Source organism: Ralstonia sp. UNC404CL21Col (genome assembly GCF_000620465.1).
In the GTDB taxonomy this organism is placed as follows: domain Bacteria; phylum Pseudomonadota; class Gammaproteobacteria; order Burkholderiales; family Burkholderiaceae; genus Ralstonia; species Ralstonia flatus.
Map to the genome: position 1 here is coordinate 1 of NZ_JIBE01000010.1, position 54573 is coordinate 54573.

57 protein-coding genes and 1 tRNA gene (1 of these 58 only partly in view) are annotated in these 54573 nt (G+C 64.5%); 23 read left to right on the top strand and 35 right to left on the bottom strand.

The features are described from left to right. Nucleotides 1-130 precede the first annotated feature (130 nt). Entirely contained in the window at nucleotides 131-814 is a 684-nt protein-coding gene (locus tag N511_RS0117435; protein ID WP_027680454.1) for a pyridoxamine 5'-phosphate oxidase family protein, read from the bottom strand. Between the two features lie 100 nt (nucleotides 815-914). Between N511_RS0117435 and pdxR the strand changes: the two genes are divergently transcribed. Then, nucleotides 915-2384: a MocR-like pyridoxine biosynthesis transcription factor PdxR gene (gene pdxR, locus N511_RS0117440; RefSeq protein ID WP_027680455.1), complete on the top strand. Its 1470-nt coding sequence runs from the start codon at nucleotides 915-917 to the stop codon at nucleotides 2382-2384. A gap of 3 nt (nucleotides 2385-2387) precedes the next feature. Here pdxR and N511_RS0117445 read toward each other — a convergent pair whose 3' ends face one another. The 3 genes from N511_RS0117445 to N511_RS0117455 form a co-directional block, all read right to left on the bottom strand. Continuing rightward, nucleotides 2388-3050, bottom strand: coding sequence for an N-acetyltransferase (locus tag N511_RS0117445; RefSeq protein WP_231479639.1), 663 nt, complete (start codon nucleotides 3048-3050; stop codon nucleotides 2388-2390). Then, nucleotides 3047-3910 carry a hypothetical protein gene (locus N511_RS0117450; protein ID WP_027680457.1) on the bottom strand — a complete coding sequence of 288 codons (864 nt, stop codon included), beginning with the start codon at nucleotides 3908-3910 and terminating at the stop codon, nucleotides 3047-3049. The genes N511_RS0117445 and N511_RS0117450 overlap by 4 nt, the downstream gene beginning before the upstream one ends. A gap of 154 nt (nucleotides 3911-4064) precedes the next feature. Next, nucleotides 4065-4418, bottom strand: coding sequence for a hypothetical protein (locus N511_RS0117455; protein WP_155954068.1), 354 nt, complete (start codon nucleotides 4416-4418; stop codon nucleotides 4065-4067). A gap of 148 nt (nucleotides 4419-4566) precedes the next feature. Between N511_RS0117455 and N511_RS0117460 the strand changes: the two genes are divergently transcribed. After that, nucleotides 4567-8127 (top strand): indolepyruvate ferredoxin oxidoreductase family protein, encoded by a 3561-nt coding sequence (locus N511_RS0117460; RefSeq protein ID WP_027680459.1) that lies wholly within the window; start codon nucleotides 4567-4569, stop codon nucleotides 8125-8127. A 75-nt stretch (nucleotides 8128-8202) separates the two neighbouring features. On the opposite strand, the gene sbcB is transcribed toward N511_RS0117460, so the two are convergent. After that, nucleotides 8203-9642, bottom strand: a complete 1440-nt coding sequence (gene sbcB, locus N511_RS0117465; RefSeq protein ID WP_027680460.1) for an exodeoxyribonuclease I — start codon at nucleotides 9640-9642, stop codon at nucleotides 8203-8205. Nucleotides 9643-9789: 147 nt separating this feature from the next. Here sbcB and adhP point away from each other — a divergent pair, with 147 nt between their 5' ends. Together adhP and N511_RS0117475 are read left to right on the top strand one after the other, a co-directional pair. After that, a complete protein-coding gene (adhP, locus tag N511_RS0117470) occupies nucleotides 9790-10812 on the top strand; it encodes an alcohol dehydrogenase AdhP (RefSeq protein ID WP_027680461.1) in 1023 nt (340 codons plus the stop codon). A 59-nt stretch (nucleotides 10813-10871) separates the two neighbouring features. Beyond that, on the top strand, nucleotides 10872-11867 hold the full coding sequence (locus tag N511_RS0117475) for a 2-hydroxyacid dehydrogenase (protein ID WP_027680462.1): 996 nt from the start codon (nucleotides 10872-10874) through the stop codon (nucleotides 11865-11867). Between the two features lie 9 nt (nucleotides 11868-11876). Here N511_RS0117475 and N511_RS0117480 read toward each other — a convergent pair whose 3' ends face one another. Continuing rightward, nucleotides 11877-12506 (bottom strand): HD domain-containing protein, encoded by a 630-nt coding sequence (locus tag N511_RS0117480; protein ID WP_027680463.1) that lies wholly within the window; start codon nucleotides 12504-12506, stop codon nucleotides 11877-11879. Between the two features lie 127 nt (nucleotides 12507-12633). Between N511_RS0117480 and N511_RS0117485 the strand changes: the two genes are divergently transcribed. Both N511_RS0117485 and N511_RS0117490 read left to right on the top strand, forming a co-directional pair. Then, nucleotides 12634-13365 carry a Crp/Fnr family transcriptional regulator gene (locus N511_RS0117485; RefSeq protein ID WP_027680464.1) on the top strand — a complete coding sequence of 244 codons (732 nt, stop codon included), beginning with the start codon at nucleotides 12634-12636 and terminating at the stop codon, nucleotides 13363-13365. A 230-nt stretch (nucleotides 13366-13595) separates the two neighbouring features. Then, a complete protein-coding gene (locus tag N511_RS0117490) occupies nucleotides 13596-14408 on the top strand; it encodes a ferritin-like domain-containing protein (RefSeq protein ID WP_027680465.1) in 813 nt (270 codons plus the stop codon). An 81-nt stretch (nucleotides 14409-14489) separates the two neighbouring features. Here the strand turns inward: N511_RS0117490 and N511_RS0117495 are convergent, their stop codons facing one another. From N511_RS0117495 to N511_RS0117510, 4 genes are all read right to left on the bottom strand, one after another. Beyond that, nucleotides 14490-16478, bottom strand: a complete 1989-nt coding sequence (locus N511_RS0117495) for a methyl-accepting chemotaxis protein (protein WP_027680466.1) — start codon at nucleotides 16476-16478, stop codon at nucleotides 14490-14492. Between the two features lie 121 nt (nucleotides 16479-16599). Continuing rightward, the gene (locus tag N511_RS0117500; protein ID WP_027680467.1) at nucleotides 16600-19377 is read right to left on the bottom strand and encodes a bifunctional glycoside hydrolase 114/ polysaccharide deacetylase family protein; all 2778 of its coding nucleotides are present in this window, start codon (nucleotides 19375-19377) and stop codon (nucleotides 16600-16602) included. A 129-nt stretch (nucleotides 19378-19506) separates the two neighbouring features. Further along, nucleotides 19507-19734: a hypothetical protein gene (locus N511_RS0117505; protein WP_027680468.1), complete on the bottom strand. Its 228-nt coding sequence runs from the start codon at nucleotides 19732-19734 to the stop codon at nucleotides 19507-19509. A gap of 197 nt (nucleotides 19735-19931) precedes the next feature. After that, nucleotides 19932-20720 (bottom strand): SDR family NAD(P)-dependent oxidoreductase, encoded by a 789-nt coding sequence (locus N511_RS0117510; protein WP_027680469.1) that lies wholly within the window; start codon nucleotides 20718-20720, stop codon nucleotides 19932-19934. Nucleotides 20721-21001: 281 nt separating this feature from the next. Here N511_RS0117510 and N511_RS0117515 point away from each other — a divergent pair, with 281 nt between their 5' ends. Beyond that, nucleotides 21002-21490, top strand: a complete 489-nt coding sequence (locus N511_RS0117515; protein ID WP_027680470.1) for a MarR family winged helix-turn-helix transcriptional regulator — start codon at nucleotides 21002-21004, stop codon at nucleotides 21488-21490. Nucleotides 21491-21579: 89 nt separating this feature from the next. Here N511_RS0117515 and N511_RS0117520 read toward each other — a convergent pair whose 3' ends face one another. The 4 genes from N511_RS0117520 to N511_RS0117535 form a co-directional block, all read right to left on the bottom strand. Further along, entirely contained in the window at nucleotides 21580-22278 is a 699-nt protein-coding gene (locus N511_RS0117520; protein WP_027680471.1) for a response regulator transcription factor, read from the bottom strand. Nucleotides 22279-22381: 103 nt separating this feature from the next. Continuing rightward, nucleotides 22382-23308, bottom strand: a complete 927-nt coding sequence (locus tag N511_RS0117525; RefSeq protein ID WP_027680472.1) for a S1C family serine protease — start codon at nucleotides 23306-23308, stop codon at nucleotides 22382-22384. A 17-nt stretch (nucleotides 23309-23325) separates the two neighbouring features. Further along, nucleotides 23326-23913 carry a hypothetical protein gene (locus N511_RS0117530; protein WP_027680473.1) on the bottom strand — a complete coding sequence of 196 codons (588 nt, stop codon included), beginning with the start codon at nucleotides 23911-23913 and terminating at the stop codon, nucleotides 23326-23328. Between the two features lie 131 nt (nucleotides 23914-24044). Next, a complete protein-coding gene (locus N511_RS0117535; protein ID WP_027680474.1) occupies nucleotides 24045-24653 on the bottom strand; it encodes a TetR/AcrR family transcriptional regulator in 609 nt (202 codons plus the stop codon). Nucleotides 24654-24756: 103 nt separating this feature from the next. Here N511_RS0117535 and N511_RS0117540 point away from each other — a divergent pair, with 103 nt between their 5' ends. Next, nucleotides 24757-26223: an MFS transporter gene (locus N511_RS0117540; protein ID WP_027680475.1), complete on the top strand. Its 1467-nt coding sequence runs from the start codon at nucleotides 24757-24759 to the stop codon at nucleotides 26221-26223. 6 nt (nucleotides 26224-26229) lie between these two features. Here N511_RS0117540 and N511_RS0117545 read toward each other — a convergent pair whose 3' ends face one another. Continuing rightward, nucleotides 26230-26829, bottom strand: a complete 600-nt coding sequence (locus tag N511_RS0117545; protein ID WP_027680476.1) for an undecaprenyl-diphosphatase — start codon at nucleotides 26827-26829, stop codon at nucleotides 26230-26232. A gap of 243 nt (nucleotides 26830-27072) precedes the next feature. On the opposite strand from N511_RS0117545, the gene N511_RS0117550 reads away from it, so the two are divergent. Beyond that, nucleotides 27073-28440 carry a GGDEF domain-containing protein gene (locus N511_RS0117550; RefSeq protein WP_027680477.1) on the top strand — a complete coding sequence of 456 codons (1368 nt, stop codon included), beginning with the start codon at nucleotides 27073-27075 and terminating at the stop codon, nucleotides 28438-28440. A 360-nt stretch (nucleotides 28441-28800) separates the two neighbouring features. On the opposite strand, the gene N511_RS0117555 is transcribed toward N511_RS0117550, so the two are convergent. After that, nucleotides 28801-29718, bottom strand: coding sequence for a LysR family transcriptional regulator (locus N511_RS0117555; RefSeq protein ID WP_027680478.1), 918 nt, complete (start codon nucleotides 29716-29718; stop codon nucleotides 28801-28803). A gap of 189 nt (nucleotides 29719-29907) precedes the next feature. Here N511_RS0117555 and N511_RS0117560 point away from each other — a divergent pair, with 189 nt between their 5' ends. After that, the gene (locus tag N511_RS0117560) at nucleotides 29908-30657 is read left to right on the top strand and encodes an SDR family oxidoreductase (protein WP_027680479.1); all 750 of its coding nucleotides are present in this window, start codon (nucleotides 29908-29910) and stop codon (nucleotides 30655-30657) included. A 160-nt stretch (nucleotides 30658-30817) separates the two neighbouring features. On the opposite strand, the gene N511_RS0117565 is transcribed toward N511_RS0117560, so the two are convergent. From N511_RS0117565 to N511_RS0117580, 4 genes are all read right to left on the bottom strand, one after another. Continuing rightward, nucleotides 30818-31069 (bottom strand): hypothetical protein, encoded by a 252-nt coding sequence (locus N511_RS0117565; protein ID WP_027680480.1) that lies wholly within the window; start codon nucleotides 31067-31069, stop codon nucleotides 30818-30820. A gap of 107 nt (nucleotides 31070-31176) precedes the next feature. Further along, nucleotides 31177-32799, bottom strand: a complete 1623-nt coding sequence (gene groL / locus N511_RS0117570) for a chaperonin GroEL (RefSeq protein WP_027680481.1) — start codon at nucleotides 32797-32799, stop codon at nucleotides 31177-31179. Nucleotides 32800-32910: 111 nt separating this feature from the next. Next, on the bottom strand, nucleotides 32911-33228 hold the full coding sequence (locus tag N511_RS0117575) for a co-chaperone GroES (protein ID WP_004628765.1): 318 nt from the start codon (nucleotides 33226-33228) through the stop codon (nucleotides 32911-32913). Between the two features lie 173 nt (nucleotides 33229-33401). Beyond that, complete coding sequence (locus tag N511_RS0117580) at nucleotides 33402-34043, bottom strand: hypothetical protein (RefSeq protein WP_027680482.1); 642 nt, start codon at nucleotides 34041-34043, stop codon at nucleotides 33402-33404. Between the two features lie 189 nt (nucleotides 34044-34232). On the opposite strand from N511_RS0117580, the gene N511_RS0117585 reads away from it, so the two are divergent. From N511_RS0117585 to N511_RS0117605, 5 genes are all read left to right on the top strand, one after another. Continuing rightward, nucleotides 34233-34676 (top strand): Hsp20/alpha crystallin family protein, encoded by a 444-nt coding sequence (locus tag N511_RS0117585; protein ID WP_009239646.1) that lies wholly within the window; start codon nucleotides 34233-34235, stop codon nucleotides 34674-34676. Between the two features lie 33 nt (nucleotides 34677-34709). Beyond that, a complete protein-coding gene (locus tag N511_RS0117590) occupies nucleotides 34710-35129 on the top strand; it encodes an Hsp20/alpha crystallin family protein (protein WP_027680483.1) in 420 nt (139 codons plus the stop codon). 105 nt (nucleotides 35130-35234) lie between these two features. Beyond that, the gene (locus N511_RS0117595) at nucleotides 35235-35480 is read left to right on the top strand and encodes a hypothetical protein (RefSeq protein ID WP_027680484.1); all 246 of its coding nucleotides are present in this window, start codon (nucleotides 35235-35237) and stop codon (nucleotides 35478-35480) included. A gap of 109 nt (nucleotides 35481-35589) precedes the next feature. Further along, the gene (locus N511_RS0117600) at nucleotides 35590-36102 is read left to right on the top strand and encodes a ferritin-like domain-containing protein (protein WP_027680485.1); all 513 of its coding nucleotides are present in this window, start codon (nucleotides 35590-35592) and stop codon (nucleotides 36100-36102) included. Nucleotides 36103-36137: 35 nt separating this feature from the next. After that, nucleotides 36138-36635: a YciE/YciF ferroxidase family protein gene (locus N511_RS0117605; RefSeq protein WP_027680486.1), complete on the top strand. Its 498-nt coding sequence runs from the start codon at nucleotides 36138-36140 to the stop codon at nucleotides 36633-36635. Nucleotides 36636-36715: 80 nt separating this feature from the next. Here the strand turns inward: N511_RS0117605 and N511_RS0117610 are convergent, their stop codons facing one another. Then, entirely contained in the window at nucleotides 36716-37552 is an 837-nt protein-coding gene (locus tag N511_RS0117610; RefSeq protein ID WP_027680487.1) for an oxidoreductase, read from the bottom strand. Between the two features lie 93 nt (nucleotides 37553-37645). Here N511_RS0117610 and N511_RS0117615 point away from each other — a divergent pair, with 93 nt between their 5' ends. Next, nucleotides 37646-38617: an AraC family transcriptional regulator gene (locus tag N511_RS0117615; protein ID WP_051530963.1), complete on the top strand. Its 972-nt coding sequence runs from the start codon at nucleotides 37646-37648 to the stop codon at nucleotides 38615-38617. Between the two features lie 127 nt (nucleotides 38618-38744). On the opposite strand, the gene N511_RS0117620 is transcribed toward N511_RS0117615, so the two are convergent. The 3 genes from N511_RS0117620 to N511_RS0117630 form a co-directional block, all read right to left on the bottom strand. Next, the gene (locus tag N511_RS0117620; protein WP_027680489.1) at nucleotides 38745-39068 is read right to left on the bottom strand and encodes a hypothetical protein; all 324 of its coding nucleotides are present in this window, start codon (nucleotides 39066-39068) and stop codon (nucleotides 38745-38747) included. Nucleotides 39069-39092: 24 nt separating this feature from the next. Next, nucleotides 39093-39419: an EthD family reductase gene (locus tag N511_RS0117625; protein WP_027680490.1), complete on the bottom strand. Its 327-nt coding sequence runs from the start codon at nucleotides 39417-39419 to the stop codon at nucleotides 39093-39095. Between the two features lie 68 nt (nucleotides 39420-39487). Next, nucleotides 39488-40402: a PhzF family phenazine biosynthesis protein gene (locus tag N511_RS0117630; protein WP_027680491.1), complete on the bottom strand. Its 915-nt coding sequence runs from the start codon at nucleotides 40400-40402 to the stop codon at nucleotides 39488-39490. A 279-nt stretch (nucleotides 40403-40681) separates the two neighbouring features. Here N511_RS0117630 and N511_RS0117635 point away from each other — a divergent pair, with 279 nt between their 5' ends. The 3 genes from N511_RS0117635 to N511_RS0117645 all read left to right on the top strand — a co-directional run bounded on the left by N511_RS0117635 (nucleotide 40682) and on the right by N511_RS0117645 (nucleotide 42806). Continuing rightward, complete coding sequence (locus tag N511_RS0117635; RefSeq protein ID WP_027680492.1) at nucleotides 40682-41143, top strand: MarR family winged helix-turn-helix transcriptional regulator; 462 nt, start codon at nucleotides 40682-40684, stop codon at nucleotides 41141-41143. A 141-nt stretch (nucleotides 41144-41284) separates the two neighbouring features. Continuing rightward, nucleotides 41285-41710: an organic hydroperoxide resistance protein gene (locus N511_RS0117640; protein ID WP_027680493.1), complete on the top strand. Its 426-nt coding sequence runs from the start codon at nucleotides 41285-41287 to the stop codon at nucleotides 41708-41710. A 76-nt stretch (nucleotides 41711-41786) separates the two neighbouring features. Next, nucleotides 41787-42806, top strand: a complete 1020-nt coding sequence (locus tag N511_RS0117645; protein ID WP_027680494.1) for an alpha/beta hydrolase — start codon at nucleotides 41787-41789, stop codon at nucleotides 42804-42806. A gap of 136 nt (nucleotides 42807-42942) precedes the next feature. On the opposite strand, the gene N511_RS0117650 is transcribed toward N511_RS0117645, so the two are convergent. Continuing rightward, entirely contained in the window at nucleotides 42943-43197 is a 255-nt protein-coding gene (locus N511_RS0117650) for a DUF1330 domain-containing protein (protein ID WP_155954069.1), read from the bottom strand. A 198-nt stretch (nucleotides 43198-43395) separates the two neighbouring features. On the opposite strand from N511_RS0117650, the gene N511_RS0117655 reads away from it, so the two are divergent. Further along, nucleotides 43396-44355, top strand: coding sequence for a PASTA domain-containing protein (locus N511_RS0117655; RefSeq protein WP_155954070.1), 960 nt, complete (start codon nucleotides 43396-43398; stop codon nucleotides 44353-44355). Between the two features lie 182 nt (nucleotides 44356-44537). Here N511_RS0117655 and N511_RS24350 read toward each other — a convergent pair whose 3' ends face one another. The 4 genes from N511_RS24350 to N511_RS25015 form a co-directional block, all read right to left on the bottom strand. Next, on the bottom strand, nucleotides 44538-45053 hold the full coding sequence (locus tag N511_RS24350; protein WP_037027119.1) for a DUF305 domain-containing protein: 516 nt from the start codon (nucleotides 45051-45053) through the stop codon (nucleotides 44538-44540). A 159-nt stretch (nucleotides 45054-45212) separates the two neighbouring features. Then, nucleotides 45213-45545, bottom strand: a complete 333-nt coding sequence (locus N511_RS0117665) for a carboxymuconolactone decarboxylase family protein (RefSeq protein ID WP_231479640.1) — start codon at nucleotides 45543-45545, stop codon at nucleotides 45213-45215. 19 nt (nucleotides 45546-45564) lie between these two features. Next, a complete protein-coding gene (locus tag N511_RS0117670; protein WP_027680498.1) occupies nucleotides 45565-46122 on the bottom strand; it encodes an RNA polymerase sigma factor in 558 nt (185 codons plus the stop codon). Between the two features lies 1 nt (nucleotide 46123). Next, nucleotides 46124-46333: a YgaP family membrane protein gene (locus N511_RS25015; protein WP_081785392.1), complete on the bottom strand. Its 210-nt coding sequence runs from the start codon at nucleotides 46331-46333 to the stop codon at nucleotides 46124-46126. A gap of 313 nt (nucleotides 46334-46646) precedes the next feature. Here N511_RS25015 and N511_RS0117675 point away from each other — a divergent pair, with 313 nt between their 5' ends. Together N511_RS0117675 and N511_RS24355 are read left to right on the top strand one after the other, a co-directional pair. Continuing rightward, complete coding sequence (locus N511_RS0117675) at nucleotides 46647-47900, top strand: Hsp70 family protein (protein WP_027680499.1); 1254 nt, start codon at nucleotides 46647-46649, stop codon at nucleotides 47898-47900. 91 nt (nucleotides 47901-47991) lie between these two features. Then, nucleotides 47992-48558, top strand: a complete 567-nt coding sequence (locus N511_RS24355) for an NADPH-dependent FMN reductase (protein ID WP_037027120.1) — start codon at nucleotides 47992-47994, stop codon at nucleotides 48556-48558. Nucleotides 48559-48604: 46 nt separating this feature from the next. Here the strand turns inward: N511_RS24355 and N511_RS25535 are convergent, their stop codons facing one another. Next, the gene (locus N511_RS25535; protein WP_027680500.1) at nucleotides 48605-48973 is read right to left on the bottom strand and encodes a hypothetical protein; all 369 of its coding nucleotides are present in this window, start codon (nucleotides 48971-48973) and stop codon (nucleotides 48605-48607) included. Nucleotides 48974-49673: 700 nt separating this feature from the next. Between N511_RS25535 and N511_RS0117695 the strand changes: the two genes are divergently transcribed. Beyond that, nucleotides 49674-50147, top strand: coding sequence for a hypothetical protein (locus N511_RS0117695; protein WP_027680502.1), 474 nt, complete (start codon nucleotides 49674-49676; stop codon nucleotides 50145-50147). 976 nt (nucleotides 50148-51123) lie between these two features. On the opposite strand, the gene N511_RS25020 is transcribed toward N511_RS0117695, so the two are convergent. The 5 genes from N511_RS25020 to soxB all read right to left on the bottom strand — a co-directional run. Next, nucleotides 51124-51606 carry a toll/interleukin-1 receptor domain-containing protein gene (locus N511_RS25020; protein WP_231479642.1) on the bottom strand — a complete coding sequence of 161 codons (483 nt, stop codon included), beginning with the start codon at nucleotides 51604-51606 and terminating at the stop codon, nucleotides 51124-51126. Nucleotides 51607-51985: 379 nt separating this feature from the next. Next, on the bottom strand, nucleotides 51986-52702 hold the full coding sequence (locus tag N511_RS0117710; protein WP_027680503.1) for a hypothetical protein: 717 nt from the start codon (nucleotides 52700-52702) through the stop codon (nucleotides 51986-51988). 391 nt (nucleotides 52703-53093) lie between these two features. Next, entirely contained in the window at nucleotides 53094-54149 is a 1056-nt protein-coding gene (locus N511_RS24360) for a serine hydrolase domain-containing protein (RefSeq protein ID WP_081785394.1), read from the bottom strand. Between the two features lie 144 nt (nucleotides 54150-54293). After that, nucleotides 54294-54369, bottom strand: a tRNA-Ala gene (locus N511_RS0117720). Between the two features lie 48 nt (nucleotides 54370-54417). Beyond that, a protein-coding gene (soxB, locus tag N511_RS0117725) for a thiosulfohydrolase SoxB (RefSeq protein WP_027680504.1) crosses the window boundary here: on the bottom strand, nucleotides 54418-54573 show its end. Its footprint extends 1566 nt past the window's final position; the window shows 156 of its 1722 coding nt (coding positions 1567-1722); the start codon falls outside the window, past its right edge — the gene reads right to left on this strand; it ends in the stop codon at nucleotides 54418-54420.

Genomic DNA, 54573 nt, shown 5'->3' on the forward strand with positions numbered 1-54573 from the left:
CTCGGGCGCGCCTTTCTTTTGCTTACTTTTCTTTGGCAAGACAAAGAAAAGTGAGTCGGTCCCGGCAGGGAACGAAAGGGAGATGGACCACCAAGGCCAAAACAAAACCAATCAACGCCCCCAGCAACCATCACGACACCACCACATCCCCCACCAGCGCACGCGCACTGTCCCTCCACTCCTGCACATAATCCGGCGTACCCGCCGGCGCAGCCTCCACCACCGGCGGCAACGGCAACAGCGCCATCGGCAGCACCCCAGCCCACACAGGCAGGTCAAGGTCTTCAGCATCATCCTTCGGCCCGCCCGTGCGCACTTTGCACGCCGCCTCATCCAGCGGAATGCGCAACACGGTTGTGGCAGCAAGTTCCTTGGCATTCCCGGGCCGCGCCTGTCGTGAACGACCAGGCGCGAGCACTTCCATAAAGGTATCGAGCACCGCAGGCTTTTGCGCATCCGGCACGACTTCGAACACCCCGTAGACGACAGCCGACCGGTAGTTCATCGAATGGTTGAACGCCGAGCGCGCCAGCACCAGCCCATCGATGTGCGTGACGGTCACGCAGACCTGCGCCCCGCTGCCGGCCAGCTTGAGCATGCGGCTGCCGTTGGAACCGTGGATGTACAGATGATCGCCCTCGCGCCAGCACGCGGTCGGGATGCAATGCACGCCGTGCTCGTCGGCGAAGGCGATGTGGCAGACGTAAGCCTCGTCGAGGATGGCATGCAGCGTGGTGCGGTCATAGTGGCCGCGGTGCGCGACGCGGCGCACGCGGGTGCGGGCGCTGGGCGATGTGGGTTCTGTGGTGGACATGCGGCGGCTCCGAATCGTGAATCGTCAATCGATATGCCGACGATAAAAAAACCGTGGCACCATGCATAGACCCACAAAAATCCAAAATCCTGGAGCCACGATGGACTACGGCGTCCTGCTGTCGAACTACGAACGCACGGCGATGCACGGCGAAGGCGGAGCCCGCACCTCGCAGCAGCATCGTCTGTATGCCTGCCTGCGTGCGGCCATCCTGAGCGGACAGATCGAGGAAGGCACGCGCCTGGCGCCATCGCGCACGCTGGCCGAAGAGCTGGGCATCGCGCGCAACTCGGTGCTCTACGCGTACGAGCAACTCGCCACGGAGGGCTTTGTGCTCAGCCGACGGCAAGGCACGGTGGTGGCGCGCGTCGGCCTGCAGCAGACGCCCGCGCAGGCGCCCGAAGCCGCGCCCGAGCTGTCGCACCGCGTGAAAGACCTGGAACGCCCGCGCGGCGGCATGGACGACCTGCTGCCCTTCCTGCCCGGCACGCCAGCGCTGGATGAATTCCCGCTGGCGCAATGGCGCCGCTGCATGGAGCGCGGGTGGCGCCGCATCGGTCCGGGGCAGATGGGCTACGGCCCGGTCGAAGGCAACGTGGCGCTGCGGCAAGCCGTGGCGGAATACCTGCGCGTTTCGCGCGGGGTGCGCTGCGATGCGACGCAGGTGTTCATCACCGATGGCACGCAGAACAGCCTCGACATGTGCGCCCGCACGCTGGCCGATGCGGGCGACACCGCATGGATCGAGAACCCCGGCTACTACGGAGCGCGCGCCGCCTTGCAGGCCGCCGACATGCGCCTGGTACCGATCGGCGTCGATGCCGATGGCCTCGCCCCGCGCGAGGCGGACTGGCGCGACACGCCGCCCAGGCTCATCTACATCACGCCGTCGCACCAATACCCGCTGGGCGCGGTGATGAGCCTGGAGCGCCGCCTTGCGCTGATCCAGCATGCCCGCGCAGCCGGCGCGTGGATCATCGAGGACGACTACGACAGCGAATTCCGCCACACGGGCGCGCCGCTGTCGGCCGTGCAGGGCCTGACCGAAGATGCACCCGTCATCTATCTCGGCACGTTCAGCAAGATGCTGTTCCCGGCGCTGCGCCTCGGCTACATGGTGGTGCCGCCCGCCCTGGCACCCGTGCTGAAAAAAGCGGCAGGTGCGCTGATGCTGCGCGGGCGCGTGGCTGAGCAACTCGCGCTGGCCGAGTTCATCGAAGCCGGACATTTCACGCGTCACCTGCGCCGCATGCGTCGCCTCTATGGCGAGCGCCGCGATGCGCTGCAGGCTGCAATCGAGCGACATCTGGATGGCATCGTCACCGTATCGGGCGGTGCAGGCGGCATGCATCTTTCCACGCGGCTCGACGCGCCAGTGGCCGACACCGAGGTCAGCCGCGTCGCCCGGGAACGCGGGATGGTGCTGCGGCCACTGTCACGCTTCTGCCTGCCCGGCACGCTGACCGCGCAATACAACGGCCTCGTGCTCGGCTACGGCAACGTGCCGGCCGACGCGATGGACGGATTGGCCCAGCGCATGCGCGACGTGATCGAGAGCGTCGCCGGCTGATTTTCACGCGGTCATCTTCGTGGCGGCGGCCAACGCCGCGATGGTCCAGCCGGCGCCCAACAACACGCGGCGCGTGTGCAAGGCGTCGAGCACGTCGCCGCCCACCGCATCGCCGAGATAGCGCAAGCGCTTGTCGCGCACCTCCACGTAACCCGACGCATACCGCGCCGCCAGCGATTGCCACAGCGCGTGCGCGCCCGTCGACTGCCGCGCCCCGCTCATCAGGCACATGCCGCCATCCAGCGCGCGCCGATACACCGCCGATGCCAGCCCGCGCCGCTGATACCGCGCCGCGTATTTCGAATGCGGTGCACGCAGGATGCGATCGGCACGCTTGTCGAGTTCAATCAGCCGGTTGAACACCGTGACGCCAGCAAAGCGCCGCGCGGCCACATCCTCGACGTAGACGTAAATCTCGCCGTCGGCCTCGCGTGTGTGCAAGCGAAAGCCGGGCAAGGTGGCATCGTCGCAGGCCATGCCGTGCAGCGGCGTGCCGGGCGTCTGCATGCGCTCGTACAGCGTGTCGAGTTCGCGCTCGATGTCTTCACTGCCGTGCTCGACGTCGATGCGCAGACCGAGCGGTGCAAGCCAGCGCTGCAGCGGCCGCAAGACGGAAAACAGCGTCGGCCAATCGAGGGGCGGCGGGATGGGCAGCGCGCCGCTCATCGCGCGCCCCAGTGTCCACTGACCAGACCGTCAGGACGCGCAAGCGCATGCACGCGCGCGCTGACGGGCCAGTCGGCCAAGCGCACCGCCAGCCCGGCATACACGCCGTAGCCGGGCCCGGCCACGATCGTGCCGCCGGCCTCCACGCCTTCGCCCGCCCGGATGGCGCCGCCCGCTTCAATGTCGCCGCCGGCCCGGATGCCCCAGCCTGCTTCGAGATGCGTGTCGGCGCACAGGTCGCCCCCGGCGAAGATGCCGTTCGCGCTGACGATGCCGGCCTCGCTGATCACCTCGTCGCCAGCGCGCAGGCCCTTGCCGCAGCGCACGTTGCCGCGCGCTGCGAGTGCCTCGCCAACCAGCAAATCCGCGGCTGCGTCGATGCCGGCATCGCAATGCAAGTCGCGATGCACGCGCACCAGGCCGCCGCAATGCAATGCGCCGGTGGCGGTCAGGCCCCAGCCAACGCGCAGGTCGCCGCCGACATGCACGGCGCCGTCGCAGTAAAGACCGGCCTTGGCTTCCAGATCGCCGCCGGTGGTGATCGACTCGCCTGCGCGCACGCCACCGCCGGCGCGAATGGCCTGGCCGGCGCGCAACACGCCATCGACATGAATGCCGCCGCGTACAACGATGGTGCCGGCAAAGACGAGCGCATCGGCTTCGATGTCGTCGGCGTCGAGCACGGCATCGGTCGGGCCGAAGTTGTCGAGCAGCCAGATCGCATCGCCGATGCGGCCTTCGCGTACGAGGCTGTCGAGCAGGTGTTGGTAGTCGGTGCCGCTGTGGCGGTTGCGGATGTACCAGCGGTAGCCATCCGCGCAAGGCCGCTTGGCCTTGACGAAGTTCTGCGTGAGTTCCATGGCGGTTCCTGCGCCGCCGCGCCGGGTTGCATCCGGCGATGGCAGGCGTACCGGCGCCGGCGCGTGTCAGCGCCAAGCCGGAATGAAAGGGAGACGGGAGCGGAGCGTGCCGTACGGGGCACGTGCGCCAGCTTGTGGCGACACCCCGCACGGCTTACGAAAGCCGGGCGAGCAGGAAGTGCCGGAGGGCGACGTGCGTGCTGAACCGATCGTGCAAGTTGCCGCCACGCAGGCGCGCGCCATCTGCCGGCAGCGTGTGCCGGGGTTGGGCGGTGGCGAAAGCGGTGGCGATCACGATCGTGGTTTGAGGAATGCGGGCGGAACTGCGCAGGATGGCGGCGCGGCTTGCGAAAGTCCAGGGATTGCGTGACTTGGTCGCAGCTTCTTTACCGAAGTTTGCCGATTTCGCCGCAAACGTTGCATGCACCGCACAACCGGTGCAACCACCGCTTCCGTCCCTCTGCATGCGTGCATCGGACACCACAACCAAGGGAAAACCCACCCCCATTCTTGCTGCGTTGCACGGTGTTCCGAATGTCACGCGATGCTACGATGCCTCGACCCACGGCCCTCTGCCAGTTTCCACAAGAAGCGGCGCAGGCGGCACCAAAAGAGACCTGCTGTCGGTGATCCCGGCACACCCACACGGAGCACGCATGAATGCCCCTCTGAACGACGCGCTACGCCGCGCGCTCGAAACCGTTTCCCTGGACGACAAGTACACGCTCGAGCGTGGCCGCATCTACATCAGCGGCACGCAGGCACTGGTGCGTCTGCCGATGCTGCAGCAGGAGCGCGACCGCGCCGCTGGGCTGAACACGGCGGGCTTCATCTCGGGCTACCGCGGCTCGCCGCTGGGTGCGCTGGACCAGGCCTTGTGGAAGGCCAAGAAGCATCTGGCCGGCCACAACATCGTCTTCCAGGCGGGGCTCAACGAAGACTTGGCCGCCACGGCGGTCTGGGGCTCGCAGCAGGTCAATCTGTATCCGAATGCCAAGTTCAGCGGCGTGTTCGGCATGTGGTACGGCAAGGGGCCGGGCGTCGACCGCACGATCGACGTGTTCAAGCACGCCAACTCGGCCGGCTCGTCCGCGCATGGCGGCGTGCTGGTGTTGGCAGGCGACGACCACGCCGCCAAGTCGTCCACGCTGGCGCACCAGTCGGAGCACGTCTTCAAGGCGGCCGGCATTCCGGTGCTGTATCCCTCGAACGTGCAGGAATATCTCGACTACGGCCTGCACGGCTGGGCAATGAGCCGCTACTCGGGCCTGTGGGTGTCGATGAAGTGCGTGACGGACGTGGTGGAATCGTCCGCCTCGGTGGACGTCGATCCGCACCGCGCGCAGATCATCCTGCCCGAAGATTTCGTCATGCCGCAAGGCGGGCTGAACATCCGCTGGCCCGATCCGCCGCTGGTGCAGGAAGCGCGGCTGCTCGACTACAAGTGGTACGCCGGCCTGTCGTACGTGCGTGCCAACAAGCTCGACCGCGTGGTGCTCGATTCGCCGCAGGCGCGCTTCGGCATCATGACCGCCGGCAAGGCGTACCTGGACGTGCGCCAGGCGCTGGTCGATCTCGGCCTCGATGAGGACACCTGCCGCCGCATCGGCATCCGGCTGTACAAGGTCGGCTGCGTGTGGCCGCTGGAAGCGCACGGCGCGCGTGCGTTTGCGGAGGGGCTGCAAGAGATCCTGGTGGTGGAAGAGAAGCGCCAGATCCTGGAATACCAACTGAAGGAAGAGCTGTACAACTACCGCGACGACGTGCGTCCGCGCGTGTACGGCAAGTTTGATGAAAAGGACAACGCCGGCGGCGAATGGTCGGTGCCGATGGCGAACTGGCTGCTGCCGGCGCATTACGAGCTGTCGCCCGCGCTCATCGCGCGCGCCATCGCCACGCGCCTGGAGAAGTTCGAACTGCCGTCGGACGTGCGCGCGCGCATTGCCTCGCGCATCGCCATCATCGACGCCAAAGAAAAAGCGCTCGCCAAACCGCGCATCACCGCTGAGCGCAAGCCGTGGTTCTGCTCGGGCTGCCCGCACAACACGTCGACCAACGTGCCGGAAGGCTCGCGCGCGCTGGCCGGCATCGGCTGCCACTACATGACCGTGTGGATGGACCGCCGCACCGACACCTTCAGCCAGATGGGCGGCGAAGGCGTGGCGTGGATCGGCCAGATGCCGTTCTCGGGCGACCAGCACGTGTTCGCCAACCTCGGCGACGGCACGTATTACCACTCAGGCCTGCTGGCGATCCGCGCGTCGATTGCGGCCAAGGTGAACATCACCTACAAGATCCTCTACAACGACGCCGTGGCCATGACGGGCGGCCAGCCGGTCGACGGCCCGCTTTCCGTGCCGCAGATTGCCGCGCAGGTCTACGCCGAAGGCACGTCGCGCATCGTCATCGTCACGGACGAGCCCGAGAAGTACAACGCCGCCATCAAGCTCCCGGAAGGCGTAACGGTGCATCACCGCGATCGCCTCGATGCCATCCAGCGCGAGCTGCGCGAAGTGCAAGGCACCAGCGTGCTGATCTACGACCAGACCTGCGCGACGGAAAAGCGCCGTCGCCGCAAGCGCGGCACGATGGCCGATCCGGCCCGCCGCGCGTTCATCAACGACGCCGTGTGCGAAGGCTGCGGGGATTGCTCGGTCAAGTCGAACTGCCTGTCGGTCGAGCCGCTGGAAACGGAGCTGGGCACGAAGCGCAAGATCAACCAGTCGTCGTGCAACAAGGACTTTTCGTGCGTGAACGGCTTCTGCCCGAGCTTCGTGACGGCAGAAGGCGCGCAGGTGCGCAAGCCGGAGTCGCACGGCGTGTCGATGGACGGCCTGCCGCTGCTGCCGCATCCTGAGCTGCCGGCCATCCACCGCGCGTATGGCGTGCTGGTGACCGGCGTCGGCGGTACGGGCGTGGTCACCATCGGCGGCCTGCTCGGCATGGCCGCGCACATCGAAGGCAAGGGCGTGACCGTGCTCGACATGGCGGGCCTGGCGCAGAAAGGCGGCGCGGTGCTCTCGCACGTGCAGATCGGCGAGCGCCCCGATTCGATCCACGCCACGCGCATCGCCATGGGCGAGGCGGACCTCGTGATCGGCTGCGACGCGATTGTGTCGGCGTCGGACGAAGTGCTGTCGAAGGTGCAGCACGGCCAGACGCGCGCCATCATCAACAGCACGGCATCGCCCACGGCCGACTTCATCAAGAACCCGAACTGGCGCTTCCCGGGCAGCTCGGCCGAGGCGGACATCCGCGCGGCCGTCGGCGACGCCTGCGCATTTGAAGATGCCAACACGCTGGCCGTGCGCCTGCTGGGCGATGCCATCTTCACCAACCCGCTGGTGCTGGGCTTTGCATGGCAGAAGGGCTGGGTTCCGCTGACGCACGACGCGCTCATCCGCGCGATCGAACTCAACGGCGTCGCCGTCGAGAAGAACAAGACTGCGTTCGAATGGGGCCGCCACCTCGCGCAAGACCGCGAGGCGGTGCTCAAGCTGGCAGGCGATGCGCCGCGTGCCAAAGCGGATGTGATTGCCCTGCCCTCGCTCGACACGCTGATCGCCCGCCGCGTCGATCTGCTGACCGCATACCAGAACGCCGCGTATGCCGCTGAATTCCGAGCGGTGGTCGAGCGCGTGCGTGCAGCAGAGGCCGCCGTGGTGGGGGCCGGCCAACCCCTGGCGTTCACGGAAGCCGTGGTGCGCAACCTGTCGAAGCTGATGGCGTACAAGGACGAATACGAAGTCGCCCGTCTGTACACCGATCCGGCCTTCCTCGACAAGCTGCGCGCGCAGTTCGAAGGCGAACCCGGCCGCGACTACCAGCTCAACTTCTGGCTCGCGCCGCCCATGACGGCCAAGCGTGACGAGAAGGGCCACCTGGTCAAGCAACGCTTTGGTCCGAACACGATGCGCATCTTCAAGGTGCTCGCCAAGCTCAAGGGCCTGCGCGGCACGGCGCTCGACATCTTCGGCAAGACTGAAGAACGCCGCACCGAGCGCGCGCTGATCGGCGAATACCGCGCGCTGGTCGATGAACTGGTGAAGGGCCTGACGGCGCAAAAGCTGGCGCAAGCCGTGGAACTGGCTCGCCTGCCGGAGGACATCCGCGGCTTCGGCCATGTGAAGGAGGCCAACCTGGCTGCGGCGCGCATCCGCTGGAACAAGCTACTGGCCCAGTGGCGCGATCCGGCGGCGGCACAGCGGGCGGCCTGATCGGCGCGAAGCGTTGGGCATCGCCAATAAAAAACGGAGGCTTCGGCCTCCGTTTTTCTTGATGCGTGGGCTTCGTCAGCCCGGCACGATCTGCTGCGCGTAGTCGTACAGATCCTGCAGGATGCTCTGCGCACGCGTGTCGCCGTTCTCTGCCGCTTCCGCGCCCAGCTGTTGAAGCCGCTCGCCGAAAATTTCGAAGGTCATGTACCCGTCACGGCCTTCGAACAGCCGCTCGGCGCGCAACTGCTCCCACTGCTCGTATTCCTCTTCGTTCAGCGTGTCGGGGAAATTGCGTGCGCGGTAATGGAACAGCAGCTCAGGCAGGCGCGCATCGGCAAACTCCGCATGCAGGCGCGCGAGCTGTTCGCCGCTGAGCGTGCGCAACTCGTTGAGCAGGCGGCGGTCGTCGTTGCCGACGAATCCGCCGTAGAGATTCTGGTCGACGTCTTCAATCGGCTCCAGTTCGCGGGCGTACACCTGACGCCATGTTTCGCGCATGTCGGGCGCGCCTTGGGCGATGGCGGCGTGGCGTTCGATCGTGGCGAAGTCGATGCCCCAGCGTTCTGCCTGCGCGGGCTGCAGCGTCTTCATGTTGCTGATGACGATGGGCGACTTGTTGATGTGGATCGACTTGATCGGCAGTCGCGTGGTGCCTTCGGCCAGGTCGGCCGTGCGCGTGAACATGCGCTCGCGGATCGTCGCCACATCCATGTGAAACAGCTCGGACGGGTCGAACGCCAGGTCCCAGACGATCAGCTCGTTCTTGTTGGTCGGGTGCCCGGCCAGCGGCCACACCACGGCCATGCAGCCACGCTCCACGCCGTACATGCCGGAGATGTGCAGCAACGGCCGCGGCGCATCGCCAATCTCGGCCACCACACGGTCTTTCTTGCGCAGCGCCAGGCAGAAATCGAACAGGCGCGGCTGCGCATTGCGAATCAGACGCGCCAGCGCAATCGTCGCGCGCACATCGGACACCGCATCGTGCGCCGCCTCGTGCACGAGGCCGTTGGCCTTGGACAGATGCTCCAGCTTGAAGCTCGGCCGACCGTCTTCGTGGGTCGGCCATTGGATGCCTTCGGGGCGCAGGGCCCACGTGGTGCGCACCACGTCGAGCAGATCCCAGCGCCCGCATTCGTTCTGCCACTCGCGGGCGTACGGATCGATCAGGTTGCGCCAGAACAGGTGGCGCGTCACCTCATCGTCAAAGCGGATGGTGTTATAGCCGACGCCGATGGTGCCGGGCGTGCCAAGTTCGCGCTCGATGGCCTGGGCAAAACGGTATTCCGGAACGCCCTGCCTGGCGCACTGCTGCGGCGTGATGCCGGTGATGAGGCACGACACCGGATCGGGCAGCCAATCGTTGGACGGCTGGCAGAACAGTTCGACGGGCTCGCCGATCTCGTTCAGCTCGGCATCGGTGCGGATGCCGGCAAACTGCGCGGGGCGATCACGGCGCGGCACGGCGCCGAACGTTTCGTAGTCGTGCCAGAGAAAGGTGGGAGTGACGGGCAAGGCAGCGGCTCGCTGGAAAACACTGAAGATGCCGGCATGTTAACAGTGTTGCCCATCCCGCTCGCCCTCCTAGGCGGTTGACTCACATCAACCCGCATCGGGCAGGCGTCGACCAGACTGGTATCTCCCCCAACCCGGAGATGTCTCATGGCCCAGTCGATGAAAGCCGCGGTAGTCCATGCGTTTGGTGAACCCTTGCGCATTGAGGAAGTGCCGGTTCCCACACCTGGGCGCGGACAGATTCTTGTCAAGATCGCGGCCTCGGGCGTCTGCCATACAGACTTGCACGCCGCCGAGGGCGACTGGCCCGTCAAGCCCAGCCTGCCGTTCATCCCCGGGCACGAAGGGGTGGGTTATGTGGCAGCCGTGGGCGAAGGCGTAACCGCCGTCAAGGAAGGCGACCGCGTGGGTGTGCCGTGGCTCTACACCGCCTGCGGCCACTGCGAGCACTGCCTGAGCGGCTGGGAGACCCTCTGCTACGAGCAGCAGAACACCGGCTACTCCGTCAACGGCGGCTATGCCGAATACGTACTGGCCGACCCGAACTACGTCGGCCACCTGCCCGCGCAGGTCAGCTTCGAAGAGATCGCACCGATCCTCTGCGCAGGCGTAACAGTCTACAAGGGCATCCGCATGACGGATACGCGCCCCGGCCAGTGGATCGCCATTTCCGGCATTGGCGGGCTGGGACACGTGGCGGTGCAATACGCGATCGCGATGGGCCTGCACGTGGTGGCCGTCGACGTGGCGCCCGACAAACTGGCGCTGGCACGGGAGCTGGGGGCCAAGCTCGTCGTCGATGCCTCGCAGCAAGACCCGGCGGCCGTGATCCAGAAAGAGATCGGCGGTGTACACGGCGTGCTGGTGACGGCGGTGTCACGCAGCGCCTTTGCGCAAGCATTGGGCATGGTGCGGCGCGGCGGGACGATCTCGCTCAACGGGCTGCCGCCGGGCGATTTTCCGCTGCCGATCTTCTCCACGGTGCTCAATGGCATCACCGTGCGGGGCTCGATTGTCGGCACGCGGCGTGATCTGCAGGAGTCACTGCAGTTTGCCGCCGAGGGGTTGGTACGCGCCCACATTCACCGCGACAAGCTCGACAACATCAACCAGGTGTTCGCCGATCTGAAGGCGGGCAAGGTGGATGGGCGCATCGTCCTGACGCTCTGAGCGCCGCCACCCGGCGGTGCGAGTAAGCTGCAGGCATCACGTCAGCTTGCCCCACCCCCATGCGCATCCTCTTTTTCAGCAGCCACCGTTACGACGAAGACAGCTTCCGCGCCTCACTCACGCGTGGCGGCCACGGCTTCGACCTCGTCTTCCAGCGCGCGCACCTCGACGCGCAGACGGCATCCCTCGCGTCCGGCTTTGAAGTGGTATGCCCGTTCGTGAATGATTGCCTGGATGCGGATGTGCTGGAAGCGCTGGCTGCAGGCGGTACGCGGCTGATCGCGCTGCGCTCGGCAGGCTTCAATCACGTCGACCTGCCGGCCGCCCAGCGCCTGGGACTGACGGTGGTGCGCGTGCCGGCGTATTCGCCGCACGCGGTGGCCGAACACGCGGTGGGCATGATCCTCACGCTGAACCGGCGGCTGCACCGCGCCTGCAATCGCACGCGCGAAGGCGATTTCTCGCTGGACGGATTGCTGGGCTTCGACCTGGCGGGCAAGACCGTCGGCGTCGTCGGCACAGGGCAGATCGGTCAGGTGTTCGCGCGCATCATGGCCGGCTTTGGCTGTCACGTGCTGGCATTCGATCCATTTCCGCAGGCGGCGCTGGCAACGCAGGGCGTGCGCTACGTGCCGCTGCCGGAATTGCTGGCGCAGGCCGATATCGTCAGCCTGCACTGCCCGCTCAACGCTGACACACACCACCTGATCGACGCCAACGCGCTCGCCAGCATGAAGCCGGGCGCCATGCTCATCAATACGAGCCGCGGCGGGCTGGTCGACAGCCCCGCCCTGATCGACGCGCTCAAGAGCGGCCAGCTCGGCCACCTTGGGCTCGACGTCTACGAAGAAGAGGCCGATCTGTTCTTCGAAGACCGCTCCGCCGACGTGCTGCAGGACGACGTGCTGGCGCGCCTGCTGAGCTTTCCCAACGTCATCGTGACTGCGCATCAGGCGTTCTTTACGCGCGAAGCGCTGGCGGGCATTGCCGACACCACGCTCGCCAACGTGGCGGCGTGGGCGGCCGGCGCGCCCGTCAACGTGGTGAAGGGCTAGGCCGGCACGTCACGCTGCTGCGGCTTTCGGCTGCGACAGTTCGCTCTCGCCTTCCTTCACGTAGATGGAGTTGCGTGGCTTGGCGAGCACGCGCCGCACCATCGGCTCGAAGAACGACAGCGGCAGGTTGTCGTAGTCGGGCATGAAGGCGGCGGCGTCGTATTTGGCGCAGAACTCGGCGGTGCGCTCGAACAGCTCGGGCTGGCTGCGGTACTGCTCACGCAGGTTTCGATCGAGCCCGAGATGGTGGAAGAAGTAGTAGCCCTGGAAGATGCCGTGCTTCTCGACCATCCACAGGTTTTCCGGGCTCACGAACGGCTTGAGGATGGCCGCGGCGATGTCCGGATGGTTGAAGCTGCCCAGCGTGTCGCCAATGTCGTGCAACAGCGCACAGACGACGTATTCCTCGTCCCGCCCGTCGCGGTGGGCGAGCGTGGCCGTCTGCAGTGAGTGCGCAAGACGGTCGATCGGAAAGCCGCCGCAATCACCGTCGAGCAGCTTCAGGTGCGCGAGCACCCGGTCGGGCAGCGCGCGGGCATAGGGCATGAACTCGGCCGAGATGGCGGCCCAGTCTTCGCGCGTGCCGTGCTCCATATGGGAAAACGTCGCGCGCGGGGCGGTGTGTTGCGGATCGGTCATTGGGGTGTCTCCTTCGTCGCCGGAATGGTCGCGTCGGTGCCGCGTCGTATTTCTTGAATGGCTGGGTGCGCGGCTAGCGGGCCATTCTCTGCCCGGCGCTTGCATGCAGACTGTCAAGCGTTTGACAATGATCGGACCGCCCTCGCCGCATCCTGCCGCCATGCCCGCAGACGCCACCCACACCGCCGCCGCGCCCACGCCAGCACAGCTTGCGCAGGGCTGGCTGCGCGACGCCCCCGCCGAGCTGCTGGCCGAGATTGCGCCCACCGCACGCCTGATCACCTACCCCGACGGCGAATGCATCCACCCGCACGGGGGTCCCGCACAGGGCATGTTCCTGATCGTGCGCGGCCGCGTGCGCATCAGCCGGACGACCGACGGTGGCAGCGAACTCGTCTACGGCGTGCTGCGGGCGGGCGAATGGTTTGGCGAGATCGCGCTCATCGACGGCGGCGGCCGCACACACAGCGCCCATGCGCAGGGGCCGACCACGCTCGTCTTGCTGGGCAGCGCGGCGTTTGCGCGCGTGGTGTCGGCCTATCCGGCCGGCATGTGGGCGCTGATGCAGCAGCTCTGCCAGCGCATCCGCCTCATCTTCGACGAGTTCGAGCACGCCAGCGAAATGCCCGCCGACGCCCGCCTCGCCCAGCGACTGCTGCAGCTCGCGCGCGCCGGCGATGGCCGCTGCGTGGCCGCCAGCAACGAAGAACTGGGCCGCATGCTGGCGCGCTCGCGGCAGACGATCTCAAAGTACCTGCAAGCGTGGCAGCGCGCGGGCTGGATCCGCTGCCATTACCGGACCGTCGAGATCGTCGATGCGGCAGCTTTGCGGAGGCTGATGGACGGGCACGCTGCCTGAGCGTACCTGGCGCTGCGTCGCGTCCCGAGGTGACGCAATTGCCATGACGCATTCACCACTTTGTGGGCACAAGATTGCTTTTCGGAACCTTTGCAAGCGCACATCTGTCTTGAAACATGGGACGTGATGTTTCATTCTCATAGGATGACCGGCCCGCTTTTTGCGAGATTGCCGACGGAGGAAACGCCTTGTCACAGGTTCATCTGGAAACGTCATCTGCGAGCGAGCGCATGCCTTGGTCGATCCAAGAGATCAGCTACGGCAGCATCGACGTTGCGCGCGTGCGCGAAAACCGCACGCTGTTCTACCTGGTTGCGAGTGCCTCGTTTGTCGAGAGCGGCTCCGACCTCTACGCCGGCAACCTCGCTCAGTACTACGCCGATCGGCCGGAAACCGCGCACTGGCTGACCCACCACTGGGAACGCGAAGAGCTGCAGCACGGCCGCGCGTTGCGCCGCTACGTTGAAGCCGTCTGGCCCGAGTTCGACTGGGAGCGCGGCTACGCCCGCTTCTTCGAGGAATACTCGGTCACGTGTTCGGTCGACCAGTTCGAACCCACGCAGGCGTTGGAAATGGTCGCGCGCTGCGTTGTCGAAATGGGCACGGCCACGTTCTATCGCGCCATCGCCCAAGCCGCGGCCGACGCCGATGAACCCGTGCTGCGCGACCTCGCCAGCCGCATCTCGGCCGATGAAGTCCGGCATTACAAACACTTCCTGCGTTTCTTCAACGAGTGCAACGCGAGCGAGGGCGTGGGCCGCGCGCGCGTGCTCAAGGCGCTCGCCTCGCGCCTGCGTGAAATCAAGAATGAAGATTCGATGATCGCCCTGCGCAATGTGCTGCGCATCGAGCGTGGCCAGGAAGATGTGCCCGAAGCCGATGTCCGCGCCCTGAACTCGCGCGTGAGCGCCCTGGTGCGCTCGTACCTGCCGCTCGACATGGCCGCCAAGATGCTGCTCAAGCCGCTGCGCCTGCGGCCTGGATTCGAGCGCTCGATCCGGCCGCCCCTGGTGGCCGTGGTGCGGCGCGTGATCCTGCACTAGGCCGGAGCGCACGGCGCAGGCGTCAACAAAAAACCCGGGTTTCGGCCCGGGTTTTTCTCATTCAGCCGACCACAAACCGCTTCAGGCGAGCCGGAACACGTCCACCGCGCCGCGCAGTTCCTGGGCTTGCTGGCGCAGGCTTTCGGCCGCAGCAGCCGCTTCCTCGACCAGCGCGGCGTTCTGCTGCGTCACCTCGTCCATCGACGTGACTGCGCGGTTGACCTCTTCGATGCCTTGCGACTGCTCGCGCGACGCGTGGCTGATCTCGCCCATCAGGCCGGCAATGCGCTCCACGCGCGTCACGATGTCCTGCATGGCATCGCCGGCGCCGCGGGCGGCCTCGTTACCGGCCTGCACTTCTTCGACCGAGCGACTGATCAATTCCTTGATCTCCTTAGCGGCAGCTGCACTGCGCTGAGCGAGGCTGCGCACCTCGCCGGCCACGACGGCAAAACCGCGGCCCTGTTCGCCGGCGCGGGCGGCTTCCACGGCGGCGTTCAGCGCGAGGATGTTGGTCTGGAACGCGATGCCGTCGATGATGCCCGTGATGTCGGCAATCTTCTGCGCGGTGGCGTGGATGCCCGACATGGTGCCGACGAGCCTCTCGACGGTCTGGCCGCCGGCATTGGCCGCCTCGCTGGCGGACTGCACCATGTCGTGCGCATGGTGGGCGCTCTCGGCATTCTGGCGCACGGTGGCGGCCAGTTGCTCGATGCTGGATGCGGTGCGTTCCAGGTTGCCGGCCTGCGCTTCGGTGCGTGCGGAAAGATCGGCATTGCCGGCGGCGATCTGGCCGGTGCTCGACGCGATGGTGGAGGCGCTGGCGCGCACCTTGTCGACGATGCCCGAAAGGCCGTCGCCGACGCCGTTGACGGCGCGCATGACCTGGCCGATCTCATCGCGGCGCGTGGTGGGCAGGCGGTGCGTGAGGTCACCCGCAGCCACACGCTGCGCGACGTTCACCACCTCGGCCAGCGGCGTGCTCACGGCGCGGCGCAGCATCCAGTACAAGCCGCCCGCCAGCAGCGCGCCGAGCGCCAGCCCCAGCAGCAGGAACCGGTTACGGGCGGCCACCAGGTCGGCGTTGAGTTCATCCACGTAGGCCGTGCCGGCAATCACAAGCTGCCAGTCGGGGTATTGCGTGAAGACGGTCAGACGCTCGCGCGCGGTGCCGCCTTCGGTGTCGGCCAGCACGTGACGCAGCGTGCCGTCCTTTCGCGCGATCATCTCGCGCACCCAGGCCTGGCCGCCGGCGTCCTTGGCGTCGAGCAGATTCTTGCCTTCGCGGTCTTGCGCATGGTCGATCAGCACCTTGCCCTGTTCCGCGCCGGGCTTGCCGTCGATGACGAAATAGCCGCCCGTCTTGCCGATACCGTGCGAGCGGATCTTGTCCTTGAGCAGTGCCAGTTCCGAGCGCACGTCCACACCCACGTACAGCGCGCCGATGACCTTGCCCGACGCATCGCGCACGGGCTCGTACTTGCTCATGTAGGGCACGCCAAACAGCCACGCCAGGCCGCGGAACGGCTCGCCGGCCATCAGCGCCTTGTAGCTCGGGTGGGCGCGGTCGAGCAGCGTACCGATCGCGCGTTCGCCGTTTTCCTTCTTGAGCGAGGTGGTCACGCGCACGAAATCGTCGCCGGTGCGGGCAAACACGGTGGCGATCGTGCCGCCGGTGCGCGCGAAGAACTTGTCCGGCACGGTGAAGTTGAGGTTCAGCACCGAGTCGCCGCTCTTGAAGGTGGGCGTCGGCTTGCCGGCCACTTCCACGGTCTGCGCCGGATCTACGCTGTACGGCCCGGGCGCGGCGTCGGCAAAGGCGGTCAGGAAGCGGTCGGCCTCGGTGCGCATGGTGCCGTCGAACAGGCTGATCATGTCGCGCATGGCCGCCTCCTGGTTGTGCATGGCCGACTGCGTATTGGCTTCCAGCATGCGCAGGCTCGATTGCGAGTTGGCCAGGGCAAACATGCCGAACACCGCCACCAGGGCGATCAAGCCAATCACGGCCAGACGGGTGCCAAGGCTCGTTGGCGATTGTGAAACTTCAGACAGGGGCGCAGACGCTCTCATACTTTTTTTCCTGGGGGTCGTCAGTCGAGTTAACAACGGATCGACCTGCAAAAGCTTGAGCGCAAACGTTTTACAAACCGCTTTGTCTGATAAACCAGACATCTGTCTGCCATCCCGGACGTCACCGGTCGCAGGTCAGCTCGACATGCTGCGGCGTGAGCTTGGCGGGGTTGCCGGCGCCGAGTTCGATGCGCCAGTCAGCCCCGCGCGCGGCGCCCACGTCGCGGCCGTCCACCGTGGCGCGGCAGCGGCCCGCGTTGGCAAAGCGGATGAACGGCCGCGTATAGCCGGCAACATCGACCGACAGGGAACGGCCGTCCGCGCTGCGCCGCCAGTTCGACAGGCGGCCGCTGGCCTCGCGCACGTACGGCAGCGTTGGGCCGCCGTTGTCCAATGCAAAGCGCGCCGAGCCGCCGGTCAGGTGGATATACGTGCCGCCCGGACCGGCAGCGTAGCCCGCCACGTCGCGCGCATCCGCAAGACGCGGCACACCGGAGCCAGCCCAGCGCACGGTGCGCAGGTCGCCATTGCCGCGCACGACCCAGGCATCGCCGTCACGCGCAACTGCGATGGCGCGGAAGTCGAGCACCTTGCGGATGTAATCCGACGCGTAGATCGGCATGACCGGCTGGGCGACCGCCCAGTCGTACACCTGCCGCAAGGCGGTGAGCGAGGCCAGCTTGGTGCCCGAATACATGTGGTAGTAAATGCCGATCGGCTTGAAGCGATAAGGCTTGTCGGTCAGTTCGAACGTTTCGATGGCCCGCGAGAAACCGTAATACGGGCCATGCCAGAGGTTGGTGTAGATGTTCTCGTTCTGGTCGGGCGCAAAGACCTGGAACAGGCCATCGCCTTTGTCCACGCCAAGCGGCGCCACGGCCGTCCAGCTCGGGTTGGAGCGCGTGATGTAGGTGTCGCCGCCGTTCATGTTCAACACACCGGCTTCGACCGTCTTCTGCACGGCAATCGGCGGCACCTGGCCGTTGCCGCTCCACAGCAGCACCTTCACGCGCTTGCCTGGCGGCGCCAGCTTCGTGTTGATGTACTGGATGGAGCCTGCGATCTCGCGGTCGAAACTGAAGCGGTAGTTGGGAATCCTCAACGAGAAAGAGGTGTCGCTGCCTTCTGGCGTTGCGGCGGAGGCGGGATCGGGCGGATTGGTGGTGCGCAGCCAGTTGAACGGATGCGAGAACGTGTGGCTGGCCAGTTCGACGTAGGGCTGCGCAAAGAGGGTCCGCGCGATCGGCTCGAGTTGCGGCGTGAGCTTCGGGTACACGCCGTCGGCCGCCACTTCGCCCTCGATGATCGACACGGTGGTCGGCACCTTGTAGCGGTCCAGGATCTCGCGCAGCAGCGCCTGGCCGGAAAACTCGCTCGGCGGGAATTCGGTGCGGGAGGCAAATCCGTCGCCGTCGATATGCACGGTCATCAATCTGCGGCCGTTCTCCGTCGTGGTGTCGGGCACGGGCATGGCCGGCAGCTGCAGCGCGCGGCGCAGAAAATCGAGCGGCTGGATCACCCAGCGCGCCTGGTCGACCTCGGGCATGCGGAACACGCCAAACGGCTGCAGCACATAACCGCCCCACGGCATGATGGCCGCCGCGTCGTAGGCGTAACTGCCGGCCGACAGCCGCAGCAGCGACTGCGCCCCCGCCACGCCGGAATCGACCTGCACCCCCACGGCCATGCGCCGGTCAGGATGGGGCTGCAACTCGAAGCCCATGATGGGATCGCGCGAGACCACGGCAAGCGGCCCTGCCGGCGTGCCGGGCACGGCTTGCAGATCGAACATCTGCGCCGTGGGCGCATCCATGTTCAGCCCGAACTGGTTGAACATCGCCACACGCACGCCGGCGCCCATCGTCCGCCGAAGCCACGACGCCCACGCGCCCGGCCGGGATGCAACGCCGTCGAACCAGGTAACGACGCCCGCATAGCGGTCGGGCGTGACGGCCGGCAACGGCTTGTTGGCGTCGGCAAATTCGACGCGATAGCCGAGATAGTTGATCGGCATGGCCAGATAAAGGACCGACGGCGCGGTGTTGGTGCTGGTGCCGGGCTCCTGCGGCTCGACCAGCAGGACGCGGCGCGGCATCACCTCCAGGCGGCCGATGCCGATGAACTCGGCGCCCGGTGTGGTCGCGTAGCTGCTGACGCCCGCTGCGCGTGCCACATTGGCGGTCTCGCGCAGACAGGCCCGGTTGTAGTTGGGGCAGTAATCGAGCGCCACTGCAGGCAGGTGGTACTGGGCGCCGATGTTGCGCAGCGTGGCGATCCGCGCCGTGCGGTCGGCATCGGCCACATCCTGCAAGCCCTCGCCGCTGGTGCGCTCACGCACCAGTCCCGCCGTCACCACGCCGGACAACTGCGGTGCGAGCGTCTCGAGCCACGCCGTGCCGCCGGCCAGCAGCTTGGTCTGCGGCGCGCGGGCGTGCAGCGCCTGGGCCAGTGCCGCAATGCGGTTGCCCGCATCGGGCGCGCTGTGCTGAAGCACGTCGAGCCCATCCAGCAGGAAGCCCGCATAGCCTTGCGCCAGCAGCGGCGCAAAAACCTGGTCGATCACATTGGCGGGCCACGCGCTGGCGCGCATTGCGTCGGTCTGCTGCGTCAGGTCTACACGGGCGAACCACAGCGTGGGCGATGGCTGCTTCGGATCGAAACTGCCTGCCGTGGCCGGGTCCAGCACGACCCAATCGAAGGCTTGCAGTTCAGCCACGGGGACATCGCGGCCGTAGTAGAAGGCGATCTGCGGATCTGCGGAAGCGGACGTCGCAGGTGGCTGGGCGACCGCGTTCCCCACGCCAAACACCCACGCCAACGCACAGGTGCCCAGCCACACGGGCCACCGCCGTGCCCACCGCCACACCCGCTTCTTGCCCACCGCCTGCCTGCCCTGCATCCCGGTCCTCGAAAAGTCGATCCGACTTTCATTGTGTCGGGCAGCCGTCCGATTGCAATGTTTGTGGCCGCAGCGTGCCCGCCAGGGCACCTCGGTGGCACCTCGGGGCAATGGCGGGCGGTACGCGGCTCAGTAGCCGACCACCGTGTACTGCGGGAATTCCGCTTCGAACGCCTTCTCCAGGTTGTCGGCAGAGGCGACTGCGGAGGTGTAGACAGCAGTTGTCGTGCCGCTGTCGTAGGCCAGCGTGACGGCCCAGGCGGCATGCGCCGTGTTGACGCGATCGCGTGCGGCTTGCGCCGCGAGCAGGCCCGGGCCGTTATCCGGTTTGGTTCCGTAGACTTTGCAGTTGGACATGGCAATCACTCCGAAGATGTGGAAGGAATGCCGCCAACGCACGGGCGAGGACACGCTCGGTCTGGCTGGTCTGCGTTCTTGACGATACGGGTGAACAGACACGCTGCCGGCTGGTCCCGCCGGCATGCACCAGCGGCACGGCCAGCGTAAAAGCCGGGGCCGTGCGCCGGAATGGTGCGTTCGTCAGGGCTGGCGTTCTAGAACGCCGACTTCACCACGCCGCCGTCCACGCGCAGCGCCGCGCCCGTGGTGGCCGAAGACAGCGGGCTCGCGACATAGGCAACCAGGTTGGCCACCTCCTGCGTGCTGGCAAAACGCTTGATGAGCGAGGTCGGGCGGGCCGTCTCGAAGAAGGTCTTTTCGAAGGCTTCGAAGCTCTGGCCGCCCGAGAGCTTCTCGACAAACTCGTCCACACCCTCGGAACGCGTCGGCCCGGGCAGCACGGCATTCACGGTGATGGCCGTGCCCGCAGTCAGCTCGGCCAGGCCACGCGAGAGGCCCAGCAGCGCGGTCTTCGTGACGCCGTAGTGAATCATCTCAACAGGAATCTGCACGCCGCTCTCGCTGCTGATGAACACGATGCGGCCCCAGTTCTGCGCACGCATGCCGGGCAGGTAGGCGCGGGACAGGCGCGCGCCGCTCAGCACGTTCACGTTGAAGAAGTGTTGCCACTCGGCGTCGTCGATCTCCTCGAACGGCTTGGGGTCGAAGATGCCCAGGTTGTTGATCAGGATGTCGACTTTGGGAAAGCGCCCGAGCAGCACGTCGACCTGTCCCGCATTGGACAGATCACCGGCAAAGCCCTCGACCTGGGCGTCGGGCACTTCGGTGCGCAGGCGCGCAATCGCGTCGTCCACGGACGCCTGGGTACGGCCGTTGACGATCACGCGGGCGCCTTCGGCGGCCAGTGCTACAGCGATGGCATGACCGATGCCCTTGGTTGAGCCGGTCACGAGAGCAAGCTTGTTCTGAAGGTGGAGGTTCATGGCGTTCAAAAAAGGAATATGGGGGAGGACGAGCACGCCGCGCCACATGGTGCGCGTGGGTTACGGCGTCGACGTTTCAACCATGATACGAAGCACCCCGCCCCTTGGCAGCCGCAATCGTTTTGCAGCGGTATCCAACGAGATTTGACGATCGACGTTGGTGTCGATCCCGGCTTGACGGCCTGGGCAAGCGACGATTAGTGTGCAATGAAGCACGCCAGCGTTACCGGAACGCGGTGTGCCTTACAAGCCGGATCACCGGCAGAACGGGGAGCACCACCATGAGCATCGACGTACAGACACCTGAGGCCGCCCAGGCCAGCACCACCGAAGGCGCCTACCAGCTTGACACCATGGACCGCGATACCAACATCGGTCGGCTCGTGCATCGAGTCCGACACGCGTTGGTGACGCACATCGACAGTGCCCTGGCCTCGCTGGACCTGACTGCCGCGCAGTGGACGGTCGTCATCTACCTGGCCGAAGACCTGGCCACCACGCCGGCCGAACTCTCGCGCCTGCTGCATTACGATCCGGGCGCGATGACGCGGCTGATCGATCGGCTCGAGAAGAAGAACATCGTCAAGCGCGCGCCCAGCGATGCGGATCGCCGCTCGGTGGTGGTCTCGCTGACCGAGCAGGGTCGTGCGCTGTATCCGGAGATCCGGCCGCTGATCATCGATGTGCTGAACCACCTGCTGCGCGGGTTTTCGCAGACCGAGGTCAAGCAGCTGGAGAACCTGCTGCTGCGCGTGCTGCATAACGCCTGACTGGTTCAGGCGTTGGCGGCTCGGCAGGCGGCGCCGTCCTGGCCGACGGCGGTGCGGACGCGCACGGCATGGCGCGGGCGCAGTTCAGCTCACTGCCCTTCCAGCTCGTGCTTGATCTTGAACAGCTCGGTATCGGTGCGGATGCCGAGCTTGCGATAGGCCGATTGCTTTTGCGAGCTGATCGTCTTGATGCTGCGCGCAAATTTCTCGGCAATGTCCGTGACCGACATGCCGTCCAGGCAGCAGCGCAGCACTTCGCGCTCGCGCGGGCTGAGTTCTGAGCGGTCGAGCAGCGCCGACAGCTTGGTGCTGTTGGCGGCGGGCGCTGGCGCATCGGCGGAAAGCGCATCGTGCTCCATCTCGGCTGCCAGGGCGGCATTCAGGCGCTTGCCGCCGGCGGCCACGGTGCGAATGGCGCGCACCAGTTCCGACAGTTCTTCTTCCTTGCCGACAAACCCGCGCGCACCGGCATGCATGACCATGCCCACCGTCGCCTTGTTGTGATGCGCCGAAGCCACCAGGATCTTCAAGTCCGGATAGCGCACGCGAATCAGGCGGATCAGGTTCAGCCCATCGATCTCGGTCGGTCCGAGCGAGTAGTCCATCAGCAGGACGTCCACCTCGACGGTGGCGTCCTTGAGCGCCCGCACGATGTCGCGGCCCGAGGCAAACATGCCGGCAACCTCGATGTCGGCTTCCTGTTTCAGGCGCGCAGCCAGACCATGGCGGACAACCGCATGGTCATCGAGCACGATCACGCGGATCGGCCGGGTCGCGGTCCAGTTCATGTGGGCAGGTTCCTATTCGACGGGTTTTGCTCGCAGCACGTAAGCGCCTCCAAGGTGCTGCAGGGGCCGACATCTTAATAGCATTCCCGCGCAGCGACGGCGCTCACCGGGTCTCGACGACGGTGTCGTCTCGCGCGTAGACGGAACAGTTCCGATACTGCTCCTGGCACCACGACATCGCGCGGAACTCGGCGTTCTGCCCCCACGCGTAGCGGAACACGTCGCCGTCGGCCGCGACGAACACCTTCGGCCAGGGTTTCTGCAAATACTCTGCAAATCCGGCCTGGGATTTGGGCCCAAGTTCACCGCGTTTGCGCGGCTGCGGCGCAGCGGCAGCCACCGCCGTGGCAGAAGCCGTGTTCACCGACACCGCCGACGCTGCAGCAGCGCGCTCGGCCAGCGCCTTCTGCGCACGGGCCGGCACATCGTTGATCCACTCGGCCGGCGCGGCAAAGTTCAGGTTCTGCCCGTAGACCGCGGAGACCATGCGCGACGTGATACCGACCAGCCGCGCATTGCTGTCGAACAGGCCGCCGCCGCTGGAGCCATGCGAGATCGCCGCCGACGTCTGGATCGCGGTCAGCACACCGTTGTCGTCATGCCGCAGCGACGAGATCAACCCCTCGCTGATCGTCAGGTCAAACCCGAGCGGATTGCCGATCGCGTAGACCTTCTGCCCCGTCACCAGCATGCTGCTTGGCACGATGCTGACAGCGGGATAGTGGAAATCGGCAACGCGCAGCTGGCAGAGATCGCGCTGCACATCGGGATACAGCAGCCGCGCGCCAAAGCTGGCGTTGCCGCGCTTGAGCGTGACCTGCTTGCCGCCGCGCAGCACGTGGCAGTTGGTCACGGCCAGTCCGTCGCCAATGACCACGGCGCTGCCCAGAGCCGTCGGCTGGCCGTCGGCGTTGGTGACGCGCACCTCCCAGATGCTGGGCGCGACCTTGGCGAACACTTCGGCCGGCTCCAGCGCGGCCGCCGGCAACGCGGCCAGTACCGCGGCAGCGGCCGCGAACGTGCGGATCATGAAGGCTGGGCGACAGATCATTGCGGTGTCAGCAAATCGGAAAGGTCGCTCAGCGTGGTGGAGCCGTCTTCGGAGCGCGTCTTGTCACGCATGAAGGCCACGTCTGCATCGGTCAGGTCGGGGCAGCTGCCGGTACCCCACGACGGGTTGATGCGGTAGGCGCGATAGCGGGCGTTGATGGCGTGCCACGACCGGCCGTCGTCGGACTCCGCCACGCCGGCGCGGCACTCGTGCGCGTTGGTCGGGTAGCTGGCCGTCATCTTGTACCGCTTGCCTGGCTGGGGCACGAACGTCACCGACACACCGCAGCGGTAGATGAGCGTGCCAGAGGTACGGATGAAGCTTGCGCCCAGCGCGGTCGGCACACCGGCCAACACGCGGATCGACCGGGTGGCGTCAGCGGGCCTGAGCGCCGTGCGCGGGTTGCCGCAGTGCTTTGCGTCGTCAAACGCGAGGATGGTGGCTGTGGTGCTGGCCAGCGGGCGGACGAAATCCACCGTCGCGGTGTTGGCGCCGGCAGGCGGCTCCGTGTAAGGCGCTGCGCAGCCGGTCAGCCACAGCGCGCCCCCGATTCCGATGGCCGCAGCAATCGTTCGGCTCGTCATACCCTTCCCCCCGGGATTCTTGTGTTTGGTGTGTTTGTGCGTTTGCGCACAAGTGTAACCAAAGGTGGCGCCAGGGGAGCGCCGGCGCGACGTGCGGGCGTTGCACGCGCGCGTCGTCTTGGGGAGTCCGCTCAGGCCAGCGCCGCGTCGATGCGCGCCTGCGTGCTGCGGCGCGCGCGCTCGAACACCGCCATGTCGCCCATCAGGAACGCCACGTTGGCGTTGGAGCGAAACGATTCGATCTCGAAGACGAGCTGATCGACGTCGACATCGGCGCGCAATTCTCCGGCGGCCTGTGCCGCGGTAATGGTCTCGCGAAACCGCGCGCGCACCGATTCGCGATGCCCGCGCACGCGGTCCTGGATCGCGCCCGGCCGCGCCCGGTATTCGTAGCTGGCCGCGCAGACAAAGCAGCCGCCCGGCGATGCCCCGCTGGCGACGTAGTCGAACCAGCCGTCGGTCAGCGCACGCAGGCGGGCAAGCGGGCTTTCCAGCGCCAGCGCGGGCTCCACCACCTTCGCGCGGTAATGCACCACGCCCGCGTCGAGCGTGGCGAGCTGCAGCGTTTCCTTGTCGCCGAAAAGCACCTGGATATTGCCCTTGCCCACGCCGGCATCCGTGGCCACGCGGCCGATGGTGAGGCCCTCCAGCCCGTCGGTGGAAGCGATGGCAGTGGCGTGCTCGAGCACCTGGGCGCGCGCACGTTCGCCACGCTGGCGCCGGCCGTCGGTTTCGTTCATGGCAATGCCCTATCGGTGAGTGGGGTCAACACAATCGGCCCTTGACGTGGGCCCATCGCTCTCTAGTATACGTACGACCGTATATTAATAACCGAGATCCCCCATGTCAACGGAATCCCTTTCTGCCGGCAGCGTCGCCGCGCCGGCCAAACGGCACTGGCCGGCGCTGGCGGCGCTGCTGACCGGCAACTTCGTCACCATTCTCGACCTGTTCATCGTCAATGTGGCGATTCCGGACATCCGCGCAGGCCTGCACGCCAGTTTTGCGGAAATCCAGCTCGTGATGGTCGGCTACAGCGCGGCGTACGCAGTGTTCCTGCTCAACGGCGCCCGCCTGGGCGACCTGTTCGGGCGCAAGCGCATGTTTCTGGCGGGCATGGCGCTATTCACGCTCGCCTCTGCGCTATGCGGACTGGCAACCACGCCATGGATGCTGATTGCCATGCGCGTCGGCCAGGGCCTGGGCGCAGCCATTCTGATGCCGCAGGTGATGGCCTCGCTGCGCGTGCTGTTTGACGGCGATGCGCGGCGCCGTGCGTTCGGCACCATGGGCGCTGTGCAGGGCGTGGCGGCGTCGGTCTCGCAAATCATCGGCGGCTGGCTGATTGCGCATCCGCTGGCGGCCGGCGTGTCGGGCTGGCGCGCGGTGTTCCTGGTGAACGTGCCGATCGGCATTGCCGCGCTGCTGGCGGCACGGGCCTTCGTGGCCGAATCCCGTGCGCCGGTGGCTGCGCGGTTGGACGTGCACGGCGCCGTCGCCGGCGCGGTGGCGCTGGCGATGCTGCTGGTGCCGATCATGCAGGGCCGCGAATCCGACTGGCCGTGGTGGTCGTGGGTGGTGCCGCTGGCCTCGTTGCTGGTGTTCCGCCACTTTGTGCGAGTGGAGCAAGCGCTGTCGGCGGCGGGCCGCGTCCCGATCATCGAAATGGCGCTGTTCCGCAACCGCAGCTTTGTGCTCGGCGTGCTGGCGATCTTCCTGTTCTACACGGCCATCAGCTCGTACTTCCTTGCGCTGACGATCCTGCTGCAGTTCGGGCGCGGCCTGTCGGCGTTGGCCGCTGGGCTGGTGTTCACGCCGGCCGCCATGGCGTTCTTTACCGGCTCGCTGACGGCGCCCCGCCTGGCTGAACGCATCGGGCAGCGCGCGTTGCTGCTCGGCGTGGCGATCTTCGCCGTGGGCATGGTCGTGCTGGCCACCATGGCGCAGCTGGGCGCGGAGACTGCGTGGCTGATCCTGCCGCTGATGCTCAACGGCTTTGGGCAGGGCATGGTGATTCCGTTGTCGCTCAACACCATCCTGAGCGGCGTGGAAACCGCCCAGGCCGGCATGGGCGCCGGTACGGTCACGACCATGCAGGCCGTCGGCAACGCGGTGGGCGTGACGGTGGTGGGCGTGCTGCTGTTCTCGCTGCTCGGTCAGGTCGATGGGGCCGATGGCGCGGTCGCGGTGGACGCGGCAACACACGGCGCACACTACGGTCACGCGTTCGCGCTGGCCACGCTCTACAACGTGGGGGCGACGGTGCTGTCGTTCGTGCTGTTCTGGCGCGCGTGGCGCCGTCACGCCTGAGCGGGCTTACTTGCGCACCCAGCCGCGCCGCACGCAGGGCGCCAGCACCGCGCCATGGACGGCCAGGGCGAAGCGGTGCAGCGGCTCCGACAGCGTATGCGCCACGCGCCCGCTGCACAGCCAAGCGCTCAGGGCCGACACGGCCGCCGCGCCCAACATGTCGAACGGATAGTGCACGCCCAGGTAGATGCGCGCCCACGCCATCGGCACGCCGAGCAGCGCCAGCAACACACCCACGCGCCGCAGGCGTGCGTTCCACATCAGGCTGAACGCCACGGTCCACAGCGCGGTCAGGTGGTCGCTGGGGAACGACGAATCCGGTGCGTGCGGCAGCAGATTGGTGCCCAGGCCAATCGCAAACGGCCTGGGGTGATACCACGCCAGCCCAAACCCAACGTTGATCGACAGCGCAAACGCGGCAGCCACGCCGGTCTGCAAGGCCTGGCGCCGCGTGGGGGGCTCGCCCCACAGCCAGCCGGCCACGAGCGTGAGCGGCACCAGCCAGATCGCGTATTCGGCAAAGGCCATCGCCAGCCAGACGATGGTGGCCGAAGCGTCGGCGGGCGCGTTGATCCAGAGAAACAGCGTGTGATTGAGTGATTCCATACAGCAGCAGCCGAAGGCCGAGTGATTCAACAACGGTGAGATGCCCGGCCCACACTACGGAAGATTGCCTTCAATTTCCTTGGAACGCGCTTGCGGATAAGCCTGGGCCGGCCGACTTAGGCCCGCCATAGCGCGCCGATCATTGCCTAGGCTTTTCCCACCGCCTGCCGCTGCCTATGATGAAAGCGCACGCCTGTGCACCGCAAAACACACATCGCGCACACGCGGCACACCGGGGGTCGAATGGAAAGTTTCCTGATCCAGCGAGCGACGCACCGCCATTGGGCTGTTGCCGGCGCGATTGCACTGCTCATTCTGCTGGCGCTGGGGCTCACCGCGCCGCAGGCGGGTGCTCCATGGCCCGCCGTCCCGCCCTTCATGCCGATGTGCGCCCTGACCGTGTTCACCACGGCCAGCATTGTGGCCTTCCTGCTGGGCGCCCAGTTCGTTGCCACCCGGCAGCCCATGCTGGGTGCGATGGGCGGTGCCTATGCCTTTACCGCACTGGCCGTTGCCCTTCAGCTGTTGATGTTTCCGGGGGTGTTCTCGCCCAGCGGCCTGCTTGGCGCCCGGGCTGCCAGCGCGATCTGGATGTGGGTTTTCTGGCACGGCGGGTTTCCGCTCTTCGTGATCGTGGCGATGGCCCTGCGCGACCACCTCCCGCGCGAAGCAATCTCCCCCGGGCATGTCGGTCTGTGGACATGGCTGCTGGTCGGGGGGCCAGTGGCAGTGGGCGTGGTGCTGTGCGGCCTGGCCCTGACGCTCGACCTGCCGCCGCCGCTGCAAGGTGACAACAGCGGCAACCCGATCGCCGTCATCCTGTGGGCCATCAACGCCATCGCCGTGCTGGTGGTGGTCGCCAGCGGCCGCCTGCGCTCCGTGCTGGATGTGTGGCTCGCTGTGGTGGCCCTGGCCTCCCTGACCGATACCACGCTCAACCTGTTGAGCGCAGAGCGCTTTACAGCAGGTTGGTACGTGGCGCGCCTGTTCAGCATGTTTGCGCCAGGCGTGCTGGTGTGCGTGCTGGTGTGGGAGGTGACCTCGCTGTACCGGCAACTGTTCGAGGCGCACCTGTCGCTGCGCAAGTCGTCTGCGCGGGATGTGCTGACCGGCTTGTACAACCGCAGCTACTTCAACGACCAGATCGCCACGTACATCGCCGTCGCTCAGCGCTCCGGTCAGCCGCTGTCGCTGCTGATGCTCGATGTCGATCACTTCAAGCGCTACAACGATGCCTTCGGCCACCTCCGGGGCGATGCCTGCCTCGCGGCCATTGCCCATGCCCTGGCCGGCGTGGTGCGCCGCCCGGCAGATTTCATCGCCCGCTACGGCGGCGAGGAATTCGTTGTCGTGCTGCCCGACACCGATGCCACCGAAGCCAGGGCCCTTGCCGAGCGCGCGCGGGAAGCCGTGCTGCGCTTGCGCATCGACGCCACCGCACCCTCGCGCTATGTGACCGTGAGTGCGGGCTGTGCCACGGCCATACCGGGTTCGGAAGCCTTCTCCGTCGACACGCTGGTCGAAACCGCCGATGCCGCCCTATACCGTGCCAAGGCTGCCGGACGCAATCTGGTGATGGGTGCCCAACCGCTGCCGGCTGCGCTCACCTAATCGACATAGCGCCGATAAATCGACGAAGCACCCGTGCGTCTGCCCCCGTCCTGGCTATCTTCTTTATTTCTTCTGTATATAAAAATAGTAGTAGTAGATAACGGTGGAGCGTTTCTGTGGATAGCTGCAGAAAACGCTTTCGCGTCAACGGTTTGCGAACTGCACAACCGGTCGGACAGCGTGTGCCGTAGCGTGGATGACTCGTGCGGAGCGCGCCCGCCCCTCTCGGCACCCACTCAAGTTGTTCCCGTACTGTGGACAACCGGACCCCGGACAGCTAACACAGTTGTCCGTGAAGTTCTTCACGTGTTTATCCACATATCCACATGTCCACAGCGAGAAGCGCGACCGTGCGCCGGATTACCGCCTCGGCGCCTGCTCAAGCCGCGCCGGGAACGCCTCCACCAGCCAGTCAATGAAGACCCGCAGCCGATGCGTGACATGGCGCGTCTGCGGATAGACGACGTGAAACGGGTAAGGCGCCGGCCGCCACGGCTTGAGGATTTCAACCAGCGCGCCGTCGTTGATCGGCGCTTGCGCCGCATAACCAAAGGTCTGCACGATGCCCAGGCCCGCCAGGCACGCGGCCAGATGCGCATTGCTTTCGTTCACGCCGATGCGGTGCTCGACCTTGATCTCGGTCTTTTCGCCGTCGCGCTCGAAGCGGAACGGAACCGCCCGACCCGTCTGGCTGAACACGTAGCTCACCAGTCGGTGGCCATTCTTCAGTTCATCGGGGTAGGCCGGCGTGCCGTACTGCTTGAGGTATCCGGGCGTGGCGCAGGTGATCAGCGGCGCGTTGCCCAGGTGGCGTGCGACCAGGGACGCGCTCTCCAGCGGGCCGCCACGAATCACGCAGTCGACGTTGTCCGCGATCAGATCCACCGAGCGGTCTGATACGCCCAAGTCAATCCTGATCTCGGGATAACGGGCAGCAAACTCGGGCAGCAGAGGAATCAGCACGTCGCGCGCCGTCGAGCCGCCGACATCGATGCGCAACGACCCGCGCGGCCGCCCACGAGCGAGGCTGAACGACGCATCGATGTCTTCCAGGTCGCGCAGGATTCGCGTGCTCTTGGCGTAGTAGTCCTCGCCTTCCGGTGTCACGGTCACGCGCCGGGTCGTCCGCTGCAGCAAGCGCACACCCAAGTGGGCCTCCAGCTCCTGCACCTGCTTGCTGACGGTGGCGATGGGCATGTCCAGTGAATCGGCCGCCCGCGTAAAGCTGCCCGCTTCCACCACCCGCGCGAAAGAGCGCATTGCCAGGAGTTGATCCATTTGAATGTCCGCACGAATTATCCACAGCTGTGGATAGTAATTCTATTTGCAGCGCTTTTTCGAAAAGTTTGCTGCCCCTAAAGTGCCTCCATGCCCAACGCGACGGCGCCACGCAAAGCAAGGCAAGGCAAGGCACAAGCCGCCGCGAGGTCATTCATCCAAACCTGAAATCACGACATGGAGCACATCATGAGCAAGCAACTGGAAGGCAAGATCGCACTCGTCACGGGCGGCAGCAGCGGCATCGGCCTTGGCGCCGCCAAGGAACTCGCTGCCCAGGGCGCGCGGGTCTTCATCACCGGCCGCCGCCAAGCGGAACTGGATGCCGCCGTCGCAGAAATTGGCGCCGGCGCCACCGCATTGCGCGCCGATGCCTCGGTGCTGTCCGACCTCGACGCCGTCTATGCCGAGATCGCCAAGGTGGCCGGCAAGCTGGACATTCTGTTCGCCAATGCCGGCGGCGGCGACATGATGCCGCTGGGCGCCATCACCGAAGAACATTTCGACCGGATCTTCGGCACCAACGTGCGCGGCGTGCTGTTCACGGTGCAGAAGGCGCTGCCGCTGCTGACCGACGGCGCGTCGATCATCCTGACGTCGTCCACGGTGTCCGTTCAAGGCACGGCCAACTTCAGCGTCTACAGCGCCAGCAAGGCGGCGGTGCGCAACTTCGCCCGCTCGTGGGTGATGGATCTGAAGGACCGCGGTATCCGCGTCAACGTCGTGAGCCCCGGCCCGATTCGCACGCCGGGCCTTGGCGGCCTGGCTTCGGATGAAACGCGCCAGGGTCTGTTCGACTTCCTTGCCGCGCAGGTGCCGCTGGGCCGCCTGGGCGAGCCGGCCGAAGTGGGCAAGGCCGTCGCGTTTCTTGCGTCGGACGCCGCCAGCTTTATCAACGGCATCGAGTTGTTCGTGGATGGGGGGATGGCGCAGGTTTGAGTGACGGTAGCCGGAGGCGGCTACCCATCTCCAGCGGCGCGAGCCCAACGTCAAACATGTCGGAGGCTCATCTTGGGCTCAGCTTGCCCAGCCGGGCCTTTCGGACCGCGTTGCCAGCGCATGACGTTATCGGCGTCGTCGCTGGCAGGCAGCTCCGGCCTTAGTCGATCATCAGATGGCGCATCAACAGCGTCGGGTCTGCGATCTCAAGAATGAGGCGACGCAACACGCGTTTGCGCATGTGTTCATCGTCGAGCACCCACGGAGCGCTGACCTCGCTGAGATGCCGCGCGATCGCATCGCGGTGGTCGGCGCCTTCCGGCAGGCCCAGGCGTGCAGCCAGCAAGCCGGCAACGACGTCATCGATCTCAACGTCCAGGTGCTTCGCGTCAATGGTGAGCTGTAGCTTCATCGGGGCGATCGAACCTCAAAAAGGCGGCGCCGCACTCGCAGGCGGCGCCGAAATGCAGTTGCACTGGCCGGCGAACCGGCCAGTCGATGGCAGCACAACTGCGTCGATCAGTAGTCCATTTCAGGCACCGGCGCTGGAGCGGCCTTGTCCTCCTTCGGAGCCTCCGCAATGGTGGCATCCGTCGTCAGAATCAGCCCAGCGACCGACGCGGCATTCTGCAGCGCCGTACGCGTGACCTTGGTCGGGTCAACGACGCCCGCTTCCACCAGGTCCCCGTACTCGCCGGTGGCCGCGTTGTAGCCATAGTTGCCCTTGCCTTCGGCAACCTTCGCGATCACGACGGAGGGCTCTTCACCGGCGTTGGCGACGATGGCGCGCAACGGGGCCTCCAGCGCGTGCTGCACGATCCGGATGCCGGCATCCTGATCGCTGTTCGCGCCCTTGAGGTTCAGCACTGCAGAACGTGCGCGCAGCAAGGCCACACCGCCGCCCGGCACGATGCCCTCTTCGACGGCCGCACGGGTGGCGTGCAGCGCATCGTCGACACGGTCCTTCTTCTCTTTCATCTCGACTTCGGTCGCCGCGCCCACCTTGATGACGGCAACGCCGCCGGCAAGCTTCGCCACGCGCTCCTGCAGCTTCTCGCGGTCGTACTCGCTCGTGGCTTCGTCGATCTGCACGCGGATCGACTTGACGCGCGCGTCGATGCTGGCCTGGTCGCCGGCACCGTCGATGATGATGGTGTCGTCCTTGCGAACCTCCACACGCTTGGCCCGGCCGAGGTCTTCCAGCGTGGCCTTCTGGAGCTGCTTGCCGGTTTCTTCAGAGATGACGGTTGCGCCGGTGAGCACGGCAATGTCTTCGAGCATGGCCTTGCGGCGGTCGCCAAACCCGGGCGCCTTGACGGCGGCGACCTTCAGGATGCCGCGCATCGCATTGACGACGAGGGTGGCCAGCGCTTCGCTCTCGACATCCTCCGCCACGATCAGCAGCGGCTTGCCGGCCTTCGATGCGGCTTCCAGGATCGGCAGGAGGTCGCGGATATTCGAGATCTTCTTGTCGTGCAGCAGGATCAGAGCGTCGTCCAGATAGGCCGCCTGCTTTTCCGGGTCGTTGATGAAATACGGGCTGACGTAGCCGCGGTCGAACTGCATCCCTTCAACCACGTCCAGCTCGTTGTCGAGCGACTTGCCATCCTCGACGGTAATGACGCCTTCCTTGCCAACCTTCTCCATGGCCTCGGCGATGATCTTGCCGATGGCCTCGTCCGAGTTGGCCGAAATGGCGCCCACCTGGGCGATCTCGCGGTTGGTCGAAATCGGCTTCGACAGATTGCGAAGCTCATCCAGCACGGCGGCCACGGCCTTGTCGATACCGCGCTTGAGGTCCATCGGGTTCATGCCGGCGGCCACATGCTTCATGCCTTCCTGCACGATGGCCTGGGCCAGCACGGTGGCCGTGGTGGTGCCGTCACCGGCAATGTCCGCAGTCTTGGACGCGACCTGCTTGACCATCTGCGCGCCCATGTTTTCGAAGCGGTCCTTCAGCTCGATTTCCTTGGCGACAGACACGCCGTCCTTGGTGATGGTCGGGGCGCCAAAGCTGCGCTCGATGACCACGTTGCGGCCCTTGGGCCCGAGCGTCACCTTCACGGCATCGGCAAGAACATTCACGCCCTTGACGATACGGACGCGCGCGCTGTCGTGGAACTTGACGTCTTTTGCACTCATGTTTGTTGCTCCGGATAAGTCGTTGACTCAACACGTCGCGAACAACCGGCCTCTTTGGGTGTCCGGCGGTATCCGGTGGTGTCCGGTGGTGTCCGCGAGCGGCTCGAGGCTTCAGGCGGCCTTGGCAACCGCCTCGGCGTGGGTTTCGATGACGCCCATGACGTCTTCTTCACGCATGACGAGCAGTTCCTCGCCATCGACCTTGACGGTCTGCCCGGCGTACTTGCCGAACAGCACCTGGTCACCGACTTTCAATTGGAGTTCGCGCTGCGTGCCGTCCTGAAGCAGGCGGCCGGTGCCGACCGCGATGACTTCACCCTGCTCGGGTTTTTCTGCGGCGGAATCAGGAATCACAATGCCCGAGGCCGTCGTCCGTTGCTGTTCGATTCGCTTGACGATAACCCGGTCGTAGAGGGGACGAATCTTCATTTCCATCTCCTGAGCGATAGATCACCAAAAAAGGGAATCCGACTTGCGCGCCGTTCAAGCAGGGCGCCCGGCAGGGCAGGCAAGCCGTGCCAAAGACTTGGCGGAATGCAAAATAGAAGCGCCCCGCCGCGAGTTCAAGAGGCGAAAAAACCGCGAGTGTGTAACAAAATGTTTCAGGGCAAAAGGATGCGCCTGACGGCTCCCAGGCGGTAGACCGTACGGCTGCGCACCGGCCGCTGGCGCGCTGTCGGCGGTATCGGCAGAACAGGGCACGGCGGCTGCCGCCCCCCATCGGGGCCGAGCGTGTCGTCGGGCTCGTCAAGCTGCCGCCACACGCCGCCCTTGACCGGCCGGAACAGCCAGCGCAGATAGCCTGCGTTGGCGGCAAGCTGCATCAGCTCGGCGCGGTCGGGCGCGCCGTCGATGAGTGCCTCGTCCGCCGAAGCGCCTTCGTAATCGCCGAATGCCTGACGGCATGCGAGCGCCTCACCCGCGGATGCACCCACCACGTTGCAACCGCGTCGCTCCACGCGCTCCAAGTCCCATGCGCCGAGCTGCCAGGCGGCATCGAGCAGCGCCTCGTCAACGGCTTCGACGCTCTGCCAGGCGTGCGTCAGTTGAATGGCCGAGCCCGGCACGGAGCGCGGCGGAATGTCGATTCCCGGTAACACGAGCGGACTGGCGCGGCGGAATCCGTGCCAATGCAGGATCGCCACGAGCGGCGTATTCGGTCGGCGGGCCGCCGTCACGGTGACCGCGACCAACGGCAGGCGCACCGCATCCATCTGTTCGTGCACTGCGTTGAAAAGGTCCATGAAACCTCCGAATGACGTATCGAATGGCCTCTTGAAATTTCCGCTTGCCTCCCTATTTTAGGTGTCGTCAAGCAGTCGCGGTTCTCGCGCTGCGTGTTTCGATTTGTTTGTCAGTGGCCCGCCACGGACGGATGAACTGGAGCGCGTAGTTCGGTTCAGTCTCCAAGCGGGCCCCACCAGGAGCCAGCCATGAGCGATCTGTTTTTTGGCACCGATCTGCTGGGCGAATTCGATCGCCTGCAACGGCAGATGGCCACTCTCTTTGCGGGGGCACCCGCCAGCCTGCGCGCCACGCGCCTCGGCACCTTTCCTCCCGTCAACATTGGCAGCACCGATGACTCGGTCGAGATCGTCGCCTTCGCGCCGGGGCTCGACCCCGCGCAGATCGACGTGTCGATCGACAAGGGGCTGCTGACGATCAGCGGCGAACGCAAGCGCCCGGATTTCGAAATGACCGACGACACGCGCGTGTATGCCGACGAGCGTTTCACCGGCGCGTTCCGGCGCGTGATCGAGCTGCCACAGGACGTCGACCCCGACAAGGTCAATGCACGGTACGTCAACGGCTGCCTGACGATCAGCGTCGGCAAGTCGGAGGCATCGAAGCCGCGTCAGATCACCGTGCAAGGCTGAGCCACAGCTTGCGCAAGCATGAAGGAGCACATCATGAACGACACCACACAATTGGCGACCCAAGCCCAGCCGGGCCATGCCACGGTCGCAAAGCAGCCGGCGGAGCAACCCGCCGCACGCCAGACGCATCTGGCACCGCCTGTCGACATCTTTGAAAACCGCCAGGGCATCACCCTGTTTGCCGACCTGCCGGGCGTGCCGCGCGAGAAGCTCGATGTGCGCGTGCAGGACGGCACGCTCACGGTCGATGCAGAACTGATGGTGCCCACGCCGTCGGGTCTGCGTCTGCAGCATGGCGAAGTTCGGCACCCGCATTTCTCGCGCACCTTTGTGCTGAGCCCCGACTTTGACGCTTCGCGCATCGATGCGCAGTTGCGCGACGGGGTTCTCAAGCTGACCATCCCGCGCCGCGACGAGGCGAAGCCGCGGCGTATCGAAGTCCACGCCGGCTGAGCGCATCACCGGCCGCTGTTTGCCTTGCAAGCGGGCGCGCTCCTTGCGCGCCTGCATTTGGCACCGTGCCCCCTGGTTACGGTTGTTTGTTACTAGGAGACAAAGATGCTGAGTGCACACGAATTTGCCACGCTGATGTTGGTCAGTCAGTCGCCCGAGCAGGTCGACATGAACCGCGCCGAGTTGGATGCGTTGCTCGAGCGGCAGTTGGTCATGCTCGAACGCTCTGCCGAAGGACACCGCCACCGTGCGCGGCTTACCGATACCGGACGCTCCGTGCTGCGAGCGTTGAACGCGGTTGACCGCCAGGAACACGCGACACCGGGACCGGCTTGCCACCAGGCCGACTAGCCCGTGCTTTTGCGGGCGCACCTCCCGAATCCCCCCACCAAAGACAACACATTCCGCCCGCAGGCGCGTTCGTTGCGTTGCCGTTCGCTCCACCTACTCAGGAGCGAACATGACTACCTCTGCCCAGGAGCACCTGCTCGACTGGCTGCGCGACGCCCACGCGATGGAACAGCAAGCCGAGCAGATGCTGCGCGCACAATCCGGCCGCCTCGAACACTATCCACAGCTCAAGGCGCGAATCGACCGGCATATTGAAGAGACGCAGGAGCAGCAGCGCCTTGTCGATTCCTGTATCCGCCGCCTCGGCGGAAGTACCTCTGTCATCAAGGACCTCACGGCCCGCATCGCGGCATTCGGGCAGGGGCTGAGCGGCATGGCGGTGTCGGACGAAGTCGTCAAAGGCTCCATGGCGGGCTACGTCTTCGAGCACATGGAGATTGCCGCCTACACCAGCCTGCGCGCGGCCGCCGAGCATTGCGGCGACGTCGAAACCGTCCGCGTATGCGACGCCATCCTGCCGCAGGAGCAAGCCATGGCAGCCTGGCTTGCCGAACACCTTGGAGGCGTCACGGTGACGTTCCTGACGCGCGCCGAAACACCCGGCGTGGAAGCCAAGCGCTGATCCTCTTTTCGCCTGCCCCCAATTCGGAGATACCAATGACTCGCAAGACCATTGAAGACCTGTTCATCCACTCGCTGTCGGACATTTACAGCGCAGAGAAGCAGTTGGCCAAGGCGCTGGGCAAGCTCGCCCGCACCGCCGAGAACGAAGAACTTTCAGAGGCGTTCAAGAGCCACCTGGAAGAAACGCAAGGCCAGATCGAGCGGATCGACCAGATCGTCGAGACCTGCGCCATCAAGCTCAAGCGCATGAAGTGCGCTGCCATGGAGGGCTTGATCGAAGAGGCCAACGAGCTGATCGAAGAGATACCGAAGGGGCCGGTTCTGGATGCCGGGCTGATCGGTGCAGCGCAGAAGGTCGAGCACTACGAGATCGCCTCATACGGCACGTTGGCCGCGCTTGCCAAGGAGGTCGGCTTTCATGAGGCGGTGCCGCTGATCGTCAGCACGCTGGACGAGGAGAAGGCCACCGATGCGAAGCTGACGCGTTTGGCGGAAAGCTCGGCCAATCGGGAAGCGAGCGCTGCGTCGTAAAGGCAACAGGACCTGCGCCCCCGCCGCCCACCGAGCGCGGCGGGCGCGGCAGCCGCGCGTTGCGACGAACACGCCGATGGTCAGCGATCGTGGTCCGTCGACAGCGTAATTTCCTCCCACGCGCTCAGTTCCTCTTTCAAGGCAGTCAGATGGTCGCGGACGAGCGCCAGCGCATCGCTGCCGAGCACCAGATGGGCTGGAGGGTGATCAGCGGCAACGATGGCCAACATCGCACGCGCCGCCTTGGCAGGGTCGCCGAGCTGCTTGCCGCTCTTCTCTTCCCGGGCGCGACGGATCGGATCGAAGACCTCGTCGTAGTCGGGAATCGAGCGCGACGTCCGTGTCATTGAGCGGCCCGCCCAATCCGTGCGAAAGGATCCGGGCGCCACCGCAGTTACGGCAATGCCGAAGCTGTGCACCTCCTTGCCGAGACTTTCCGAAATCCCCTCCAACGCGAACTTGCTTCCGCAGTAGTAGGCGATGCCAGGCATCGTGATGTGCCCGCCCATGGAGGTGATGTTCAGGATGTGGCCACGTCGGCGGCGGCGCATGGACGGCAGCACCGCCTTGATCATCGCAACGGCGCCGAACACGTTCACGTCGAATTGGCGGCGCAACTCGGACAACGGCGATTCTTCCAATACCCCCTCGTGCCCGTAGCCGGCATTGTTGACGAGGACATCGACCGGGCCGACGGTCGCTTCGATTTCCGACACCACCCCCTCAATGAGATGGAAATCTGTCACGTCCAATACGCGCGCAAATGCATTGGAGGAATGCGATTCGAAATCGCGCTTGGCCTGCTCGCTTCGGACAGTGCCGACGACCTTGTGGCCGGCTGCCAAAGCCTCCTGTGCAAGCGCGCGGCCCAGGCCGCTGCTCACTCCGGTGATGAGAACAATCTTGCTGACGGTCATAGCTGCCTCTCGCTGAGCGTGATGAAGGCTGCATGCTAGTCTTGGCGCGTAGATGATTTAAGCCGAAATCGGCTGAATTTCTTGCCTAAACCTATGACCAGACGGGTTACCACTCGCCGGGCTTCTACCACCCCTTCGGCCACGCGGGCCCGGATCATTTCGCTCATGCGCGCGCTCGCGCCTGCCGAGGGGTACAACCTGACGGCCATGGAAAGCGTGCGCATCCTGCGCTCTGATCGCGCACTGTCGCGCACACCCGTCCTCTATGACCCGGGCATCGTCATCGTTTGCCAGGGCCGCAAGCGCGGATACTTCGGCGACCAGTTGTACCTGTACGACGAAGATCACTACCTTGCCGTGTCGGTGCCCGTTCCGTTCAACATGGAAACGGAGGCAACGCCCGAGCGGCCACTGCTCGCGCTTTATCTGCACCTCGATTTCGTGATGGCGGCCGAGCTGGCCGCGCAGCTCGACAGTGTTGGCATGACGCACCGCCCGGCCAGTCCGCAGAGCATGATGTCCAGCCCCATGGACGACGGGATGCGCGCTTCTGTACTCCGCTTCCTGGAGACAATGCACGATCCCTTGGAAGCGGCCGTGCTGGGACCGGGCCTGCTGCGCGAGCTGTATTTCCGAGTGCTTACCGGCGAGCAAGGCGCCGCCATGAGAGAGGCGCTGGCGCTGCGCGGTCAGTTTGGCCGTATTGGGCAGGCGCTACGGCACATTCACATTGCATACGAACAGCCGCTTGATGTGGCACAGCTTGCCGGGAGAGCAGGCATGAGCATTCCGAGCTTCCACAGCCATTTCAAGGCGATTACGCAGCTCTCCCCCATGCAATACGTAAAGTGCATCCGCTTGCACCAGGCAAGATTGTTGATGGTGCGTGAAGACCTGACAGCCGAGGCGGCGAGTCACGCGGTGGGCTACGCCAGCCCATCGCAATTCAGCCGTGAGTTCAAGCGGCTTTTTGGTTTGACGCCGGCAGCGGAATCGAAGCGCATGCGTGACAGCTTCGCGCTTGCACCGGCCTTTGAGGGTGCGGCGTATGTCTCTTCGCACTGATCCAACTTAGCTGGCCGCAAGCTGTCTTTCGGCTGGAAAAAGGCAGCGCCCACGCGCCTCGGCCTTTGTCACGGGTTTCGCCGACCTCGGCACCCATGAGACTCAGGCTTGGGCACGCAGCACCTCGCTACGCCTGCCACACCGCATACCCTTCTTCGCGCAACCCGATCGCCAGCTCCACTTCCATCTCGCGTGCCGCCTCGTAAGGCATCGGGTTGAAGCATTCGTACAGCTCCGGCATCAGACGCAGGCCGTACTCGCGCACAAACCGGTTCGACTTCAGCCCCGCCTTGTGTTTGTCAAAACGCACGTCGGGCGACTGCCCGGTCATGCCGACATAAACGCACGGCTTGTCACCCAGGTAATCGGGATTCGCTTTTTTGAAGCGCCCTTCGTTCAGCACTTGCCGCGACAGTTCGACAACGTAGACGTGATGATGGTGACGGGACATTGAGACGAGGTGTGAGGATTGCGCTCATCGATCCGACCGCTCGACGACGATCTCGCTGATCTGAAGCACCGGTGCAATGTCGGTGTAGTTGGGGATATCGCCCAGGATCTCGGCGCGGTGCGGTTGAATGGCGGCCTCATAGGCTTCGACCGATTCACAGATGAACGCGCACATCGCCACGTAGGCAGGTGGCGTACCGGGTGCTCCGCCGGCCAAGCCTTTATCGACGGTGTAGTACGCACAGGCATTCCCAAGTCGCGCCTTCACCAGCGGCATGTGGCGCTCGCGGTAGTAGGTGTGGTCGAAGCGTGCGCCTTCGGCGTAGGGGTACATCACGGTCACTTTGATCATGGGGTTCTCCTGGTCTTCATTGGTGTCGACTTCATCCCGCGCTCACATGAGCGGTAGCCGCCAGCAAGTCAGTGCAACACTGGCAGCCAGAATGTCCCTTCCATGACGGCTACGCATGTTCCGCCGACACGGACTGTCGATGTGTCGCCTGTCTTCTCGCAAGACGCGAGCAGTGTGCTGGGGCGTCCCATGTCGACGCCTTGCCGCACGCGCAAGGTCAACTCGGGCACTGAGCGAGCTGCCGCCAGCAGCGCAACCGTTGCGCCTGTTGCGCTGCCTGTTGCTGGGTCTTCTGTCATGCGCGGTGTAAACATGCGCGATTGCAGATCGCAGCCTGCCTGGATGCCGTCCTCCCCGATGTCTCGCGTGTACGCGTAGATCGACACGGCGCCATCGAGCGGCAGGGTCGCCTTGTACGCGACCAGGTTCGGTACGCAGCGGCGCAGTGCATCTCGCGAGCGGAGTTCAACAATGAGGAAGGGTAGCCCCACCGATGCGACGATCGGCTGGTGGACGTCAACCTGAATGTCTTTGGCATCAAGCGAGAGGCAAGCGGCGACGCTGTCGGCGGCGACTTCGGAGCGCAGCAACAACTGCTCCGGCGCAACAAGTTCACCCCCGACAACAGTGGTGCCTTCCAGGAGCTGCCGAACCGGCACCACGCCTGCCGCTTCATCAAAGACCAGGGTGTTCGGTAACGGCTCGCCTGCTTCTGCGGCTTTCGTGGCCAGCACAAAGGCCGTCCCGATGTTGGGATGGCCGGCAAACGGAATCTCTCGCGATGGCGTAAATATCCGTACCCACGCGGTGTGCGATGGGTCTCGGGGCGGAAAGACAAACGTCGTTTCGGTGTAACCAAATTCGGCTGCGATGGATTGCATCTGCTCGGTCGACAAGCCCTCGCAATCCAGCACCACCGCGACTGGGTTGCCCTGGAGCGGGATGTCAGTGAACACGTCGGCTGTCACGTAGCGGCGCTTCATGGTTGCTCTTTTATGTGAGGTTGCTGGCCAGTCGGAATCTCTTGGGTCGAGCAATCGACTGTAGTTCGGCTGGTCGTAGATCGCCAGGCTGCGAAAACTGTCAAACGATAGCGGAGAAAGTCATTGTGGGTATGGGGCATGGAGCCCGCCCGCAAGCCCGGCAGCCGAGACGCTACTGTAGTGAAGACCTCCCCGCTCCCATCAGGGCCCCCGCCCCCCGAACAACCCGTCTAAAAAATTAGCTTGCAATTCAATAGCACGCTATATATATTCCCCTCCATGAACACACGCAAGCCTTCCTCCGCACGCCGCGACCTCGCCCTGGACGAGCAGCTCTGCTTTGCGCTGTACTCGACCATGATCGGGATCAACAAGGCGTACCGGCCGCTGCTCAAGGCGCTGGAGCTGACGTATTCGCAGTACCTCGTCATGCTGGTGCTGTGGGAGCAGGATGCCCAGACGGTGTCGGAGATTGGCGATCGCCTGTTCCTCGACTCCGCCACGCTCACCCCGCTGCTGAAGCGGCTGGAGGCATCGGGGCTGATCGAGCGGCAGCGCTCGGCCGAGGACGAACGGCGGGTGATCATCTCGCTCACGGCGGCCGGCAAGGCGCTGGAGAAGCGGGCCGAGAAAGTGCCGGCATGCATGGCTGCGGCCATGGAGTGTGCGCCCGGCGAGCTGGAAGAACTGCGCACACAGTTGAATGCATTGCGAGGACGGCTCTTCAAGAACGCCGCCTGAGCACACACGTATCGCCGACGGGCGCCTGATCGCGTCCGTTTTTTTAAACCGATTAAGTAGCGTGCTATTTAATCGTAGGCAATGCGGCGCGGCCTCGACAGCCGATGCGCGCACCACCACCCCTCTCACAGGAGAACCACCATGTCGATCGAAAACGTCCTCTACCGTGCCCATGCTCGTGCCACCGGCGGCCGCGATGGCCGCGCCATCACTGACGATGGCCGGCTCGACGTCCGCCTGACCACGCCAACCGAACTCGGCGGTGCCGGCGGCGAAGGCACCAACCCCGAACAGCTGTTTGCCGCCGGCTACAGCGCGTGTTTCCTCGGCGCGATCAAGTTCGTGGGTGCGCGCGACAAGATCCGCGTGCCGGCAGATGTGTCCGTGCAGGGCAGCGTCGGCATCGGCGTCATTCCGAACGGCTTTGGCATTGAAGTGGACCTGAAGATCAGCCTGCCCGGCATGGACCCGGCTGAAGCGCAAACGCTCATCGACCGCGCCCACATCGTCTGCCCCTATTCGAACGCGACGCGCGGAAACATCGACGTACGCCTGAGCCTGATCTGACCCGTACGCCCTTCCCCAGCATCCGCACCTTCCAACCCTTCGCACAACAACCGATCGACCGATTAGAGGCCCAGCCATGAACCGCATGACCAAATTTGCCGCCGGCACCCTGCTCTCTGTGGCAGCAAGCGTTGCCCTTGCTGCGGGCAGCCCAGGCGTGGAGCGCACCACCCAGGCATTCCTCGACGCCCTGGCCGCCGGCGGTGGACAGCCGCTGGAAACCCTGTCACCCGCCGATGCCCGCGCCGTGCTGGTGGGCGCGCAGGCCGCCGCAAAGGTGTCGCTGCCGCCCGCCGACGTCAGCCAGAAAACCATCACCGTGGACGGCAAGCCGATCAGCCTGACGATCGTGCGCCCGGCCGGCGCGAAAGGCACGTTGCCCGGCTTTATCTTCGTTCACGGCGGGGGCTGGGTGCTGGGCGACTTCCCCACGCACGAGCGCTTTGTGCGCGACCTGGTAGCCGACTCCGGCGCCGTCGCCGTCTTCGTCAACTACACGCCCTCGCCCGAGGCGCGTTATCCGGTGGCGATCAACCAGATCTACGCCGCCACAAAGTGGGTGGCAGAAAACGGTGCGCAGATCGGCGTAGACGGCAAGCGGCTGGCGATTGCCGGCAACAGCGTGGGCGGCAACATGGCGGCCGTGGTGGCTCTGATGGCCAAGGCGCACGGCACGCCCGCACTGCGCACGCAAGTCCTGTTCTGGCCGGTTACGAATGCCAACTTCGAGAACGCTTCGTACGACGAATTTGCGCAGGGGCACTTCCTGACCAAGCCGATGATGCAGTGGTTCTGGAACGCCTACACGACCGATCCGGCGCAGCGTCAGGAGACCTACGCATCGCCGCTGCTGGCCACGCCCGCTCAGTTGAAGGGGCTGCCGCCCGCGCTGGTGATTACCGCCGAGAAGGATGTCTTGCGCGATGAAGGCGAAGCGTATGCACGCAAGCTCGACGCCGCGGGTGTGGATGTGACCGCCACGCGCTACAACGGCATGATTCACGACTTCGGCCTGCTCAATGCGCTGGCCGGTGTGCCGGCAACCCGTGCAGCTTTGCATCAAGCCAGCGAAGAGCTGAAGGCGCGGTTGAAGTAATTGGGTGGGCGGGTTGGTCAGCCGGCGATGCGCTCGCCCGTGCCTTGTGTACGCGGTGGGTGCGTTGCACCCGCACCGCTCGCCTAGCGACGACATTCACGCCGTCAGCGGAATGCTCCTGACCGGAAGCAGTCTGTCACGACAGCGTTTCGACGATGAACATCCGCGCTTGCTGAGCTTCCTGCCGATCGGCCTTGATCGGCGCATACGTCTCGGAATTGTAGAAAGCCAGCGCTTGGGCCAGCGTGGGGAACTCGAACACACCGGCCATCGGCAACGGGTCTTCATCCCCCTCCAGCACCTGCGCGACCGGGCCGAAATGCAGGATTCGCCCACCCGCGTCTTGCAGCGCAGCTTGAAAGCGCGGAGCAAGCGGGGCCTGCTTGGCCATCGCCTGGAGCCTCCGATGCCTTTGTCCATCGGCAGGCACCAATGAAGATGCGCTCGCGAGCGATTAAACGCAGGCTGCAGGCGATGTACCAGTCGATCTATCTTGACTAGAATCCGGAGCGCAGCATTCGCGCCATGCTGGTGTAGAAGCAACGCCGATGTGTTTCTGCTTCTTAATATTCTCCGCCGCAGTCGCTCGATGCAGCGACTCCGTTCCAGCAACACCGGCCACCGCCGTGACACGTCGCGTCTGGAAGGCCTCTTCAACTGCCGCTCGTCATTCCCTCGTATGCAGCCTCGCCATTCCTTCTCCGCCTTCACAAGCACCATCGCCTCAAACGTCCTGCATGGCACGGCGCTGACGTTCGGTCTCGCGCTCACGTTGCAGGCTGCCGCGCAAACGGGCATGCCAGCGCTTCGGGTCGTGTCTGAGTTGAAAGACATTCGCATGAAGGCGGTTGCCGCCCTGCCCAAGGCCGGGGGCGATGCCGGTGACCGCGACAGTTGCCCGCAACTTGTCATCAAGCCAAAGTCGCCGGCCGCGAAACAGGTGGCCGCGCAAGGCTGGGCGGTGATGGCCGATGTACCGCTTGGCGCCTTTCGTGCTGTCAGCTTTGCCGGCCAGATGCAGGCCGCGACCAGCGGCACGTGCAACGTCACGCAAGGCAACGTAGCGGTGTTTCAGAACGACAAGCTCGTCGCGCTGGCCTACGGCAAATCAGCCGAAGACCCCGCGATTGGCGCACTGACCCCGCTGGAAGGCGGCGCCGTGCGCGTGTGGGATGGTGACATTTCCCCCCTGCCCGTCGGCGACCTGCGCGTGGACAGCGATGGCACGCTGCGCCTGAGCAAGGTGGCCGACGAGGATGCCGTCTGCCAGGGTCGCGCCCTCGTGCCGAATGTCTACAACATGTCGATCGACAAAGCGCGCAAGGCGCTCGCCGACAAAGGCTGGAAGCCTGTAAAGGGTGGTGCCAGCCCCGAGCCTCGTCAGGCTGCGCTGGTCAAGCGCGGCATCGGCGAGGCCAACTCCTGCGCTGGCACGGGCTTGGCCTATTGCGATTTCAACTACGTCGGCCCCGCAGGCAAGCTCACCTTGACCACCGTCGGCGAGGACGATCTCCCACACGTGGCGGGGTACGACGTCAGGTGTCGCTGACTGTGGATCACGGCAACCCTTGTCTGGAGCAGAACGTACTGAAAGGGATGTGAATAAAAAGCCCGCGTTGCCTCTCCGGCTCGCGGGCTTTTTGTTGGCATCGAAGCGCAATTGGCGACGATGCCCGTACCAACGCACTCCGACCCACCGAACAAACATCCCTGCGATGACTTGGCCACCGATCACTCCGGCCGAGGCGGCGGCTCTCCGCGCTTGCGGTAACTCGGGATATCCGGCGAACCGGCGGGCGGCGGGTTCTGCTTCAGATCGGCGATGAGCGCGTTCATTTCGCCAATCTCCTTCACCTGCGCCCGAATGATTCCGTCCGCCAGCTTGCGTACGCGCGGGTCTTTAATGTGCGCGCGCTCACTGGTCATGATGGCGATGGAGTGGTGAGGAATCATCGCCTGCATGTACGACACATCCCCAACCGTCTGCTGGCTCCGAACCAGCCACAGCGCGCCGCAGAACACGGCCGCACTCACAAACAGGATCGCGACGTTCGCGGTGGCCTTGGCGTACATGCCCCACATGAACACGAGCATGATGGCGCTCATTGCCGCCCCCATGATCAGCGCCATCCACATGCGTGTCTGACTGAATAGAACGTGCTCAATCTCGTAGGTGTTCAAGTACATCAGACCGAACATGACGACCGTGGACACCACGATCATTGCTCCGAAACGGGCGTAGCTCATCTGTTGCCCCCGCGCGTTGAACGAGTTGGCGGGGCGCGGTCATTGGTCATTGGCCCCGGACCATGCAGGCGCAGCATGCGGTATGCCTGTCGGGAGCGTGTGTTGGGCAGCGCACCGAGCTATCGGATAGCCCACCGCCGTCATGCGGGCGAACGCCTCTTATGCCTCTTCAAACAGGCGGAGCGCCATCAGGCCATGTCCCATTGTTGCGCCGGCTCGAACCGCTGCTGCAATTGAAATCAACTCTGCGAGTTCTTCAGCAGTAGCGCCGGCCTTTTTGGCTGCCTTCGTATGGACATCAAGACAGTACGAACACTGCGTAGTCAGCGCAACGGCGAGCGAGATGAACTCCCTGACCTTGGGCGGAATCAAACCACCAGCGCGCTTCGCGGCATGATCGAAGGCCATAAAAGCATTGCCTTCTTCTTTCGCAAGGGCAAGAAGCTTTGGAATGTTCTGGAAGTCTTTGGGCGACTGGTATTCACTCATCATTCATGCCTGCTGTTTTGGATTACCGCTCATTTTCCGAATCCATTGCCGAATTCCAGTAGCCGCTTGCGACAAGTTTCTCGCGCACCATGGATCGGGCACGATGCAGTCGGCTCTTGACGGCTTCAACGGTCACGCCTAGCTCGGCCGCCACCTCCGGCGCCGTCAGTCCATCAACATCGCGCAAGATGAGAACCACGCGATAGTTCTGAGGAAGCGTCTGGATTGCGGTGGTGAGATCCGTTCGCAAATCTCTTGGGATCATCGGTGCCTGAACAGCATCCAAATCGGCCTCGTACAAGGGAATGGACGCTTTTCCCCTTGTAAAGAATCGGTAGCATTCCCTTTCGACGATACGGAATAGCCAGCTCGCAAACGCTGCCGCTGTGCGTAGCGCGCCAATTTTTCGATACACCCGCCATAAAGCGATCTGCACCGCGTCTTCAGCGTCCTCGCTATTCGTGCACGTTCGTCTCGCAAACCGCTTTAGATCGGGCTGACACACTGCCAGCAGCCGAGCGATTGCTGCCTCGTTACCGGCGCAAGCCGCCTCAATAAGCTCATCAGAAGCACGGATCATTTCAGTTCTTTATTGGCGTTCTTCCAACAAGCGCACAGGCCGGACAAAAGCCGACAATTGCTGTGCCTGCCAGAATCGCTGCAGTCGCGTAGCCGGCAATCATGCCCCACGGCGTGGGCGCCAGCGTTGCTGTAGCGACGGCTGTGCAGAGCCCAAGGGAAGCGCGAATCAATCGCTCGGGGGTGGGCAGATTCCGCTTGAGATAGAACATATGGACACATCCTTCTGTTGTGCTGGTGACGGCTTCATAGAGGCACCGTCAGCGCAAAAGGATTCTTTTTTTTCTACGTATTTCGGGACTGGGGGACCACGTACAGCCCCTGGGCACCTCTCGCGATCGCCTCTGACGGTGATCGCGTATGTGCCGGACTCTCAGCGGCCGCATGTTGGCCGCGAACACCGGGCGCCGTGAGGGAATCCGTCGCACAAAGCCACTACAATAGCGCCCCTTTCGCCGGTGGCCCCCGCTCCTGATATCCCGTGCAGGCGCATGCCTCCAGCTGCACACCAGAAGCCACAATCCTATGATGTCAAACGCCTGCGGCGTCGATTTCGGCACGTCCAACTCCACCGTCGGCTGGCTGAGACCGGACGCACCCACCCTGCTGCCGCTCGAAGACGGCAAGGCAACGCTGCCTTCCGTCATCTTCTTTCACGCCGAAGACCCGACGGTCAGCTACGGCCGTGCCGCGCTGGCCGACTATCTTGCCGGCTACGAAGGCCGCCTGATGCGCTCGCTCAAAAGCCTGCTCGGCACCTCGATGATGGACGACAGCACCGAGGTCATGGGCCAGGCCATGCCCTTCCGCAAGCTGCTGGCGCATTTCATTGGCGAACTCAAGCGGCGCGCCGAGCATGCCGCCGGCCATGAATTCCGCCGCGCCGTGCTGGGCCGCCCGGTGTTCTTCATCGACGAAGATCCCAAGGCCGACCGGCTTGCCGAAGACACGCTGGCGGACATCGCGCGCGACGCCGGCTTTGACGAGATCGCCTTCCAGTACGAGCCCATCGCCGCCGCGTTCGACTACGAGGCCGGCATCAGCGGTGAAGAACTTGTGCTGGTGGCCGACATTGGCGGCGGTACGTCGGACTTCTCGCTCGTGCGCCTGTCGCCCGACCGCGCGAAACGCCTTGACCGCCGCGACGACATCCTCGCCAACGGCGGCGTTCACATCGGTGGCACCGACTTCGACCGCGCCTTGAGCCTGGCCAGCGTGATGCCGCTACTGGGCCTGAACAGCACGCTGCGCAACGGCAAGGCAATGCCGTCCGGCCAGTATTTCGACCTGGCGAGCTGGCACACCATCAACCACGTGTACACGCGCAAGGCGTGGACGGTGGTGATGGACAACTACCGAGATGCCGCCGACACCGAAAAACTCGACCGCCTCATCCGCCTGATCCGCGAGCGCGCCGGCCACTGGCTGGCCATCCAGGTGGAAGCCGCGAAGATCGCGCTGTCGGACGCCCCGGTGGCGGAGATCGACCTGCACCGCATCGCGCCCGAGCTGGAGCAGCCCGTCACGCGCGAAGACTTCGACCAGTCGATTGGGAAGCTGGTCGGCAAGACGGTGTCCACGGTGCAGGCGATGCTGAAAACGGCGGGCGTTGCAGCGGAAGCGGTCGATACCATTCTCTTTGCCGGCGGCTCCAGCGGGGTGCCGTTGCTGCGCGAGCAACTGGCGCAAGTGCTGCCGTCGGCGCGGCGCGTCGAGGGCGACCTGTTCGGCGGGATCGGTTCTGGCCTGGCGCGCGATGCGGCGCGCAAGTTTGGCTGACGGATTGAAAGGCTGAGGGGCGGCGGGACGTTTCGAGCGTATCGAACCAGACAGCCAGGCGCGCGGCAGGATGTCTCTAAAGGAAAACCCGATGAAGCTCCTCACCATCTCCGGCAGTGCCCGCCGCGATTCCGTCAACACGGCGCTACTGTTCGGCTTGCAAGACGTTGCCCCTACGGGCGTCGAGCTATTGGTATTCCATCGCCTCGACACCTTGCCGGTCTTTTCCCCTGACCTGGAAGGGCAACAGACACCGGCCGAAGTGCTGGAATTCCTGGCACTCGTGTCCGGATGCGACGGCATCATTATTGCCAGCCCCGAATACGTTCGCGCTATTCCGGGAGGGCTCAAGAACGTCATCGATTGGATGGTCTCGCGATTCGAAGTCATCGGGAAACCCATTGCGCTCGCACATGCATCCCATCGTGGCGACGACATGCTCACATCGCTCCGGCTGGTGCTGTCCACTGTCAGCGATCAATTTCTCGAAGACGTGTTTTTGCGCATCCCGTTGATTGGAAAAACGCCAGACGAAATCAAAACCCTGTTGAAGCGGCCCGAGCGGCAAACCGAAATGCGCGGATTTCTGTCCGCCTTCGTGGCGGCGATTCATGCTCGGGAGACAGCTTCAACAGCCAACGCCCAACTGCCACTCTGACCAGCTCAGGCATTCCCGCCCGTCACGGGAATGCGTCAATCTGTTGTTATTGCCTGTAGCCCCGCCGCTCTATGGCAGCTAATACATCCCACGTCTGCGGATCGACATCGCGGCCCCCGAGCGACATCGATACGTACGCATCAATCGCATCCATAAAGCCTTTGATAAAAGCCGGCGGGAATGCGTGTGCGGAGAGGTGTTGAAGCTCCTCACGCAGCATGCCCGGACGGCATTGGCCGTGGCTGCGCATGGCGGCGCGTGTGCGCCTGAGATACGCCTGCGCTGCGATTGCGCCGTTCAGGTAAGTACGGTTCTTGGTGAGCCTGCCTGTGTCGGATGACGTGGGCGGCGGGCTGGGTGATGCGGGTGGAGATGGGTAAGACGCGGGGCGGTGCCCGCTTGGACCATTTGGCATAGAGCCTCCAGAGGTGGTTGGAGGCCCGGCAACTCATCGCCAGACGAGGTGGCGGGCCTGACGGCGGGGCTGGCGAACCGGCTCTCTGGAGCACCGGCAGACCTTGCGGTCTCCCCACCCGGCCCGCCGTAGTGCGTGCGTGGGTGTGCGGAGCCGATGCGCGAAGCATCGTCTCTCCAGAGCCACCAGTGCAGGTCGCCAAACCCGGCTGCCGTTGGTGCAGCAGCGGAAGGGATTATAGCGATGGGGCCAGCGCCAAAAGTTGGATTCTTGATTCGCAGGCAGCGACGGTCGTAAGGTCACGCTCCACCCTCAAACAGCGGCGCTTCACCCTCGAAGAGTGGAACGCGAGGGTCAAACACTGGTGTTTCACTGTTTGAGGGTCGAACGTCAGTGTCAAACAGTGGAATTCGACCCTTTGAGGGTCGCGTTTGAGCCTCAAACACTCGAACTTCACTGTCTGAGGGTCACGTTCCACCGTCTGAAGGTCGAGCGTTAGTGTCAGAGCGTCGAATTCGACAGTCCGAGGCTCGCGCTTCACGCTCCAACATTCGAGCGGCCTGAGCGGGCTTGCTCACCCCATGTGCGGGCGCTTTCCGTCAAAAGTTGTGTACAGCATTGCGATACGCCGCAGCGGTAGCCAACCTCACCGCGTTGTGCCAATCGGCATGACGTTGATATCCGCATTAGAAGGAACGCAATGTCTCAGAACTTGATCTCGTTTCAACCCAGCGCCACCGACCTGACCGCCATTGACGGTGCGCTCAAGACACTGGAAGAAAAGCTCGCGGGCCTGATTGGCTTGTCAGTCGAGCAGCGCAGCACGCTCATGAAGATGGGCGACAAGTCCGAAGCGTTTTGCCGCCAGGCAGTGGAACTGCTGAGCAACAACCCCGGCGTGCTTCCTGCCAATTTCAACCTGCAGGAAATGCGACGTGACTTGGTGGGCTTTGACACCCTGCGCCCTCGCCTCGCCCGCCTGGAGAAGTTGTTGGAACGGATGCAGGATTCGCAACTGGCGATAGGCAGTGACCTGATGACGGCCGCGCTGGAGGGTTACACGTACCTGAAGGTTGCGGGTAAGGGCGAAGGGTTGGAATCCGCGCGACGGACGTTGTCGGCGCGGTTTAGCCGGGGGCCACGGAAGAAGGTAGAAGAGGTGGCCGGGGAGTGAGGTGAGGGGCTGCTGATGGTGGCCTAGATTTGGAAAAGCCCGCGATGCTGAGAGGCTCGTGGGCTTTTTGTTGGGCGTTGTATGTGAAACTCTGGCCGCGACTTGATGGGCGAACGTCGACCGAATAACGACAATAAATCCGGGGGGCTAAACGCCCGCTCAAGACAAGCTTCGTCGGATGAGGTCGGTAACACTTATCGATGCAACACCAGCAGTCCTCGACCGGTCGCTAATAGCCGAGCGTGGTACTTGCCGCGAAGCGATCCATCACTCGTTTGTAGCGAACGGTCTAGGCCGGCTAAGCCATTCCGCCAGTTCTGGTCGAGCGCTTCAGCGGATACCCGTCCTCATTAATGTCCGGTTGAAACGGCAACTCTTGGTTACTACGATACGAAAGCGCTCCTTGGGGAGTGCTGGGCTATTCGCGAAGTTATTGCTGTCTTCTACTAGGGAAACTGGGGGCGAGAATGGCGTACTACAAAAATGGAAACTATCTGGCGCAGCAATATGGAGCGGAATTTGATGTTTTGCATGCGCCGGGCGCGTTGACCCCACACTCGGGAATCTATCGATGTGAGGGCTGTGGTGGCAGTGCAGTATCGACTCTCGGGAATGCACTGCCGCCGCAAAATCACCATCAACATCAATACGGTCAAGGGCCAGTTCAATGGCGCCTCGTTGTCAAAGCGCACTGGCGTTGATATTGACCGTGAATATCTCGCTGCATGACCGGGAGCAGCGCAACCAGCGTTCTTTCTGTTGAGCAGTGCTGTCGATGATGTGGCAGGCACGACCGCCCGTGCCCCTGCTCAAGGGGCACGGGCTTTAGCGGTTACCGTTTTCTATTTATCAATTGCGAGAGGCCAGAAGCAGGCAGTCCGCTCCATTGACCGGTGTCTCCATCGACCCCTAAGACTGCTGCTCACCTACTCAAAGCGGGCCCTATCACGTCTAGCGTCTATGCAAAACCAACAAGCTAGGGCGTAACTAGCTCTGCAAGTTTGGCCGCGACGTTCGCCATAGAATCCTCTGCAGTGCTCAGTCCGCTTCTTGATCCGAGCAGGGGGCTCACATCACGTAGAGCTTCATACGTCGTTCCATGCACGATGGGAACGAGCAGATCCCTGGCCAAGAGGGCGGAAAGCTCTTTATCAGCGATACCCTCTCCGCGGACGCGGCTCAACAGCGCTGGGGTTACCAGGACAATCCCAACTCGCGACTTCGCTAATCCCTTATCGATTTCGCGTAGCAGCGGCGTACCTAGAGCAACGTCCTTTTCGCTGAACCAAACCGAGACACCAAGCGACTCAAGCAGATCATGCAGCTCCTTGGCGGCACCTTTCCGGTCATCCCATGCATGACAGAGAAAAACGTCCCGTAGATCAGGCAGGGTTGCTCGTTTCTCGAAGTTTTCGCGTACAGGCGTCAGCGTGCGCACTTCGGCCGGCGTGTAGACCACTGACGAACTCCCTCGCGACCATCGCGGCCTTACGTTTCCGCTCGACCCGCCAGCGCTGCTCCGGCCGCTTCCGCCAGTCCCCGCCGACGAGTAGGGGGAGGAGTACGGCGAGGGCGAATATGAATATGACCGGTAGCCGCTATAGCGGCCACCACATGCGGGGCAATCTGCTGCCGCAGCTGCAGAGCGATGGCCGCGTACCGGTGCTGTGCATCTAGCCATGTCGTTATCCTTTTTCAAGTAGAGAGGTAAACCAACATTGGTAGCGAGAATCCATCCGACTGTTCATTTCGGAGCAGTCTAGCTTTGTAGAGAATGGCTCGAAATGACGAAAGTCACGCCGACATTCATCCTTCGATAGCTGTCCTTAACTGCTGCATCAGCAATGCAACTCATTCATACGCTTACGGATGTAGTTCAAGTTATCCCGCCACGGCGACATCTGCTGCGTAGTCACAGACAGCCGCAAAATCCCATCTCGATCCGCCTTAAGCCGCGCGCATTCCGCGTTAACACTGCTGACCTGCTGCTGAACCGCAACCGCCTCAGCCGCCAAGTCCCGATCCCGCTGCGCCATCCGCTGATCCCACTGCCGCGCAAGCTGCTCTTCCGCGCGCTTCGCCGCTGCCGCAGCCTCTTCCATCTCACGCTGACGAGCATTGCCCGGCCCCTCGGTGGGCGCATTGCCGACGAGCGCACGCATCGCCTGCCCGCACGGCGCTTCCGTGTAGACCGTCTGTCCGTTGATCACGCATTTGTTGACGCCGGCCGGAGGCATGGTGGCCCGCACTGCAGGTTGCTGCACCGGGGCCATGGGTTGGCGCTGTGGCGGCGCCGTGATGGGGGCCGGCTGTGTTGAAGCGGCCTGCTGGCTCGGCACGGCTGCGCCGTTACCAGCGAGCCGCAATTGCTTCGCGGCGATGTAGACGACCAGAAGAACGGCCACCCAAACCATCAAGGAAACGATCCAGTGCACGCCTTGCTTGGCGCCCTGGGGTGGCTTGCCATACCAGCGGGCGTATTCCTTCTGCCAGTCGGGATTGCGCAGCTGCGGCGCTCGACGGTCTCTGAACCAATCGCGATCTTGTACTCCCACGACCCTCACCCCTTTCTATGGCGGCTTGTTTGCTATTTGCTGGAACCGCGCCGGACATAATCCGCTGGCCGGATATATGTGGTGCTCCTGCTTACGGCGAGCACCTACGCTACAACGAATTTATCCGGCGCGAAATGCCACAAATTGGGGTATCGACCCACGCCTTGCCAAGGCTCAAAAATACATAACGCCTTGCATCTGGCGAACGCCCTCCCCCGGCTATTCGCCTGCTTTGATATTTCTCTTTGATTTTTAAGGGGAAAGCGCCGAGTACCTATGCGACGAGAACCGCGAGCCTCCCCGCTGGCGTTAGTCTGGTCGTAAATCAAATGGGTTAGGCAGCTTGTGACTGTGCGTAGAACTCAGGCCTTCGCTCGCCCGACCTTGGCCCTCAGCCCAGCATCGAAAAACGAAAGACACCGTGCTCTGCGGGAATGGTGGCCTGCGCGAGCGGAGCGGCCAATGGCATTCCGTCCGCGCTATTGGTAAAGAGGACGAATCCGTTCCGCGACGACAGCGACACCATGGCGAATGCGCGGTACCCGGGGTTGTTTCCCCAATGCCAGAGGTAGGCGTCGTGGTTGGTCGTCTCGATGCCCCATCCGTATCCCCATGTCAGGCCCAATGCAGGGTCAACGGCGATGGGCTTGGCGAGGGTCAGCTCCAGCAAGGCGGTGTCGGCCAGCAGTGCCGAGAGGAGCTTCGCGTAGTCCTCCGCCGTGGTGTAGAGCGACGCAGCCGCGTTGGCCTCGCTGAACACCAACTGCGAGCGTGAACTGCCGTTCACCAGGCGCTCCCGAATGTTGTCGGTCAGATGCAGTGCGGAATGCCGCATGCCGATCGGCTGGAAAACAGACTTCGACACGCAGGTTTCATACGCCTCGCCAGTGACGGCACTGATGACTGCCTGCAAGAGCACATAGCCCTCGCCCGAGTATTGCCACCGCGTGCCCGGCTCAAACGCAGGAACGAGCTTGCCGCTTGTCCAGTTTGGTAGACCCGAGCTGTGATTCAGCAGTGTCGCTACAGGAATCTGCGCCAATGTGCTCGCAGGGACGAGGTCGACCAGGGCGGCCTTTTGGGGGTTAAAGGGGTGCAGACGGTGTTTGTAGCCATCCGGCAGGTAGCGCGAAACCGGCGCCTGCAAATCGAGCCGCCCCTCGCGCACCAGATTCAGCGCAACAAACGCGGTCACGGGCTTGGTCAGAGAGGCTGCTTGATATACAGCTCCAGGCTGAAGGGGGGGCTCTTGCGAGCAACTTGACACCACCGTGGCGGCGCTGGGTTTCCCAGCCGCGAGGATGGCGTAGCTTGCCGCGCAAACGCGGAGCCGACGAGCGAGAGCGGGAAAGGGTTCGCCGCCGAACTTGGAAAGGTCGGTTGCGCAAGACGCCAGGAACGGCGCCAGCGCCCCGGCGGCAATGAATGCTCGACGTGCAATTGCCATCTATCTATCGCCTTCTCGTTGATCGTTGATCGTTGCCCGTTGCCCGCCTATCTAACCCACGCCACGCCGGCAACAAAAAAACCCGCGACGCTCAACGCTTCGCGGGTTTTTTGGGGCATCGCTCATCAAACGCTGCCAGTAACTTGGTGGACCGAAGGAGGATCGAACTCCCGACCTCCGCATTGCGAACGCGGCGCTCTCCCAGCTGAGCTATCGGCCCGTGGAAAATGAGTCTACCCGAACTCCCCGGGCGCTTTCAATCGGGGGTTTAACCCGCGTTTTCCATGCCCGGATTGCCTTGCATGCCCACAATGCGCGGCGTGTTCAGCGGCCTTGCGGTCACTTCGCGCTGGTCGCGCAGCCAGTCGGCCAGCACGTCCCACACGGGGCGCCCGCCCGCCTTGCGGGCTTCGGGCGACACGGC

Excerpts from the sequence above, each read along its gene's own strand:
- N511_RS0117435 (WP_027680454.1), bottom strand. The coding sequence starts at position 814 with ATGTCCACCACAGAACCCACATCGCCCAGCGCCCGCACCCGCGTGCGC.
- pdxR (WP_027680455.1), top strand. The coding sequence starts at position 915 with ATGGACTACGGCGTCCTGCTGTCGAACTACGAACGCACGGCGATGCAC.
- N511_RS0117445 (WP_231479639.1), bottom strand. The coding sequence starts at position 3,050 with ATGAGCGGCGCGCTGCCCATCCCGCCGCCCCTCGATTGGCCGACGCTG.
- N511_RS0117450 (WP_027680457.1), bottom strand. The coding sequence starts at position 3,910 with ATGGAACTCACGCAGAACTTCGTCAAGGCCAAGCGGCCTTGCGCGGAT.
- N511_RS0117455 (WP_155954068.1), bottom strand. The coding sequence starts at position 4,418 with ATGGGGGTGGGTTTTCCCTTGGTTGTGGTGTCCGATGCACGCATGCAG.
- N511_RS0117460 (WP_027680459.1), top strand. The coding sequence starts at position 4,567 with ATGAATGCCCCTCTGAACGACGCGCTACGCCGCGCGCTCGAAACCGTT.
- adhP (WP_027680461.1), top strand. The coding sequence starts at position 9,790 with ATGGCCCAGTCGATGAAAGCCGCGGTAGTCCATGCGTTTGGTGAACCC.
- N511_RS0117475 (WP_027680462.1), top strand. The coding sequence starts at position 10,872 with ATGCGCATCCTCTTTTTCAGCAGCCACCGTTACGACGAAGACAGCTTC.
- N511_RS0117480 (WP_027680463.1), bottom strand. The coding sequence starts at position 12,506 with ATGACCGATCCGCAACACACCGCCCCGCGCGCGACGTTTTCCCATATG.
- N511_RS0117485 (WP_027680464.1), top strand. The coding sequence starts at position 12,634 with ATGATCGGACCGCCCTCGCCGCATCCTGCCGCCATGCCCGCAGACGCC.
- N511_RS0117490 (WP_027680465.1), top strand. The coding sequence starts at position 13,596 with ATGCCTTGGTCGATCCAAGAGATCAGCTACGGCAGCATCGACGTTGCG.
- N511_RS0117495 (WP_027680466.1), bottom strand. The coding sequence starts at position 16,478 with ATGAGAGCGTCTGCGCCCCTGTCTGAAGTTTCACAATCGCCAACGAGC.
- N511_RS0117500 (WP_027680467.1), bottom strand. The coding sequence starts at position 19,377 with ATGCAGGGCAGGCAGGCGGTGGGCAAGAAGCGGGTGTGGCGGTGGGCA.
- N511_RS0117505 (WP_027680468.1), bottom strand. The coding sequence starts at position 19,734 with ATGTCCAACTGCAAAGTCTACGGAACCAAACCGGATAACGGCCCGGGC.
- N511_RS0117510 (WP_027680469.1), bottom strand. The coding sequence starts at position 20,720 with ATGAACCTCCACCTTCAGAACAAGCTTGCTCTCGTGACCGGCTCAACC.
- N511_RS0117515 (WP_027680470.1), top strand. The coding sequence starts at position 21,002 with ATGAGCATCGACGTACAGACACCTGAGGCCGCCCAGGCCAGCACCACC.
- N511_RS0117520 (WP_027680471.1), bottom strand. The coding sequence starts at position 22,278 with ATGAACTGGACCGCGACCCGGCCGATCCGCGTGATCGTGCTCGATGAC.
- N511_RS0117525 (WP_027680472.1), bottom strand. The coding sequence starts at position 23,308 with ATGATCCGCACGTTCGCGGCCGCTGCCGCGGTACTGGCCGCGTTGCCG.
- N511_RS0117530 (WP_027680473.1), bottom strand. The coding sequence starts at position 23,913 with ATGACGAGCCGAACGATTGCTGCGGCCATCGGAATCGGGGGCGCGCTG.
- N511_RS0117535 (WP_027680474.1), bottom strand. The coding sequence starts at position 24,653 with ATGAACGAAACCGACGGCCGGCGCCAGCGTGGCGAACGTGCGCGCGCC.
- N511_RS0117540 (WP_027680475.1), top strand. The coding sequence starts at position 24,757 with ATGTCAACGGAATCCCTTTCTGCCGGCAGCGTCGCCGCGCCGGCCAAA.
- N511_RS0117545 (WP_027680476.1), bottom strand. The coding sequence starts at position 26,829 with ATGGAATCACTCAATCACACGCTGTTTCTCTGGATCAACGCGCCCGCC.
- N511_RS0117550 (WP_027680477.1), top strand. The coding sequence starts at position 27,073 with ATGGAAAGTTTCCTGATCCAGCGAGCGACGCACCGCCATTGGGCTGTT.
- N511_RS0117555 (WP_027680478.1), bottom strand. The coding sequence starts at position 29,718 with ATGGATCAACTCCTGGCAATGCGCTCTTTCGCGCGGGTGGTGGAAGCG.
- N511_RS0117560 (WP_027680479.1), top strand. The coding sequence starts at position 29,908 with ATGAGCAAGCAACTGGAAGGCAAGATCGCACTCGTCACGGGCGGCAGC.
- N511_RS0117565 (WP_027680480.1), bottom strand. The coding sequence starts at position 31,069 with ATGAAGCTACAGCTCACCATTGACGCGAAGCACCTGGACGTTGAGATC.
- groL (WP_027680481.1), bottom strand. The coding sequence starts at position 32,799 with ATGAGTGCAAAAGACGTCAAGTTCCACGACAGCGCGCGCGTCCGTATC.
- N511_RS0117575 (WP_004628765.1), bottom strand. The coding sequence starts at position 33,228 with ATGAAGATTCGTCCCCTCTACGACCGGGTTATCGTCAAGCGAATCGAA.
- N511_RS0117580 (WP_027680482.1), bottom strand. The coding sequence starts at position 34,043 with ATGGACCTTTTCAACGCAGTGCACGAACAGATGGATGCGGTGCGCCTG.
- N511_RS0117585 (WP_009239646.1), top strand. The coding sequence starts at position 34,233 with ATGAGCGATCTGTTTTTTGGCACCGATCTGCTGGGCGAATTCGATCGC.
- N511_RS0117590 (WP_027680483.1), top strand. The coding sequence starts at position 34,710 with ATGAACGACACCACACAATTGGCGACCCAAGCCCAGCCGGGCCATGCC.
- N511_RS0117595 (WP_027680484.1), top strand. The coding sequence starts at position 35,235 with ATGCTGAGTGCACACGAATTTGCCACGCTGATGTTGGTCAGTCAGTCG.
- N511_RS0117600 (WP_027680485.1), top strand. The coding sequence starts at position 35,590 with ATGACTACCTCTGCCCAGGAGCACCTGCTCGACTGGCTGCGCGACGCC.
- N511_RS0117605 (WP_027680486.1), top strand. The coding sequence starts at position 36,138 with ATGACTCGCAAGACCATTGAAGACCTGTTCATCCACTCGCTGTCGGAC.
- N511_RS0117610 (WP_027680487.1), bottom strand. The coding sequence starts at position 37,552 with ATGACCGTCAGCAAGATTGTTCTCATCACCGGAGTGAGCAGCGGCCTG.
- N511_RS0117615 (WP_051530963.1), top strand. The coding sequence starts at position 37,646 with ATGACCAGACGGGTTACCACTCGCCGGGCTTCTACCACCCCTTCGGCC.
- N511_RS0117620 (WP_027680489.1), bottom strand. The coding sequence starts at position 39,068 with ATGTCCCGTCACCATCATCACGTCTACGTTGTCGAACTGTCGCGGCAA.
- N511_RS0117625 (WP_027680490.1), bottom strand. The coding sequence starts at position 39,419 with ATGATCAAAGTGACCGTGATGTACCCCTACGCCGAAGGCGCACGCTTC.
- N511_RS0117630 (WP_027680491.1), bottom strand. The coding sequence starts at position 40,402 with ATGAAGCGCCGCTACGTGACAGCCGACGTGTTCACTGACATCCCGCTC.
- N511_RS0117635 (WP_027680492.1), top strand. The coding sequence starts at position 40,682 with ATGAACACACGCAAGCCTTCCTCCGCACGCCGCGACCTCGCCCTGGAC.
- N511_RS0117640 (WP_027680493.1), top strand. The coding sequence starts at position 41,285 with ATGTCGATCGAAAACGTCCTCTACCGTGCCCATGCTCGTGCCACCGGC.
- N511_RS0117645 (WP_027680494.1), top strand. The coding sequence starts at position 41,787 with ATGAACCGCATGACCAAATTTGCCGCCGGCACCCTGCTCTCTGTGGCA.
- N511_RS0117650 (WP_155954069.1), bottom strand. The coding sequence starts at position 43,197 with ATGGCCAAGCAGGCCCCGCTTGCTCCGCGCTTTCAAGCTGCGCTGCAA.
- N511_RS0117655 (WP_155954070.1), top strand. The coding sequence starts at position 43,396 with ATGCAGCGACTCCGTTCCAGCAACACCGGCCACCGCCGTGACACGTCG.
- N511_RS24350 (WP_037027119.1), bottom strand. The coding sequence starts at position 45,053 with ATGAGCTACGCCCGTTTCGGAGCAATGATCGTGGTGTCCACGGTCGTC.
- N511_RS0117665 (WP_231479640.1), bottom strand. The coding sequence starts at position 45,545 with ATGATGAGTGAATACCAGTCGCCCAAAGACTTCCAGAACATTCCAAAG.
- N511_RS0117670 (WP_027680498.1), bottom strand. The coding sequence starts at position 46,122 with ATGATCCGTGCTTCTGATGAGCTTATTGAGGCGGCTTGCGCCGGTAAC.
- N511_RS25015 (WP_081785392.1), bottom strand. The coding sequence starts at position 46,333 with ATGTTCTATCTCAAGCGGAATCTGCCCACCCCCGAGCGATTGATTCGC.
- N511_RS0117675 (WP_027680499.1), top strand. The coding sequence starts at position 46,647 with ATGATGTCAAACGCCTGCGGCGTCGATTTCGGCACGTCCAACTCCACC.
- N511_RS24355 (WP_037027120.1), top strand. The coding sequence starts at position 47,992 with ATGAAGCTCCTCACCATCTCCGGCAGTGCCCGCCGCGATTCCGTCAAC.
- N511_RS25535 (WP_027680500.1), bottom strand. The coding sequence starts at position 48,973 with ATGCCAAATGGTCCAAGCGGGCACCGCCCCGCGTCTTACCCATCTCCA.
- N511_RS0117695 (WP_027680502.1), top strand. The coding sequence starts at position 49,674 with ATGTCTCAGAACTTGATCTCGTTTCAACCCAGCGCCACCGACCTGACC.
- N511_RS24360 (WP_081785394.1), bottom strand. The coding sequence starts at position 54,149 with ATGGCAATTGCACGTCGAGCATTCATTGCCGCCGGGGCGCTGGCGCCG.